This window comes from Belliella kenyensis (assembly GCF_022549675.1).
GTDB classification, from domain to species: domain Bacteria; phylum Bacteroidota; class Bacteroidia; order Cytophagales; family Cyclobacteriaceae; genus Belliella; species Belliella kenyensis.
Window position 1 is genome coordinate 115,343 of sequence record NZ_JAKZGR010000004.1, and the last position, 57,671, is coordinate 173,013.

The 57,671-nt window shown below is 38.3% G+C and carries 36 protein-coding genes (2 of these 36 running past the window's edge); 15 read left to right on the top strand and 21 right to left on the bottom strand.

Going from position 1 to position 57,671, the window contains the following annotated elements; genetic code table 11:
• The 6 genes from MM214_RS05480 to bshC form a co-directional block, all read right to left on the bottom strand.
• Positions 1-2,766, bottom strand: the 5' portion of a protein-coding gene (locus MM214_RS05480; RefSeq protein ID WP_241292931.1) for a SusC/RagA family TonB-linked outer membrane protein. The gene continues 321 nt to the left of window position 1, outside the view; 2,766 of the gene's 3,087 nt are visible here — the first part of the coding sequence; its start codon is at positions 2,764-2,766; its stop codon lies off the left edge, out of view.
• Positions 2,767-3,342: 576 nt separating this feature from the next.
• Positions 3,343-4,707 (bottom strand): RagB/SusD family nutrient uptake outer membrane protein, encoded by a 1,365-nt coding sequence (locus MM214_RS05485; RefSeq protein ID WP_241292932.1) that lies wholly within the window; start codon positions 4,705-4,707, stop codon positions 3,343-3,345.
• A gap of 12 nt (positions 4,708-4,719) precedes the next feature.
• Positions 4,720-7,725: a SusC/RagA family TonB-linked outer membrane protein gene (locus MM214_RS05490; protein ID WP_241292933.1), complete on the bottom strand. Its 3,006-nt coding sequence runs from the start codon at positions 7,723-7,725 to the stop codon at positions 4,720-4,722.
• 648 nt (positions 7,726-8,373) lie between these two features.
• Entirely contained in the window at positions 8,374-8,856 is a 483-nt protein-coding gene (locus MM214_RS05495; protein ID WP_241292934.1) for a hypothetical protein, read from the bottom strand.
• Positions 8,857-8,889: 33 nt separating this feature from the next.
• The gene (locus tag MM214_RS05500; RefSeq protein ID WP_241292936.1) at positions 8,890-9,456 is read right to left on the bottom strand and encodes a 5-formyltetrahydrofolate cyclo-ligase; all 567 of its coding nucleotides are present in this window, start codon (positions 9,454-9,456) and stop codon (positions 8,890-8,892) included.
• A complete protein-coding gene (gene bshC, locus MM214_RS05505) occupies positions 9,449-11,017 on the bottom strand; it encodes a bacillithiol biosynthesis cysteine-adding enzyme BshC (protein ID WP_241292937.1) in 1,569 nt (522 codons plus the stop codon). Before bshC ends, MM214_RS05500 begins: the two co-directional genes overlap by 8 nt.
• 167 nt (positions 11,018-11,184) lie before the next feature.
• Here bshC and MM214_RS05510 point away from each other — a divergent pair, with 167 nt between their 5' ends.
• From MM214_RS05510 to mnmD, 6 genes are all read left to right on the top strand, one after another.
• The gene (locus MM214_RS05510; protein ID WP_241292939.1) at positions 11,185-11,385 is read left to right on the top strand and encodes a heavy-metal-associated domain-containing protein; all 201 of its coding nucleotides are present in this window, start codon (positions 11,185-11,187) and stop codon (positions 11,383-11,385) included.
• A 94-nt stretch (positions 11,386-11,479) separates the two neighbouring features.
• Positions 11,480-12,718 (top strand): M16 family metallopeptidase, encoded by a 1,239-nt coding sequence (locus MM214_RS05515; RefSeq protein ID WP_241292940.1) that lies wholly within the window; start codon positions 11,480-11,482, stop codon positions 12,716-12,718.
• Between the two features lie 96 nt (positions 12,719-12,814).
• The gene (locus MM214_RS05520; protein WP_241292942.1) at positions 12,815-13,159 is read left to right on the top strand and encodes a hypothetical protein; all 345 of its coding nucleotides are present in this window, start codon (positions 12,815-12,817) and stop codon (positions 13,157-13,159) included.
• A gap of 72 nt (positions 13,160-13,231) precedes the next feature.
• Positions 13,232-13,546, top strand: a complete 315-nt coding sequence (locus tag MM214_RS05525) for a hypothetical protein (RefSeq protein ID WP_241292944.1) — start codon at positions 13,232-13,234, stop codon at positions 13,544-13,546.
• A gap of 193 nt (positions 13,547-13,739) precedes the next feature.
• Positions 13,740-14,222, top strand: coding sequence for a 2-C-methyl-D-erythritol 2,4-cyclodiphosphate synthase (gene ispF, locus MM214_RS05530; protein WP_241292946.1), 483 nt, complete (start codon positions 13,740-13,742; stop codon positions 14,220-14,222).
• Positions 14,223-14,229: 7 nt separating this feature from the next.
• The gene (gene mnmD, locus MM214_RS05535) at positions 14,230-14,916 is read left to right on the top strand and encodes a tRNA (5-methylaminomethyl-2-thiouridine)(34)-methyltransferase MnmD (protein WP_241292950.1); all 687 of its coding nucleotides are present in this window, start codon (positions 14,230-14,232) and stop codon (positions 14,914-14,916) included.
• A gap of 7 nt (positions 14,917-14,923) precedes the next feature.
• On the opposite strand, the gene MM214_RS05540 is transcribed toward mnmD, so the two are convergent.
• Together MM214_RS05540 and MM214_RS05545 are read right to left on the bottom strand one after the other, a co-directional pair.
• Positions 14,924-19,285, bottom strand: coding sequence for a hypothetical protein (locus tag MM214_RS05540; RefSeq protein ID WP_241292952.1), 4,362 nt, complete (start codon positions 19,283-19,285; stop codon positions 14,924-14,926).
• 695 nt (positions 19,286-19,980) lie between these two features.
• Positions 19,981-21,021, bottom strand: a complete 1,041-nt coding sequence (locus tag MM214_RS05545; RefSeq protein WP_241292954.1) for an RluA family pseudouridine synthase — start codon at positions 21,019-21,021, stop codon at positions 19,981-19,983.
• 62 nt (positions 21,022-21,083) lie between these two features.
• Here MM214_RS05545 and MM214_RS05550 point away from each other — a divergent pair, with 62 nt between their 5' ends.
• The gene (locus tag MM214_RS05550; RefSeq protein ID WP_241292956.1) at positions 21,084-21,998 is read left to right on the top strand and encodes a 1-aminocyclopropane-1-carboxylate deaminase/D-cysteine desulfhydrase; all 915 of its coding nucleotides are present in this window, start codon (positions 21,084-21,086) and stop codon (positions 21,996-21,998) included.
• Here MM214_RS05550 and MM214_RS05555 read toward each other — a convergent pair.
• From MM214_RS05555 to MM214_RS05565, 3 genes are read right to left on the bottom strand one after another with little or no spacing between them, the layout of a single operon-like run.
• The gene (locus tag MM214_RS05555) at positions 21,987-22,634 is read right to left on the bottom strand and encodes an AlbA family DNA-binding domain-containing protein (RefSeq protein WP_241292958.1); all 648 of its coding nucleotides are present in this window, start codon (positions 22,632-22,634) and stop codon (positions 21,987-21,989) included. The two genes, MM214_RS05550 and MM214_RS05555, sit on opposite strands and share 12 nt — an antisense overlap.
• Positions 22,635-22,672: 38 nt before the next feature.
• A complete protein-coding gene (uvrB, locus tag MM214_RS05560; RefSeq protein ID WP_241292959.1) occupies positions 22,673-24,709 on the bottom strand; it encodes an excinuclease ABC subunit UvrB in 2,037 nt (678 codons plus the stop codon).
• Positions 24,710-24,762: 53 nt separating this feature from the next.
• Positions 24,763-25,965, bottom strand: a complete 1,203-nt coding sequence (locus MM214_RS05565; RefSeq protein ID WP_241292961.1) for an Lnb N-terminal periplasmic domain-containing protein — start codon at positions 25,963-25,965, stop codon at positions 24,763-24,765.
• Between the two features lie 35 nt (positions 25,966-26,000).
• Between MM214_RS05565 and MM214_RS05570 the strand changes: the two genes are divergently transcribed.
• Positions 26,001-28,325, top strand: coding sequence for a T9SS type A sorting domain-containing protein (locus tag MM214_RS05570; protein ID WP_241292963.1), 2,325 nt, complete (start codon positions 26,001-26,003; stop codon positions 28,323-28,325).
• Positions 28,326-28,373: 48 nt separating this feature from the next.
• On the opposite strand, the gene MM214_RS05575 is transcribed toward MM214_RS05570, so the two are convergent.
• Together MM214_RS05575 and MM214_RS05580 are read right to left on the bottom strand one after the other, a co-directional pair.
• Positions 28,374-29,360 (bottom strand): D-alanine--D-alanine ligase, encoded by a 987-nt coding sequence (locus MM214_RS05575; RefSeq protein ID WP_241292965.1) that lies wholly within the window; start codon positions 29,358-29,360, stop codon positions 28,374-28,376.
• A gap of 180 nt (positions 29,361-29,540) precedes the next feature.
• A complete protein-coding gene (locus tag MM214_RS05580) occupies positions 29,541-30,425 on the bottom strand; it encodes an AraC family transcriptional regulator (protein WP_241292967.1) in 885 nt (294 codons plus the stop codon).
• 241 nt (positions 30,426-30,666) lie between these two features.
• On the opposite strand from MM214_RS05580, the gene MM214_RS05585 reads away from it, so the two are divergent.
• From MM214_RS05585 to MM214_RS05615, 7 genes are all read left to right on the top strand, one after another.
• Positions 30,667-31,557 (top strand): dihydrodipicolinate synthase family protein, encoded by an 891-nt coding sequence (locus tag MM214_RS05585; RefSeq protein WP_241292969.1) that lies wholly within the window; start codon positions 30,667-30,669, stop codon positions 31,555-31,557.
• Positions 31,558-31,939: 382 nt separating this feature from the next.
• Positions 31,940-33,388 carry an aldehyde dehydrogenase (NADP(+)) gene (locus tag MM214_RS05590; RefSeq protein ID WP_241292971.1) on the top strand — a complete coding sequence of 483 codons (1,449 nt, stop codon included), beginning with the start codon at positions 31,940-31,942 and terminating at the stop codon, positions 33,386-33,388.
• A gap of 690 nt (positions 33,389-34,078) precedes the next feature.
• A complete protein-coding gene (locus MM214_RS05595; protein WP_241292972.1) occupies positions 34,079-34,273 on the top strand; it encodes a type II toxin-antitoxin system VapB family antitoxin in 195 nt (64 codons plus the stop codon).
• Positions 34,270-34,659, top strand: coding sequence for a type II toxin-antitoxin system VapC family toxin (gene vapC / locus MM214_RS05600; RefSeq protein WP_241292974.1), 390 nt, complete (start codon positions 34,270-34,272; stop codon positions 34,657-34,659). Before MM214_RS05595 ends, vapC begins: the two co-directional genes overlap by 4 nt.
• 702 nt (positions 34,660-35,361) lie before the next feature.
• Positions 35,362-36,360, top strand: coding sequence for a 4-hydroxyproline epimerase (locus MM214_RS05605; RefSeq protein WP_241292976.1), 999 nt, complete (start codon positions 35,362-35,364; stop codon positions 36,358-36,360).
• A gap of 526 nt (positions 36,361-36,886) precedes the next feature.
• Positions 36,887-38,134 (top strand): NAD(P)/FAD-dependent oxidoreductase, encoded by a 1,248-nt coding sequence (locus tag MM214_RS05610; RefSeq protein ID WP_241292978.1) that lies wholly within the window; start codon positions 36,887-36,889, stop codon positions 38,132-38,134.
• A gap of 173 nt (positions 38,135-38,307) precedes the next feature.
• Positions 38,308-39,159 (top strand): DNA/RNA non-specific endonuclease, encoded by an 852-nt coding sequence (locus tag MM214_RS05615; protein ID WP_241292980.1) that lies wholly within the window; start codon positions 38,308-38,310, stop codon positions 39,157-39,159.
• Between the two features lie 10 nt (positions 39,160-39,169).
• Here MM214_RS05615 and MM214_RS05620 read toward each other — a convergent pair whose 3' ends face one another.
• The 8 genes from MM214_RS05620 to MM214_RS05655 form a co-directional block, all read right to left on the bottom strand.
• A complete protein-coding gene (locus tag MM214_RS05620) occupies positions 39,170-41,020 on the bottom strand; it encodes an outer membrane protein assembly factor BamB family protein (protein WP_241292982.1) in 1,851 nt (616 codons plus the stop codon).
• A gap of 12 nt (positions 41,021-41,032) precedes the next feature.
• Positions 41,033-42,697: a S41 family peptidase gene (locus MM214_RS19085; protein ID WP_241292984.1), complete on the bottom strand. Its 1,665-nt coding sequence runs from the start codon at positions 42,695-42,697 to the stop codon at positions 41,033-41,035.
• A gap of 140 nt (positions 42,698-42,837) precedes the next feature.
• Positions 42,838-45,804, bottom strand: a complete 2,967-nt coding sequence (locus MM214_RS05630; protein ID WP_241292986.1) for a glycoside hydrolase family 3 N-terminal domain-containing protein — start codon at positions 45,802-45,804, stop codon at positions 42,838-42,840.
• A 346-nt stretch (positions 45,805-46,150) separates the two neighbouring features.
• Positions 46,151-47,860 (bottom strand): RagB/SusD family nutrient uptake outer membrane protein, encoded by a 1,710-nt coding sequence (locus MM214_RS05635; RefSeq protein ID WP_241292988.1) that lies wholly within the window; start codon positions 47,858-47,860, stop codon positions 46,151-46,153.
• Positions 47,861-47,934: 74 nt separating this feature from the next.
• Complete coding sequence (locus tag MM214_RS05640) at positions 47,935-51,192, bottom strand: SusC/RagA family TonB-linked outer membrane protein (protein ID WP_241292990.1); 3,258 nt, start codon at positions 51,190-51,192, stop codon at positions 47,935-47,937.
• Between the two features lie 331 nt (positions 51,193-51,523).
• On the bottom strand, positions 51,524-55,654 hold the full coding sequence (locus tag MM214_RS05645) for an AAA family ATPase (RefSeq protein WP_241292992.1): 4,131 nt from the start codon (positions 55,652-55,654) through the stop codon (positions 51,524-51,526).
• 141 nt (positions 55,655-55,795) lie between these two features.
• Positions 55,796-57,247, bottom strand: coding sequence for a sodium:solute symporter (locus MM214_RS05650; RefSeq protein WP_241292993.1), 1,452 nt, complete (start codon positions 57,245-57,247; stop codon positions 55,796-55,798).
• 42 nt (positions 57,248-57,289) lie between these two features.
• Positions 57,290-57,671, bottom strand: partial view of a glycoside hydrolase family 10 protein gene (locus MM214_RS05655; RefSeq protein WP_241292995.1) — the final stretch only. The gene runs 1,172 nt beyond the window's last position; the window shows 382 of its 1,554 coding nt (coding positions 1,173-1,554); its start codon lies off the right edge, out of view; it ends in the stop codon at positions 57,290-57,292.

Here is a 57,671-nt window from a genome sequence, read left to right on the forward strand (position 1 = left end):
CCCATTTCCAGGATTTTCTTCAGATCTCCATCTTCTTTCTACAGATGCTTTATTGTTGTCATCAAAGAAGTTTGCAAACATTCCTTCTTGGAACGATCCCGCTGCATTCCAAATGTCATTTCCATAAGAGAACTGCATGAAAATCTGAGCGTCAAATCCCTTATAGCTGAAGCTATTTGTAAAGCCTCCAAAGAACTTAGGCTGTGCATTACCAATGATGGTGAAATCATCATCAGTAATGATCCCATCCTCGTTGATATCTCTATAGTTCATGTCTCCCGCACGAATCCCAAGAGCTCTTCTAGAATCTGGTACGTCTGCCTCTGTCATGAATACACCATCAGAAATCAACCCATAAAATGTCCCAATAGGATGTCCTTCTCTAAGCACTATGGAGTTACCTCCAAATCCATAGAATACATCTTCACCATTGTATAGTTCAAGGATTTTATTTCTGTTGAATGTCAAGTTGAGGTCAGTTCTCCAGTTCAATCCATTAGGTCTGTCAATATTTACAGTAGAAACTGTGAACTCCCAACCTTTATTTTCCACTGCTCCAATGTTTGATTGGTAAGACCCATATCCACTTTGAGTAGCAATAGGTCTCGCAAATAGCAAATCTGTAGTTTTCTTATAATAGTAATCAGCAACTAAGGTAAGTCTGCCATTAAACAATCCTACATCCAAACCTATATCCGTTTGTGCTGTATTTTCCCACTTCAAGTCAGGATTTCCCAACTGAACTGGAACAATCGAAGGAGCTCCGAGGTAATTACCAGTTCCAACTAAACCTCTCCATGAGAAATTACCAATCTCTTGATTTCCTGTAAGTCCATAACTACCTCTCAATTTCAAATCTGAGAACATGCTCAAGTCATTCATAAAAGTCTCTTCATTGATTCTCCAGCCTGCTGAAATTGACGGGAAATATCCCCATCTGTTGTTAGGACCAAATCTAGATGAAGCATCAGCTCTAAAGGAAGAGCTTAAAAGATACTTTTCTTTGTAGTTGTAATTTACCCTACCAAAGTAAGATTCAAGTCCCCAACCTACTAGGTTATTGTTTCCTTCGTTTACGAGTGCGGCCGCGCCTAAGTATCTAAAACGATCACCGGGAAACTGAATACCCCTTACTATAGAAGATGAAATGATATTCTCTTCTCTATTGTGACCTGCCACTAAGTTGATGCTGTGTCCTCCTTCGAATACTTTTGCGTAATCAACAAAAGCCTCAGCAACCCACTTGATAGGGTTATAGGTTGAGAATGAACCAGATCCTCCTTCGGCAGAAGATGAAGATCCAGGATAATTATCAGGTGTATATCTTCTCTCGGAGAAGTTTAATATATCTGCACCCAATCTCACATTAAAATTAAGTCCATCGATGATCTTATATTTACCTAAAGCATTTGTAAAAATCCTGATAGACTGATTTTCGTCATCATTCTCAGTACCTTCTGCCACTGGGTTTGAATAAAAGAATTGAGGTCTTGTATAGGCACCATTTTCTTCAAATACTGGCCATAATGGTGAAGCAGCTAATGAATTGGCAAATGGTCCATTCAAAGTATTGTCAGAAACAATCCTATTTTGAACAGCTCTACTTATACCCGAATTGAAAGAAATGTCAATTCTGTCACTTACTTTGTGGTCAAGGTTAAACCTAGTCGACATTCTAGAGTACCTAGAGTTGATCACAGTACCTTGTTGATCAAAGTAGTTGCCTGACAAATAATATTTCGTTTTGTCATTTCCGCCACTGATGCTTAATTCATAGTTTTGAATTGGAGCAGATCTAGTGACTTCCCTTACCCAGTTTGTGTTGACACTTTCGTCATAAGGTAAACCTCCATAGTAAAAGTCTAGGATATCTTCATCGGTAATTTCTTCTGAAGGAACACCAAAGAAATCTTCGGCAAAAGCATCCTTCATTAAATCCAAGTAACCTCTTCTATCTAAGAAAGTTGGCTCATTCCATAGCTGTTGCGTTCCTCCATATACGTTTAGGTTTACTTGCGTTTTTTGATTAGCACCTCTTTTGGTCGTAATCAAAACCACTCCATTTGCGGCTCTAGAACCATAGATTGCCGCTGCGGCTGCATCTTTTAGAACCTCCATAGATTCAATATCACTTGGGTTCAAGTCTGCTAGAGCATTAGAAGACTGGCCACCGAATGCCAACTGTGAAGGATCTCCAGTTGTCATAGGAACACCGTCAATTACAAACAATGGCTGATTGGAAGCAGAGATAGAAGATGAACCTCTTACTCTAACAGAAATTCCCGCACCAGGAGTACCTGCATTTTGAGTGATTTGAACCCCTGCAATTCTTCCTTGGAGCGCTTGGTCTACACCTAGTACAGGCACGTCCTTAATCACAGATGCTGTAAGCTGACCTACTGAACCTGTCAACTCCTTCTTCTCAACACTACCGTATCCTACTACCACCACTTCTCCTAAGATCTTAGAATCTTCCTTAAGGGTGATATTGATAGTGCTTCTATTTCCAGCAACAACCTCTTGATTTATAAATCCTACAAATGAAAACACCAATGTTTCATTTTCGGATGCCTGAATGGTGTACTGACCATCAATGTTGGTAACAGCACCTCTTGTAGTGCCTTTTACCCTTACGTTTACCCCTGGAAGCGGAAGATCATCTTCTGCTGAGAGTACAGTACCTGTTATCTGTCGTTGTTGTGCCCATGCCTCTCCTTGAAAGGAGATAGCAAAAAGCGTAACAAGCAATAGTAATGCTTTCCTCATATAATAGTTGATTTATGTTTAACCTCCAAATATTGTTAAAAAATAGTATAAATCAAAAAAAACTTGGTAAAACAATATTTGGTTTTAAAATAATAGTTTTTTTGATTTTATAAAATTGTTTTATATAAAATTAAAAGAACTTCACATACAATATTAACCATTTAAAAAACTTTTGTCAGTATAAACTCCTGATAAAAAATAACTCTGCCCTGATGCTTACCATTACAACAGCTATTTAAGATTATTGGATATACGGAAATTTGCCAAGAGTATTACAAAATTCTGATTTATCTGACTTCCGATACAAATTGATATTGGATACTTATGGATATTGACCATTAACAACAGGTTGAGCCAATGAATTGAAGTTACTGGCAAAAAAGCGTATAATCAGATAAAAAATAAACCATAGTTTGATCTTTATAATAAAAAGAAGTATAAAATCAATGTCCGTACAATCGAGGATCATATCGAAAAGGTTTGACAGTTGTGATGATAAAAAATTTTTTCGTAAAAATCTATAAAATGAAAAAAGGGGAATCCCCCCTTTTTTCATTTATTTCACACCCAATTTCATCAATTACTATATCCAGCATTTTGCTCAAGGTTTGAATTTGCATCAATTTCTCTTTGTGGAATTGGAAACACCAACCTAGGATCATTGTAAGGATAAGAATTATTACCTTCTACTACAGTCCCTCTATTTCTCCTGATATCATGTATAGCATGCCCCTCATGAGCAAGCTCAAGTTTTCTTTCCAGAAGAATTTGTGCTAAGGTAACCGAAGTAAGCGAAGGTAATTCAACCCTTTGTCGAATGCGATTGATATCTTCCAATGGAGTGGCTCCTACGCTAGTACCCTCTCGGAAATTAGCCTCAGCTCTAGTCAGATACATTTCTGCTAGTCTGAATACCTTAACATTTCTAAATTGATCTCTCCATTTTGCAGTTCTTTGCTCACCAGCACCTAAGAAAAATTGATTGAGCCGTTGATCTCCTGATTCATACAATAGGATATGTGGTGGTTGAATAGAAACATCACCGTCTCTTGCACCAAATTGCGGTAAAGAATAAAATGTAAACATATCATTAGCCGAATCTTGAGGGTCTACTTGTATGGTAAACAAATCTTCTAGAGAATCAACTTCCGTGTTAAAAGCATTCATATAAATAGGTATAAGAGCTTTGCCAGTAGATGTTGCCAATGCTATTGCTCTATTAGCAGCATCTCGAGCATCTGCGAATCTTTCCATTTGTAAATACACTCTAGACAATTGTGCTGCTGCGACATAATTCCTTGCTAAAATTCCATTTTGTAATGGAAGTAAGGATTCTGCTCTAACCAAATCGCTAACTATTTGCTGATAAACTTCTTGAACAGTATTTCTCCTAACATAACTATCTTCATTTATCTCTCTAGTAGGCGTTAAAATAATAGGAACACCCAAATTAGAAGACGGGTTAGCAGAAACATAAGGCTGAGCATACAATTTTACTAACTCAAATAGCATCGAACCTCTGATGAATAAGGCTTCTCCTTCAACCCTATCTCTATCAGAAGCATTGATTACATCCAAAGCAGAGAGTACATTATTAGACACATTGATTCCTCTATATGCCGCAGCCCAAGTACCTTCAACAAAGGAATTATTAACGAATATCTGCTTATTATACATTTCTCTAGGTTGATTAAATGTACCTTCCCATCTTACCTCACTGTTTGCACCGAGCATTTCTGAGAACAGTTGAATTCTCCCTCCATACAATGCTGTACTTCTGATTTCAGCATATGCTCCTATGAGAACTCGCTTTACATTTGCATCCGAGCTGAGTGCCAAAGCCTGATCAATACTTTGAGGTGGTTTGATAAACAGTTCCTCATGACATCCACTTGTAATCAATGTAATACAAATGATTCCAGTTATAATAAATCGTTTCATAATAATCTCTTTTTAAAATCCAACATTAAGACCAAGTGAAAAAACCTTTGCTTGAGGTGCAGAATAGAAATCATTCCCCTGAAAAATATTGCTAGCAAGATAATCAGCATTTACTTCAGGGTCCCAGCCCTTATATTTAGTGAAAGTCAGCAAGTTTTGACCTGTAAAAAAGATTCGAACTGTGCTCAACTTAAGTTTTTCTAGTTGAGAAGACTTTAATGTATAACCTAGAGTTAATGTCCTCAATCTTAAATAACTCCCATCGGAAATATATCTGCTTGATGGATTACATCCGTTGCATTCACCTAGTCTTGCTTGAGGCACATCTGTAATATCTCCTGGGTTTTGCCATCTTCTCAACTGATCCCTAGTAGAGTTATCAAACCAGTCACCATTGGCGGCAAAGAATCCACCTCCACCATCGAATATATCATTTCCATAAACTCCTTGAAACATAACGCTAAAATCGAAGTTTTTGAAAGTCAAATTGTTGGTAATCCCTCCAAAGAATTTGGGATTAGGATCTCCTACAAACATTCTTTCTGCTTCATTAAAGTCATTTGTAGTCTCGTTACGTTGAGCATCAATATAATACAGTGCATCCCCATTTGTAGGATCAACACCAGCATAAGCATGGCCATAAAATACTCCGATGGATTGATCAATAAAAACACCATTTAAAAATCTTGATGAGCTTGGAGGTATTGAAGTCTGTCCTGCGGCTAATTCTCTTACTCTATTGATATTACGAGCGAAGTTTATCGAGGTATTCCATGTAAAATTTTGTCTGGCAATATTTACTGAATTCAAAACTATCTCAAATCCATAGTTTTGCATTTTACCTACATTTTGTCTTTGAACATTAAAACCAGTGGTAGCAGGAACGGGAACGTTGAGTAGTAAATCTGATGTATTCTTATCGTAAAAATCTAATTCACCAGTTATTCTATCACGAAATAGCGCAAACTCAATCCCTAAATCCAACTGGACTGTTTTTTCCCATGTCAAATTTGGATTAGGAATCTGAGTTGGTCTCAATCCTGAAATTAAAGCATAGGACGTCGCTCCATAAAGTCCCAAATGGTCAAAATCTCCGATCTCAGCATTTCCAGTCAAACCGTAAGATGCTCTAAGCTTAAGCAAACTCAATTTATCATTCCCCTTTAAAAAACTCTCTTCAGACAGTATCCATCCGACAGAAGCAGCGGGGAAAAATCCATATTTATTATTTTCCCCAAATCTTGATGAACCATCATATCTAGCACTTATTGTTGCTAAATATTTGTCGCCGTACTTATAGTTCACCCTTGTAAAATAAGACAAAAATGAAAAACTCGTTTCAAATGAAGAACCTCCAACGATCCTTGCTGCGGATTCTAAAGTCCTAAGTTCGTCTAAAGGAAATTCTTGACCTTCAACAAAAGTTGAATTTCGTTCTGACTTCTGGAAGGACATCCCCCCAACAGCTTCAATATTGTGGATGTTATTAAAAACTTTACTGTACGAGAAATAATTATTAGTATTATAATTAAAAATTCTTGTCCAACGAGATCTACCATAGCCATTAGTTGAAAGGCCTAAATTAGTTCTTGAGCCAAAAAATTGCTCTTCATTTTGATTCATTACATCGACACCAAACTCCGATCTAAATTTCAAATCTGATAACAACTTATACTCACCGAAAAGATTGCTAATATTTCTAAAAGAAGTGTTCAGCCATTTTGCATTCTCTGAATCAATTAAGTTATTGTAGTAGGTCGCTGTTGGCCTATCATACAGCTGTCCATTCAAATCACGAATAGGAGTAATGGGTGCTAGGGCTACTAATTGAATGGGATTATTAAATTGGTTATCTCCTGCTAATCTATTGTTTTGTGTCCTAGATAGACCAAAATTAGCTCCAATCAAAAACCTTTCAGAAACTGAATGGTCAAGATTTAATCTGCCAGAAATCCTTTCAAAATCATTTCTGATTAATATACCGTCTTGCTTATCATAAGCACCAGAAAAGAAAAACCTTGTTTTTTCATCACCTCCAGAGGCACTAAAATTAGCATTCAAAGTACCTGCTGCCGGATTGAAGGCCTCTTGCTGCCAATCAGTATCGACTTCCCCAGTTCTCCAATCAGCCCAACCTGAATACCTAGTTAATCTTGATTCAACAAATGCTAAATCATCGACATTGGCGCCAGCTTCTCTCATCAATTCAACATACTCAGATGCATTCAAAAACTCTCTTAACCTCGTAGGAGAAGCTACACCACGCTGTATCCCAAAATTAAACTTTGTCTTTCCCTTGGTTCCAGACTTGGTTGTTATTAAAACAACCCCATTTGCTGCCCTTGCCCCATAAATTGCAGATGCTGATGCATCTTTTAAGACTTCAAAAGATTCTACATCATTAAAATTAATGTCTGAAAGTGGATTATAGGTCCCTATAGCTCCGGTGGTTGTCATAGGAATTCCATCAATCACATACAATGGATCGTTACCTCCAGAGATAGAAGTAGTACCTCTTACACGTACTTTGACGCCTTCACCCAATTTGCCACTTGATGATTCTACAAAAACACCTGCCATTCTTCCTTGCAAAGCCTCTTGAAAATTTGGAACGGGAATGGTAGCTAGTGCCTCACCTTTTACAGAAGCTATATTACCTGTTAAGTCTCCTTTGGTTGTGCTTCCATACCCTACTACCACCACTTCTCCCAAAGTTTTTGAATCTGGACTTAATGTAATATCGATTGTACTACGATTTCCGACTGCGATTTCTTGAGTTGTGAACCCTACAAATGAAAAAACTATAATTTCATTCTGATCTGCTTGAATGCTATATCTACCATCTAAATCAGATATCGCTCCTCGTGTTGTACCTTTTACCACAACATTGACTCCTGGCAAAGGATCACTATCCTCACCCGAGATTACCCTTCCAGAAATTTGCCTTTGCTGCGATCTTGCCTCATTTTGAAGCATCAAACCAGCCAAGACAAAAACTAATAGTAAAACTTTTCTCATATGATATTTTGTTTGGTTTAAAATGAAATTTACCAAACATAATTTATTAACCAAAAAATTACCGAAATCATATATTATTAGTTATTTTATAAAAAAAATGAATAAAACAAAAAATATCTTTTAATAAACGATTTAAAATAAATTTTTACCCCAAATAAAAAAAATAATTATAAAAAATTTTATTCTTTATTTTGTGTTTTTATAAAATTTTTGCTTACTTTTTACTTTTTTTCACAATATTGTTCTATCAATTCGGCAAACAATCGTTTTCAAAAAAAATTTTATTTTGAAAATCTATGACATCTTGAAAAAAATTTCAAACTAATAAAAAAAGATGCACCTAATTAATAATTTCCCACTCACTTATAATAAATCCCAAAGAGTATACAAGCATTTATGGATATACGGAACTTTGCCAATAACATTACAAAAATTCCGATTTATCTAACCTCCGATACAAATTGATATTAGATACTTAAGGATATTGAGCATTAACAACCTGTTAAGCCAATGAATTGAAGTTACTGGTAAAAAAGCGTATAATCAGACAAGTACTTAATATGAATCATTCTAAGAAATAATTCTTTAAACAATTCCAAAAAAAAAGCCATAAACTGACGTCTATGGCTCATCTATATTTCAGATACTTTAGAAAGTAAATCTAATAGACAAAGCTACCTCATCACCCCAGAATCCAGTATAACCCGTGATATTAAATGCTGGCTTATAGTCCAAAGAAAGATTGACAGGCGCACCATCAAATTTATAATCAAGTCCAATGATACCGTCCAATCCAAATACCGTATAGGATTTATTCGGATCACCCCATGGTTGATTACCTCTGTTGGAATTCCATGTACCTAAGTGAGCACCACCACCATAGAACCATCTCAGACCTCTTACTTCACTGATGTCGTTATGGATTTCATAAAGACCTGTGATCAACAATCCACGCCATCTTGAATGCAAAATACCTTCAAATGCAGCCTTATCACTTAGAAAATGCTTTACCGTAAGTCCATTACCTACACCTGCTCTCAGACCGATACCTGTATTGTATCCCTGAGCCATTGCCTGATTACCAATGGCCATCATTGCCACTAGCAAAAATGTGTAAAATACCTTTTTCATGTTTGATTTTTTAGAATACTAAATTTTAAATAATTAAAATAAAAACGTCTCCTTAGGAGTAATACAAATATCTAAGGGAATATCGTGCCATTCTGATTCGATTTGCTCCTCAGGTGGGAAAAAACTTACTCCGATTTTCAAAACTTCCTGATTCAGAGAGCTCAAAAATTTATCATAAAAACCCTTTCCATAACCTAAACGATTACCTTTTTTGTCATAGACCAAAAGTGGAACAATTACCATTTGGATCAATGCTTCATCTGCAAAGTCTAAAACCTTTGGTGTAGGGATTCCCCACTTATCTACATTCAAGCCTTCCAAATCGGTGACTTTAACCGTCCTCAACAACCCTGTATCATCTTGAACAATAGAGGTATATAAATGATATCCATCTTGGATCATTCTTTCGATCAAAGGAAAAATATCCACTTCTTTCAATCTCTCTATGGGAAGATAGACATGTATATGCTTTAAAATGGGGTTTGCTTTGAGCACTTCTATGATCTTGATCATAATCTGATTGGCTCCTGAAAGCCTCTCCTCCGAAGATAGAGAAAGTCTCTTCTGTCTATAAACTGTCCTTAATGCACCCCTACTCATCTTGAAGCTTTAAAATTAAAAAGTTGAAATCCAATGGGTCAAAATTCTTTAAAAGTTTTGCAATAAACTGATCATCTTCAAGGTAAAACCTCATCATATTTTCAACACGCTCTTGAGGACTACCGCCTGGAAAAAGCATCTCTTTGAGTGCTCTCATCCTATTCAAATCTACTTCTTGTCTCCTCTCCTCGGCCTTTCTGATCTTCCCAGATAGGTGATTCATGATTTTGATCGACCTGACCTTTGCTGACTCAAAGGCACCATTTAGGCTTTTATCTACTTCTGTGGCTTTTTCAGCAGCTCGAGTCAAAATCTCCTCCAACTCCCGCTTTTCTGCGTTCAATTGAATATCCAAAATGGCATGAGAGGCCACATATTGTTTCTTCCAATCCCCATATTTGACAAATAGATCTTCGTCGGACAATCCTAATTGAAGCTGCTTCTTCTGTGCTAGAGCATCCATTACTACTGCAAAGTTTCTAGGCATTACCGCAGGAAAAGGCACAGCAAAATGATCAAATACACCTTTCAACTGAAACCAATAGGCAACTTCTGCTGGACCGCCCAAATAGGCAATGTTTGGCAAAACCATTTCTTGATGTAAAGGCCGCAAGACTACATTTGGACTAAAGCGCTCTGGATAGTTTTTGATCTCTTCAATCAGTTCTTCTTTGGAAAAAATCAAATCTGAATTCAAAACCATATAGCGATCTTCGAACTTCTCGATTCGTTCTCTTAGTCCTTTGATCATATAGAAAAAGTTGATCTCTCTAGGGAAAATTTGGCTTTTGTACCCCAAATCTTCCAATGCTTGTGTAGCTTCTGAGGCCTTTTCAAATGGCCGATGATCTAGCATATCTGCCTTCATCACTTCTACAAATGGAGCTTTCAGCTTACTATCGTTCCCATCTATGATAATCAAGCCCTCTTCTCCAAACAAAGCGTGCACATACTTCCTTGCTGCCTCTGATAAAGTTTTGGAGCTCAGATAAGCCTCTTTGAATAGTGCAGGCACAAAATGTAGCTGGTTTACAAATTCTTTGAAAGATCCATCAATTTCAAATTCCCCAACTGCACCCTTCTGATCTGATTCCCATTGATACTTCTTTCCATCTAGCCTAAAGTAATTTACCTCATCAAAATCGTGATCTTCTGCCCCCATCCAATAAACTGGCACAAAATGAAAGCTAGGATAAGCTGATTTTAACTTCCTTGCCAGATTGATAGTACTTACTATTTTGTAGATGAAATATAATGGCCCCGTAAAAAGATTTAATTGGTGACCTGTAGTTACTGTATAGGTATTTGGCTGCTTGAGGCTCTCTATTTGACTATTCCATGTATCGGAAACCTCGATTGATTGATATTGTCTTCTTAGAGATTCGACTAAAAGTTCACGTTCCGATTGACCAAAATTCTTAGATGCTATCAACTTCTCAAAATTCTCAATTTTTGGAAAATGGCTGTAGAAATGCTTCAGCTCATGCTTTTCTGAAATATAATCCAAAAACAATGATGAAAACTGACCTGTACAGACTGGGTCTACTGTTGATTTGATCATGGAACTATACTGTTGTATGGGTAATATAAATGGTTCAAATTGTTCTAACTTGCTAGCAAAGGATAAAGTTCGAAATTTTTCCTGTATTACAATAAGTGTAGTGAAAGGATTAATTTATTCAAAAATTATATAAATATCCGAGATGAGACTAGCTTAAATTTGTGATTATGCAAAAATTCAAGACAAATATCAAATGTGGTGCTTGCAAGGCTGCCGTTGCACCAAGTATAGAGAAATTAGGAATTTCATCTTGGGAAGTGGATCTAAATCATCCCGACAGGATCGTTTCTGTCTCAGATCAAATTTCTAGCGAAAAAATCATAGCTGCAATAAAAGATGCAGGATATGACGCAGAACAGATTGTTTGACCACTATGAGTCAGCAATAAAATGAGGATTAGATGATCGCTTTCTTGCTACTCATTTTTTGTTTTATTTTATTAGCTTTGCCCAAAACTACGCTATGATCAATTACCAACAATTTTTCTTGGATAACGGGCTAGAAGTACTAGTGCATGAGGATCACAGCACCAAGATCGCAGTGGTCAACATCCTCTATAAAGTTGGCTCCAGAAATGAGATCAAAGGAAAATCAGGTTTGGCACATTACTTCGAGCACTTGATGTTTGGTAGCACAAAGCATGTACCTGTATTCGATGCTGCACTCGAGAAAGTAGGAGGCTCTTGCAATGCCTTTACCAATCCAGATATCACAAACTATTATATTACATTGCCGGCTGTAAATATTGAGACAGCATTTTGGCTGGAATCAGATAGAATGATGAATTTATCTCTGACTGAAAAAACAATAGAAACTCAGCGAAAGGTAGTTATAGAAGAATTCAAGCAAAGGTATCTAAATCAGCCCTATGGTGATGTATTCCATCATGTGCGGAGCTTAGCCTATGAAATACATCCTTACCAATGGCCTACCATAGGCGAAAAAGTTGAGGATATAATAGATTATAAACCTGTAGATGTTGAAGAGTTTTACTACACTCATTATAGACCAGACAATGCTGTGATGGTGGTAGCCGGGGATGTGACATTGGATCAAATAAAGAAGCTATCTGAAAAATGGTTTGCTCCAATTCCAGCTGGTCAAATCATCAAAAAATCCATACCGCAAGAACTTCCCCAAGTAAGAAAAAAAACAAAGTATGTTCATGCCAAAGTACCAACCGATGCTTTGTATAAAGTGTACCACATGCCTGGAAAGCTTCAGGAAGGATATCTAGAGGCCGATTTGATCACAGACATTATTGGTTTTGGAAGGTCATCCATCCTTGAGCAGCAACTTGTGAAAAACGGAAACATCTTCGCTTCTGTAGGCGCATATGTAATGGGTTCTGTAGATCCTGGCTTGTTGGTGTTTTCGGGAAAAATGGAAAAAGGTCAATCTGCTGAAGACGCTGAAAATGCGCTAGATGAAGTTATTGCATCATTTATAAACGCCTCCATACCCAAAATCACACTGGATAAAGTCAAAAATCAGGCTGAGGCCATGAAAACTTATGAGTCCATTCAATTGCTAAATAGGGCCATGAGCTTGGCATTCTATGCACATCTAGGTGACCCTAATTACTATCAAAAGGAGTATGAAATCAAAACAAAAATCCCTGAATCAAAAATCCTCCACTGGGCAAATGAGATTTTAAAAGAAGAAAACGCTTCTGTGGTGTATTATAAGAAGGAAGATTAAAGGGGAGAGTAGAGACTAGAAGCGAGAGATGAGAAGCGAGAGACGAGAAGCGAGAGACAAGAGACAAGAGACAAGAGACAAGAAACAAGAGAGAAAATGGAATTTAGGCAATCTCTGTCGACAATAAGTCCTGTAAGGACGTCCGACATCTTAGCATCGGGTTTTAATCCGGGGGTAGAGATGAGAAGCGAGAGATTAGAAGTGAGAGATGAGAAGCGAGAGACAAGAGACAAGAGACAAGAAACAAGAGAGAAAATGGAATTTAGGCAATCTCTGTCGACAATAAGTCCTGTAAGGACGTCAGACATATTAGCATCGGGTTTTAATCCGAGGGGAAGAGACGAGAAGCGAGAGATGAGAAGCGAGAGACAAGAAACAAGATACAAGATACAAGAGAGAAAATGGAATTTAGGCAATCTCTGCCGGCTAAAAGTCCTGTAAGGACGTCCGATATCTTAGCCTCGGGTTTTAACCCGGGGGTAGAGACGAGAAGCGAGAGATGAGAAGCGAGAGATGAGAAGCGAGAGACAAGAGACAAGAGACAAGAAACAAGAAACAAGAGAGAAAATGGAATTTAGGCAATCTCTGCCGACAATAAGCCCTGTAAGGACGTCAGACATATTAGCATCGGGTTTTAACCCGGGGGTAGAGACGAGAAGCGAGAGATTAGAAGTGAGAGACAAGAGACAAGAGACAAGAGACAAGAAACAAGAAACAAGAGAGAAAATGGAATTTAGGCAATCTCTGCCGACAATAAGTCCTGTAAGGACGTCAGACATATTAGCATCGGGTTTTAACCCGGGGGTAGAGACGAGAAGCGAGAGATGAGAAGCGAGAGATGAGAAGCGAGAGATGAGAAGCGAGAGACAAGAGACAAGAGACAAGATACAAGATACAAGATACAAGATACAAGAGAGAAAATAGAATTTAGGCAATCTCTGCCGACAATAAGTCCTGTAAGGACGTCAGACATATTAGCATCGGGTTTTAATCCGAGGGGAAAAAACGAAAACAAATAACTATGGGAAAGATAAGAGTTGGATTTGGCTATGATGTACACCAGTTAAAAGAAGGATACGAGTTCTGGCTTGGTGGCATCAAACTCATCCATGAAAAGGGTGCCGTAGGGCATTCTGATGCAGATGTACTGATTCATGTGATCTGTGATGCACTTCTTGGGGCTACCAATCTTCGAGATATCGGCTATCATTTTTCAGATAAAGATCCAAAGTATAAAGGCATTGATTCAAAAATTTTGCTTAAAGAAGTAATGATTCTGATTAGGGACAAGGGCTATGAAGTATCAAACATTGATGCTACGATTTGTCTCCAAACACCAAAAATTAATCCTTACATTCCTGAAATGAAAAAATGTCTTGCTCAAGTCATGGGTATAGATGAAGAAGATATTTCTATCAAAGCCACCACAACTGAATGGCTAGGCTTTGTAGGTAGAGAAGAAGGTGTATCCGCATATAGTGCTGTTTTAGTAGAGAAAAAATAACAATAGCATGTCAAAAGAAATCAAAATCATTACCACTGAGGATGGCTCTCATTCACTTTTTTTGCCTGAATTGAATGAAACGTACCATTCATTTCATGGGGCATATCGGGAGTCTATCCATGTATTTATGCTATATGGCCTTGAAACATGGGAAATGAGACATCCAGGCGCCAAGCCTATCAGGATATTTGAAGTAGGTTTCGGAACTGGACTCAATGCTTGGCTGGCATTGGTTTGGGCAGAACAAAATAAAGTCCCTGTACTCTATCATACCATAGAACCGTTTCCATTAGAAGAATCAATCTACTCACAACTCAACTATACTGAGATAGACCAAAGCATCATGCATTACAAGCCCTATTTCAAGGACTTGCACGATGCAGCATGGAATGAAGGAGTTGTGGTTTCAGAATTTTTCAACATGAAAAAAGAGAAAACCACCCTACAAGATGTACTCTTGTATCCTTCTGACGTGGTGTTCTTTGATGCGTTTGCACCGAGTAAGCAGCCTGAATTATGGAGTAAGGAAATGCTTGATAAAGTAGTCGATAGTATGAATCCTGAGGGAATCTTCACGACTTATTGTGCTATGGGGCAGTTGAAAAGAGATCTCAAATCACTTGGCATGGAAGTAGAAACGCTTCCTGGACCTCCCGGGAAAAAGGAAATGACTCGGGCTATAAAAATTGGTTAGGAGGGATCTATTCCTCCTCCTTTTTCTTTATCAACGGAAGTTTTTTCGGTGGCCTTGATTGCCCGAATCCAAATGTCCCTTTCATTCCCGAAAATGTCGTCTTCCACCAGTAATTGAAAATGAATTTTTCTGTGTTCCTTGGCTCATAAATTTGACCTTTCACTGTATTTCTTGGGAATTTTCTCGGATTATGACTTTTGAGAGCGAAGGTGTTCAATACAAATGTGAGAATCTTTTTCCGACCTTTCCCTACCTCCAAAGTACGCTCATCAAGCAAATCCACCCTTAAGTCATTGTATTTCAAAACCATTTCACCTCTTGCGTCTTTGTTATCTGCTACAAATGACCATTCGCCACCATGAACCTGACCTTGCCGCACTTTCACAAAGGCGTTAGGCATCAGAATTGGATTGATCAATTCAAAATCAAAAGCCCCAACTTCTGCCTGGATAAACATCTGATAGGGTGCTTGATAATACATGATACCTGATAGTGTCAGCGGGGCCACATCATTTAACTTCACATTGCCTTTTATGAAGCTTTGATCTAAGTCAAATCCCTGTTTTTCTTTACTTAAGTGAAAAGGAAATACAAGAGCATCGAGTTCTGAAAAATTGATTTCGCCAGGTACCATGCCTTTTTCAGGAAACTCCTCATAACTTATTCTTCCATTCTCTAGCTTCAATGTATCAATCATCGCGTCAAAACCAACTTGTTGCATCAATTCCTGAGGCATCATTTTATATTTTCCTACAGCAGAAGGAAAGCGCTTATCCCTAAAAATCGTACCGTTCAAATCCATCACAGAAAGTACCTCTGCCTTCAGCATCTGCTTATCAGCCAAAAGTTTCAGATCAGGTTTTTTGATTAGAATTTCAGGTATCTGCATATTCATGACGTCAATTTCTTGATTCGCAATTTTTGTATATTGATATTTTCCATATAGGGGTTCGAAACTAACCTGTTGCAGTTGGATTTTGTCTTGACTAATCATCACATATCCAATCCTGATAACGTTCAAACTGTCCTTTGTATAAATTTCGTAGTCAGGCAGACTGACTTTAAACTCCTTTTTCAATAAAGCCGATTTGTCAAATCCAGACATTTCTTCGAGATCCAAGTCGAGATCTTGCAGAGAAACATTTATCCGATTGAAAATTTGGGGCTCTTTTGAAGCATTTTTATCATAAAAAGATAAATTACCATCTACAATCTCAAATTCTTCAATAAAAATCCTCTCCAAAACCTGACTCATGTTATCCACTGCTACCTCCTCTTGTGAATCCTCACTGGCAGATTGATTATCTTCATCATCTGTAAACAATTCAATATCTGGCCTAAATAATCGAAACTCTGAGATCACTAAGTCCTTTTTGACTTGGGCTTCTGCCACGGCCTTTGTCTTGATCAATGCTGTGGGAATATGGCCCGATATTATAGGGGCACCTGGTTTTCCATAGAGGTTGTGAGGGATGATTCTGAGATTGTTGAGTAATATACCCTCATATCGTGTATCTAGCTCAACTTTAGAAAACGTCACTCTGTGTACACTGTCTGGTAAAGTCAACCAGAATTCATCAATAGATAAGGACAATCCACCAAAAAAAGCAGAAACATCTCCTCTAGCCAAAGTGGCAGAATCCAGCATAAAATCAAAAATGGAAAGATCAATTCCAGTATTGACTAGCTCTCTGGCTTGACCATTCTCCCTGATGGAAAGATTAAAATTCGCCTTTTCTGCCATGACTGTATCAATATTGATCAAGTTGATCGTCTTTGGAAGTGTACGGTCTCTCCTTCTTGACCTTGACTCATTTTCCGACTCATCCACATCTTTGTTGAGCAATAGGTTCACTGAAGATCCTGAAAACTTTACTTTATTGAGATTCAACTCATTGTCAAACATGAATTTTTCCAAGTCTACCCCTGTAAAAGCTAGAGTCGGGATATTGACAGAAATTCTTGTTTTATCTACAGACCTAGTACTAGGTCTCAGCTGTACATTAGAAGTAATGATCTCTTCCCTAGCTGTATTGAAACTAATTCTATCCGCCACGATATTGTATTTTCCGTCAGCTATGCTGAAAACATAATTATTTAGCCCTAGATCTACTTCCTCTGAGAACAAATTCCCTACTTCGGCTGGCGTTGTATTTTGATCTATATGAAAATTCTTAACAGCCACAGAGACATTATCCTCGGAAAAAGTCCGTAGCTTTTCTACACCGTAATTCTCGTAATTGACACTACCTCGCTCTAAGGTAAGTCTATTCACGGTGACCTCGGTGAAGTATGCCCTCAATAAGTCTAAGATATCTTGACGATCTACCTTATCCTCATCAACTCTATCCTTGGTGCCATATTTATAGATATTGATCTTTGGAGATGGGACTCGAATCTCCCTGATATCAAGATCTCCTCTAAAGTAAGCCCGCTTCAGGTCGACACCTGTAGCCATAAACCTGGGGATGTATAGGTCTATTGCTGTGGTCTTATCGTAGTTTTGTAGCGTAGATTGAAGTTGATCTACTTGAAATGGCCTAATCGAAAAACCTTCTATACGAACTATAGAGGATTTTGTGTCAACAAAAAGACTATTTGCTTTGAATACATGCAGGTTGTCCGCAAGTTTCAGTGCATAATCTTTCAATTCTACTTGGAGGTTTTCGGCAAAAAATATCCCCTTCCCATTGCTGTCAGTATATTGATCAAGAGCGAATTTTTCTAAAACCAAATTCAACTTCCCGAAAGAAAGACTATCCTGTCTTATCCTTAGATTGTTATCTATCACCAATGACCCCTCAATCACTTCTAGTCTTTCGATGTATATTCCTCGTAAAAAATCGCGGGTTAATACCTGAAGATCAAAGGATTTTTTATCAGTTTCGTCATTGGATTGGACATCTCTGAGTATGATTTCGGGACTGTCTATCATCACATTGGATATGTCCACTATCCCTTCATTATAAATTTTTTTCAGGTTAGACTTTTCAATCTTAATCTCTGGAATATCTATTTCGAAGATGGTCTCATTGTCAACTGAATCTGCTTCAGTAGTAGGAACTATTTTCACATTCCTCATGAGGATTTTATCGTCAAAAGACGAAAGTGACACATACTCTCCAACGAATTTGTGTATTTGGTCTCCAAGTGATAGTTCTACACCTTGAAGCAATAGAGATGCATTCTCAGCGAAGAAAAATTGATCTTGTGTGAGCGCACTGTCTGGTCCCACATAGACATTTTGCATTTCAAAATCTATACGCTCAGATTTGATCCGAGGCTTATCTAATTCTCCAATCAAAGTCTGTGTAAATTTCCCTTCCTCGATTTCCAAACTGTCTACTTGAATGGCTTTTAATATGCCTTCAATCAGTCCATAAAGTTCAAACTCTCCTTCATCCGTACTTTCTTCTTGCGATTTGGAAGTGAATAGGTGAAACACAGGTTTGCTCAACCTCAAAGAACCTACATCAACTTCGGTTGTATAGAAGACTTTATTGATATCCGCATCACCCAAATGCAAATCATCCAAATTGACCTCAAAATAAGTTGCTGATTTTTTTGTAAAATCTGGGGAAATGGAGACATTCTTAGCTTTAATGAACTGTTCAAGTGAAGAAACACGGACTTCGGAGGCTTTAATGTTGTGGACGCTGTCAGCTAATAAGATTTCGAAATTATTCAAATCAATCGAAAAACCTGCTGCATTTAAGGGAGTCAATGGGTATCTATCCTGTAGCAATTGAATATCCTTCACAAGCACATCTGCATGGTCAATTTTTATGGATTTCTGAGAGATGAAATTTTTCAAGAGCAAGTCAGCCTCTTTGATCTGCAAAGCTTTTATGCGCACTTCTTTTAATCCAACATCTCCAAAACTTTTTCTTATCTCTTCTTCCAAAAGCTGTAAGGGAGAGGGTTCTTCACTTTCGAGCATCAGCCCCTCATCTTCCATCAATCTAAATTCAATGGATGGATTATTCAATGAGATTAATCCAATCTGGATTTCTCTTTTTCCAAATGCGTAAAAAAGCCTTGTCAGAGAGATTTTAGGGACAGAGATTTTATAATAAGGAACATCTGGCATGTTGACGAATGCTTCCTCAACTGGCGTCAGCTTAAAACCTTCAAAAATCAACCCTCTTTGAAACAAAGAAATATAAAACCTGTCAAAATCCACTTCATATTTTTGTTCAGAAGCCTGACTCACTTTGTTTTTGAGGTAATTACGGAGCAAAAAGTCTGAACTAAAATAAATTACCAAATGCAACCCCAACAATACAAGCAAAAGAATACCAAATGGCTTAAGAATTCTAAGCCATCTTTGGTTCAAATGTTGTTTTTGAGAAGTAGTTGGTTCGTCCATATGTGGTTTTCTTATAGTAAAAATAGGACAATTGCATTACAAATATTGAATTCATCAATAAGATATAAAAGAATAGCTTTATTTGTGTCCTAACATCGTTGATTTAGACATTAAAACGGTTCAAATGCAGCAGAAGTTGTTTCATCTTGGAGCATTCAAACTTTAATACATTTAGTTGACCCGGCAGAATATAATTCCGCAACAAACAAAACACTTGAGATTTTTGCTTTAAATAGAAATAAAAAAAGCTATGAAATACAATTTCATAGCTTAGTCAATTAACAATAAACCCAAAATAACCTGCTGAATGACAAGGAATCGAACCTCTTTTCTCATTGGAGAACTGTGACCATCTCACTTCAATCAGATCAGAAATAACTTTTTATCTCTGATTTCTTTTACAAATATACGCACCAAATTTTATTCTTGAAAATTCTACAAGAAAATAGCTTAAAATTTACATTAAATTTAATATTCGCTCTATAAATTTACGAAATTAAAAATTGTAACGATTGCGAAAATTCATTTTTTGAAAACTTCATAATGCATCTTCGGTTTCCTATTAGAAAATCCTCAAAATCAGAGGCTCATATTAGCAAAATGACAGTTTATGAATAAAAATATTTTAATATTATTAAAAACAATAGAAACCGTGGGCAAAAAACAATCTAAATCATTTAAAATTTTGAAATAATCTAATTCTCATATACAACATATTGCCTCCACTTATCTAACACGGCAGCAAAGTCTTCAGAAAGTGGGATTTCAAAGTGCATATTCTCTTTGGTGACAGGATGTATGAAGCCAAGAGAAGTAGCGTGGAGTGCTTGTCGAGGCATCAGTTCAAAGCAATTTTTGATAAAAGATGTGTATTTTGAAAACTGAGTTCCCTTTCTAATTTTATCACCTCCATACATGGCATCATTGAAAAGTGGATGCCCCAGATACTTCATATGGGCACGGATCTGATGTGTCCTGCCTGTTTCTAAGTTACACTTTATCAAAGACACATACCTCAACCGCTCCAATACTTTGTAATGTGTCACTGCATGTTTACCTTGACTTCCATCCGGGTAAGCACTCATCACTTTTCTATCTTTGGCACTTCGCCCGACGTGAGCATCGATAGTACCTTGATCTTCTTCAAGCTCACCCCATACCAGAGCCAAGTAAGTCCTGTCAATCGTGTGGTGAAAAAACTGATTTGCCAAATCAGACATGGCTAATTCAGATTTTGCGATTACCAAAAGTCCAGATGTATCCTTATCAATACGATGAACTAGACCAGGCCTACCTGAGTTGCCCGGAAGCTCGGGTAGCTGTTCGAAATGATACGCAAGTGCATTGACAAGCGTCCCAGTCCAATTGCCATGTGCAGGGTGCACCACCATCCCAGCGGGCTTGTTTACGATCAGTAGGTGATCGTCTTCATAAATGATATCCAGAGGAATATCCTCAGCTATAAGTTCGCCGTCTCTGATGGGTTCTTGAAGATAGACTTTGATTTCATCTTGAGGTTTAATTTTATAATTGGTCTTAACCTTTCCCCCATTTACAGTAATGTGCCCAGCTTCGATTGCACTTTGCACCCTATTCCGAGTGGTATTGGCCAACTTATCAGTCAAAAATTTATCAATCCTGATCAAAGACTGTTTTTTGTCTACCGTAATATGATGAAGCTCAAAAAGCTCCACTTCTTCTTCATCAAATTGATCATTGTCTATTTCCTCTGCCATAAGACAAAAGTAAGGCTAGTTTGATAAAGTTTCGGATATTTGGGCTATAAAATAATTACCCTATGCTAGATCCATATGAAGTCTCCAATCAGTTGCTCCATCACCCACTATGGGAAAATCAAACCATTAGCATCACCATTAAAAGATTAGACATGGTTCACCCCTTGGCTTCGGGCAATAAATTTTATAAACTCAAATACAACCTTGAAGCTGCAAAAACAGAGAAAAAACAATGTATTTTGACATTTGGCGGAGCCTATTCTAACCATATTTACGCTACAGCAGCAGCATGCCAGGCAGAAGGAATACGGGCGATTGGAATCATCAGAGGAGAAGCTCACCATCCTCTCAATCCTACACTTCATGCAGCGTCAGCGATGGGAATGCATCTTGAGTATATCGATCGAGAAAAATATAGGGAGAAAAAAGATCCAATATTCCATCAACAATTAATGGAAAAACTCGGAGATTGCTATGTCTTACCAGAAGGAGGCACCAATGCTTTTGCCATCCAAGGAACTGCTGAGATACTGACAGAAAATGATGAAGATTTCACACATATCTGTACAGCCATCGGTACAGGAGGCACTTTTGCAGGACTTGCAAAATCAATCAAAGAAAATCAAACGTTACTTGGGTATTCTAGTCTAAAGGGTGAATTTATTCATCAAGAAATCAAAGATTTATTGGAAAATCACAACATTCTACCCCTTGGTAACGCAAGAGTGATTGAAGATTACCATTTTGGCGGTTATGGAAAGATAAAACCTGAGCTATTAGACTTTGTGAGGTGGTTTTATAAAGAATTCAATATCCCCATAGAACCCATTTATACAGCAAAGATGATTTTCGGAATACTCGATCAGCTCCAAAAAAGCGAGTTCCCCAAAGGTTCAAAGATTTTGATACTCCATACTGGCGGATTACAAGGCTTAGCTGGATTCAATGCACGGTACGGAACATCTCTACCTCTCTAGAGATTCTTTGAGCTGATAGCGATCTTCAATCTCTTGAGGAATGATCTCAAGCACATTAGCCAAAACCAACTTAATGAGTGTCTTAGAAGCTAAAAACCGCGGAAGCTTTGCCAAAGCGGCATATTCTTTCAGCGTCAAAGACTTACGCTCTTCTAGTGCTTGCATGAGAACGGTTTCTTTTCTTCCATAAGTGAAAATTACATCCTTTTGGTACTTCCCCTTTCTGAGTATTTCCCAGACTTCTTTACTAGCTTGAACTGTACGGTCAGCAACTCGGATAAAAGCTCGCTTTCTGTTTTCTTCTTGGATATAATGTGGCCTCTGAGCAGATTTTGAAATAGAAAATACTGCTACACCTTTTTTTGCATTAAGTTTAAAAATCTCAACTTCATAATCCAAAAGGGGGAAAATTTGCTCTCTGATAGCTTTCTCCATCACAAAAACCTCCTCTTCTATGAATCTTTGGCCAGAAACAGTACCATCATCATCTATGCCTAGAAGTAAAACTCCTCCCTCAGTATTGGCCAATGCGATCATCTCTCTCACGATTTTGTCAGGGTGAGCCGCTTTTTTTTTGAACTCCACAGTCAATCCCTCCCCTTGACTTGCCCATTTCTGAATATCTTGAAGCGTCATGATATGGTTGATTCTATATTTTACAAAATGAGAAATGCTTACACACCTCTTTCCAAATCTGCAAGCCTATTTTTCATACCTTGCCATTCGTCTCTCAAGCGAGCTGCTTCCATGAAATTCAATTCCTTGGCTGCTTTTTCCATTTGCTTTTGAGTTGCCGCAATTAGTTTTTCTAATTTGTCCTTACTCAAATACTGCACGATCGGATCAGCTGCTACCAATGGTTGAGCATCTTGACTTTCTGCATATACTTTTGCATTTCTCTTACTATCAGCCACCTTGGTTTGGCCCATGATTTTCTCTCTGGATTTGATGACAGTCTTAGGAGTGATACCATGCTTTTCGTTGTATTCCATTTGGAGTGCCCTCCTTCTTTTGGTCTCGTCTATAGCCAAGCGCATAGAGTCGGTGACTTTATCCGCATACATGATAACCTTTCCTTCAGAGTTCCGAGCAGCTCTACCTATAGTCTGTACTAGGCTACGCTCATTTCTGAGAAAACCTTCTTTGTCAGCATCCAAAATGGCCACTAAAGAAACCTCTGGCAAATCCAATCCCTCTCTAAGTAAATTGACACCAACCAACACATCAAAAACCCCCAACCTCAGCTCCCTAAGAATCTCTACACGATCCAAGGGCTTCACTTCCGAATGTATGTACCTACTCCTTACCCCTGCACGCTCGAGGTATTTTTGAAGCTCTTCAGCCATCCTCTTTGTCAATGTTGTCACCAGTACCCTTGCATCAGTTTTGATCGTTTGGTCTATCTCTTCCAAAAGATCATCAATTTGATTTGCACTAGGACGCACTTCTATGACAGGATCTAGCAATCCAGTAGGACGGATAATTTGCTCTACCACCACACCTTCTGCCCTTGCCAACTCGTAATCGGCTGGCGTTGCACTTACATAGATCACTTGATTGGTCAGGTCCTCAAACTCTTCAAATTTCAAAGGCCTATTGTCAAGGGCAGAAGGTAAGCGAAATCCATATTCTACCAAGTTAACTTTTCTAGACCTATCTCCCCCCCACATGGCCCTTACTTGAGGGACAGTGACGTGACTTTCGTCAATCACCAAAAGATAATCATCAGGAAAATAATCAAGCAAGCAGAATGGTCGTGTGCCTGGCAATCTCCTATCAAAATACCGTGAATAATTCTCCACTCCAGAGCAGTAACCCAGCTCTCTAATCATTTCCAAGTCAAACTCCGTCCGCTCTCTCAACCGCTTGGCCTCAATCAACTTCATGTCTTTTTCAAAAAATGAAACCTGAGCCATCATATCGTCTTGAATCTCATGTATCGCTGTATCTATCACATCCCTACCCGTGACAAACAAGTTGGCGGGGAATATTGATATTATCTTTTCGTCGGATATTTTGGTGCCAGAAGCGGGATCTACTCGCTGAATAGCTTCAATCTCATCCCCCCAGAAGAATATCCTATATGCAAAATCCGCATAAGCCACAAAGACGTCGACTGTATCACCCTTGACCCTAAAAGTCCCATGAGTCAAATCAACATTGGTCCTCGAGTACAAGATGTCAACAAGTTTGAAAAGTAATTGATTTCTTGGTATGCGATCTCCTTCTTGGAGTCTGATGACATTTTTCCCAAACTCCTCTGGATTCCCTATACCATAGATACAGGAGACCGAGGCTACTACGATCACATCCCTTCTTCCAGAAAGTAAAGCTGAAGTAGCACTGAGTCTGAGTTTTTCTATTTCTTCATTTATGGAAAGGTCTTTTTCGATGTAAGTACCGCTGGTCGGAATAAATGCCTCTGGTTGATAATAATCATAATAGGAGATAAAATACTCCACAGCATTTTCAGGAAAAAACTGCTTAAACTCCCCATAAAGCTGAGCTGCAAGGGTCTTATTGTGACTTAAAACCAAAGTGGGCTTCTGCACTTGCTGAATCACATTGGCTACTGTGAAAGTCTTACCAGAACCAGTTACCCCAAGCAAAACTTGTGAAACGTCGCCTTGATTGAGCCCGTGTACCAGCTGTTTGATTGCAGCTGGTTGATCACCTGTTGGTTTATACTCTGATTGTAAGTTAAAGTCCATTTTTTATTCCAATTATCCCTACACAACATGAGATTGGATACAATAGTTTGCCATCAAGAGATTATACTATTGGTTCGCTGTCTCTTGAATACTTCTACGTTATAATACAGAAAATTTGTCCTCAATATCACTACTAGCAAAATAGGAATCAAGCTCGGATGAAATGACTGCCAACCCAAGATCCAAAAAACTACAGCTGCATCTGCCATGATCAATGCAAACATCAAGTACCTTTTTAGCCAAGGAAGGACCTCCTTTTTCAGCAATGCAAATACAAGCACCAAGTGCATTGGAAATGCCCAAAGGATATTCCAGTTCCACTTGGTCTGTGAATGAAATGTCAAAAACCACAAGACAAAAATCAACAAGCCAAGCAAACCAAGTACACCAAATAAGGCAACGTCAAAACCAACATAAAGCCGCCTTCTTTTGTAACCCAAAAAAGTAACTACCATGAAAATGATAGCCACTAGCCACATAACTATAAAGGGATTGAACAATGAAGCAGAAGACTCTTCCTGAGGGAATTGAAGCACTGGCTGAGATGCTTGTGCCAAAGCTCGGGTAGGGCCATCGCCTTCTATTTGAGCCCTAGCAAAAGCTGCCTCCATGTACACTGGCAAAAACTGTTTTTCTCGCTCTGAAGCTTTTGCATCGATGACAGATCCCAAGGCTAGATCTATCCCCAAATCATACCATGGTAGTGGATGAATGCATTCATCTATCAAGTCTCTAAAGGTCTGTTCTTGAGGTTCTTTGGGATCATTCCACACCAATTGCTTACCTAGGACTTCCTCAAACAAATCTCTCACACGAGTAGCACAGTTATCATAGAAAAAATCATATCTATACAATCTGTTTTCAGGCAAAGCATTTATTTTCAAAAACTTAACCACATCTTCTTTTTGCTTATCATTTAGATTTAAGACTTGCTCTCTTACCCCTCGCTGAAAATATTGGTATTCATACAAAAACCTGTCATAAGTAGTCACACTCAGCATATAATCTAAGGTACGTTGGGTGAATTTCACCACGAAAAAAGGTGCGTCAAAGTCAAAGGTCCCATAATTGTAGACCAAGTCTTCACCAGTCTCCTGATCTAGCACCCGAATAGCACTATGTCCAAATACAGAATATATTTGATCTCCTGGGTCACAAGTGAGCAAACTTATCTGGACATTTTGAGCAAACCCAAATACGATATTAGATAAGGAAATGATAAAAATCATCAAGATTTTCTTCAACATTAAATTCATTTTATTACATTTATTGAGGTCAAAATAATTTTTGAATGTTGGTTTTTTTTGAAAAGCATACTTATGCAGCTTGGTACTTTTGTAAGATACGAATGTACAGGATTATCTTGTTAATTCTTTGCAGTGTGATCACTCATGTTTCTGTTTTTGGGCAAATTGCTTTACAAGCGGGAGATTTTAGGACTATTGCCTCAGGAGATTTTGACAATCCAGCCATTTGGGAAACTTGGAATGGGACAGCATGGGCAGCAGCTGTTCAGAAACCAGAAGTAGGAAACAACATCTTTATCGACTTCCAAAATGAAGTTAGAATCACTGGAAACGAATCTGTGAATAGTGTTTTTCTAAACGCAGAAGGTTCTACAGGTCGTAAGCTTAATTTGCAGACTCACGATCTGAATGTATTTGGTTCATTGAATTTAATGGCTAGATCTGGGACAGACTATAGCCTTATATCAAGCTCCACAGGCATCACGGTTGCTGATTGGATATATCCGCTACTTGGAAGAATAGTATTTAGAGGTACTAGCAGAACTGTAGTGACCAGTGCTTCATGGAGTGCGCAAAATACACGGAGTAATTTTACCGTAGTATTCGATCCCGACCCCGACCAAACGCTCACTGTAAATGCACCTTTTAAGGCAGGAAGGTTCATTATAGCATCAGGAAGTGTCATCCAAGGTAACTCTCCAACCTGTTCTATTTTCTCATTCAACTCTGATCCTGTTTTTTTACCAGGATTACCATTTGGTGAATTCATCATTGAATCAGGTGCATCATTGATCTCAAATTGCTCAGGACCTACCAATCCAATCATTAGAAGATCTGGATCTCTGCCTGCTTCACTTTTTCAAATTCAAGATGGTGCCAATCTTACCCTTGGTGGCAATATTCCGTATTTAGAATCAAGTTCCCTAAATTTGGAAGGTACTGTGCAATATATAAGCAATACTGGGACACAACAGATGATGCAGTCCTCCATGGCAGGTACTGAAAATCCCACAAACTATCACAACCTTTCATTTGCCAACGGTGCTACAAAAGTACTGAGGCCCGCACTATCTGTCTCTGGGAATCTTAGTCGTGTCTCAGGTTCAATACCTCAAGAGCCAACAGGTGGAACAAGCCTAACGTTCACAGGAAACGCTAACCAACAAGTGAATGGCTGGCCACTAGACCTCACTAATATCACTGTCAATAAACCCTCAGGTACTATTCGCTTAGATAATGACCTTCGGGTCAAAAATAATCTTACTATGACCTCTGGGAGAATAGACTTTGGCGATAATAACCTTTTTATCAATACTGCTGGCACAGGTAATTATTCTTTCACAAACGGAAGTTGGCTGAATCTGGCAAATCTGCACTACAATCAAATCCCCAGTACGCTATCGGTAGGGAATGCTACCTTCCCCTTTGAAGATAGGTATCAGGGAGGAATCAGAGCAGTACAGCTCCTTGGTAACTCTCCTGGAGGTGACATGCACATCCGCTACACAGAAATACCAGGCTCAAACTGGGATCCAGATTTCAATGACAATGATGGTACTCCTATCATGTACGAGCTTAATTCATATTTCCAAATCTTCACCACCAGTAGCAGCTCCTCGGCGCTTACAATGCGCATCTCTGCGGACAACTTGATAGTAGATGATGTGGATGATTTGAGAATCACCGCAAGTGGTCAAGCAGCAGAGGGAACACACCTGCCCGGAGAAGCACCACTGTGGGCACGTCGGAACCTAGTGTTTGGAGATTTAGACCAGAACATATTCACAATAGGAAGTTATAGGGTTTTATCCATACTCCCTTTGAAATGGGTTGACATAAATGGATCTCAAGAGGGAAGCACGGTCACCATTAGTTGGCAAGTCGCTCAAGAAAATCATAATAGATTATTTGAAGTAGAAGAATCGAAAGATAATGTCTTGAATTTTGAAAAAGTAGGTCAAATACCAAGCCTTGGTGATTTTGATAGTTTACGCACTTATCAATTTTCATTCACCACGAAATACAGCAGTTTGACTAGATATTATAGGATAAAGCAAGTTGACGAAAATGGAGATTATTCTTACAGTAGTGTCATTAAACTAAGTGGCCATAGGATAAAACATGAAAGGCCGATGGTGTATCCAAATCCACTGACGAAGCAAAGCACTTTGCAAATACAGCTCCCCTCGCACTTTGATCAAAGTCTGACAAAGATAATGCTGATCGATCCCCTTGGAGAAGTGATACTGGAAAGTTCAAGCACTTCTTTCCAAAACCTTCTGAGTCAAAAAACTTTAAAAACAGGTCTATACCTCATCCAAATTCAACATGGTTATGAGATAGTTGTTGAGAAGTTATGGGTGAGGTGAGGTTTTCAACATCATCATTTTACAAATTTAATGTTGAAAACCATACTCTCAATTAAACATCTCTTCAATCAAATCTGTATAGAAATCTTGAATGGGCATTCCTATTGCTTTCACCTGTTGGCTAATCAGACTCGTTTCTGTTTGTCCAGGTACCGTATTGATTTCGATAAAATAAAACTTCCCTGTCTCATACTCTAAAAAGTAATCGATTCTTACAGCCCCATTGCAGTTCAATTTTTGATAAACTTGGGCTATGATCCTATTTACTCTAGAAACCTCCTCTTCAGACATTCTACCAGGGGTAATTTCTTCAGTGACACCAGCTGCATATTTTGCTTCAAAATCAAAAAACTCTTTACTGCTAACAATCTCAGTTGCTGGCAGCACGGTAGTTCTCCCCTTTGCATGGTATACCCCAATAGAAAACTCTCTACCAGATACAAACTCCTCGACAAGTACTTGAGAGTCCTCTGCAAAGGCACTGGCTAAAGCAGCTTGTAGCTCATTAGGTTCTTTTACTTTGGACATACCAATACTACTCCCCCCATTGTTGGGTTTTACAAAAAGTGGAAGCCTAAGCTCTTTAAGAATTTGATCCACAGTTTCCTCATCTTGCCGAAAAAGCTGTATAGATCTCGCCACAAAAAGGTCTGGAATATCTTGTACAATTGCTTTGGTGTACCCTTTATTCATGGTGATGGCAGAAGTCAAAGCATTGCATGTAGTATATGGAATCTTGAGCATATCAAAGTAACCTGCTAACTTTCCGTCTTCGCCAGGAGACCCATGAAGAATATTAAACACCCCATCAAAAGTGATTTTCTCCTCACCCAGATTTACGGAGAAATCATTTAAATCGATTGGGAATTTTTCACCATCTGGGGATTTATAGTGCCAGTCACCAGGATAAATAAATATCTTAAAAATATCATATCGATTATGATCCAAATGTTGTTCAACCACATTTGCGCTTTTCAACGAAATTACAGATTCACCAGTAAATCCGCCTGTTACTAAAGCTATTTTCCTTTTCATTGCTAGAAATATATAATTTATTACCCTAAAACTTCCATTTGATTCAAAACTAATGTAAATTAATTAAAAGTTTGAAATTACTTAAAAATTCATTTTTCCTGCGCTCTACATTTCAATTGTAACTTCAAATAGCTATCCATAATAATCGAAAAAATTCCTACAAAATTTGGTCACATAAAATCAATCAACCAAATTACTCAAACGTCTCAACCTATACTCCTTCGGAGATTCTCCTTGTATTCTTTTAAAAACCCTATTGAAATAGGATAAATTTTGAAAACCACTTTGGTAGGCTATTTGGGCTATGGAAAGATCTGACTCCATTAGTAATTGACTGGCTTGGTGAACTCGAACTTGTGACAAAAAAGCCGTAAAAGTCTTTCCTGTGCGATCTTTGAAAAATCTACAAAAGGCTTCCTTACTCAAATGCGCCATATCTGCCACTTCACTTAGCTCAATCCCCGTGTGACTTTTGGTCAATATATAGTTCATGACCTTCCCCATTCTCTTTCCTTCTGTTTCTGTATAATCTCTTTCCGAAATGTATTGATTCAAATTCGTCAAATTTGGAGAGTCCTTAAGTAACTTTAAGATCTTCAATGCCCTCAATAACTTTTCAAGTCCTTTGACTCCTTTAAAGTGAAGCATCTCTTCACCCAATATTTCCTTGGTTTCATTTAACACCTTATAACTCCCCTTCACTTGCGACACCCATTTACCAAGTTCAGACAACTCATCCAACTCCAACAGGCTAGGTCCAAACACCTCAAAATCAAAAAACAAAGTATAACTTATGGACAATTTCTCATTAGACTCTTCAAAATAAGCTGCATCAGACCTAAACACATGTGGCATATTCGAAGCAAATAAAAACATATCCCCTGGACCAAAACGTCCAAGATAGTCTCCTACCATCAATTGTCCCTTACCTTCCACTACCAAGGTGAGCTGCCACTGTGGATGCTGATGAAGCTTTTCATAAAAGTGTTTTCTTGAATCTATCTGAAACCTTACAAACTCCTTGTTCGATTTTGGAATTTGAAATGAGATGATCTTTCTGGCCATTGCGCAATATTTGATATAATATTAATCAATGAGATTGAGAAACCATTCTAAATTGTCAATATAGTATCACAAAGTACTAAATATGTGCAAGCCTTTCTATGAAATTGTTTCTAGTTTTGACAAAGTGAATTATTCAATTCCCATATTATAGACTCAAGTCATCATACCGACGCCTTAGGGAATGAATCCGAATAAAAATACTTTGTAAATTACTTTAATAATTCAACCTTAATTTCACTATATGAATTGGCAAGGAGTTTTTCCAGCAGTCACCACAAAGTTCCATCAAGATGGCACTTTGGACATGAACATGTTTTTCAAAAATATAGATGCCCAACTAGAAGCAGGGGTTCATGGAATCATTTTAGGAGGCACCTTGGGAGAATCCTCTGTACTTTCATTAGATGAAAAAATAAGCTTAACTTCTCAAACTGTAGAATATGTAGCAGGAAAAGTTCCTGTAATCCTCAACATTGCGGAAGGAGCTACACACGATGCAGTATATTGGGCAAAAAAAGCGAAAGAATTAGGTGCATCAGGACTTATGATACTTCCCCCCATGCGCTATGCAGCAGATCATAGGGAAGTAGTCACCTATTTCAAAGCAGTAGCTCTAAGTACAGATCTGCCTATCATGATCTATAACAATCCCGTTGATTACAAAACTTTGGTAACTATACCCATGTTTGAGGAACTCGCCGAATGTGATAATATCCAAGCCATCAAGGAATCTACCAGAGACATTTCAAATGTCACTCGTATGCGCAATAAGTTTGGTGATCGCTACAAGATCCTTTGTGGTGTTGACACCTTAGCGATGGAAGAGCTAGTCATGGGAGCAGATGGCTGGGTAGCTGGTCTAGTTTGTGCATTTCCAAAAGAAACTGTGACTATCTACAACCTGATCAAAGCTGGTAAGTATGAAGAGGCTTTATTAATTTATCGCTGGTTTTTACCTCTCCTAGAACTAGACATTCATCCCAAACTCGTACAGTACATCAAGCTAGCAGAACAATTGACTGGTATAGGGACAGAATGGGTAAGGGCTCCAAGATTGACCCTAATCGGCGAAGAACGCATCAGAATCGAAAACATTATCAAACAAGGATTGGAAAACCGACCTATGGGATGAGGATGGAAATTATATGAGAGAGCGTAAAGAACAAGTAGAGGGGCAAGAGTCCAGCAAGAAGTAACAAAAAACGGAATAGGGTACTTACATCTAAAATTCCCCTTTAGCAATGCGAAGAATAAAGATGACGGAGATGTAGTAAAAACCTCGCAGCAACCTATCCAGAATGTTAGAAATCTGATTGTCTTTATACGATTTAAACATATCTAATGCGAGTTTTCAAAACGGGAAAAAGTTGTCGCAAGATCTTAGTGTCTTTGAGTCTTTGTGAGAAAAAAGAAAAAGAACCTAAGAAAGCAATATGATTTAATTTATAGAAAGTGCATATAGAAATTCTTGAATAATCATCAACAATTTCAAAATCACCATACTCCAATAAAAAATGATAAACTACGACGATATATTCAATACCGCACAAGATGCATTTTTACATTTCAAGAAAACTTCTGGGAAAATCAAAGCCAATTTCTTGCGACAAATAGCTTCCAATATCGAAGCTGAAAAAGACAAGCTAATACCTTTGGCATCCGATGAATCCAACCTTCCAGAAGGAAGAATCACTGGTGAGCTGGGCCGTACAGTTGGACAAATCAAATTATTTGCTCAAATAGTTGAAGAGGGAAGCTGGCTTGAGGCAGTCATAGATCATGCAGATCCAGAAAGAACACCCGCACCAAAACCTGATCTGAGAAGATTTTTGACAGCAATTGGCCCCGTGGTGGTTTTTGGCGCAAGCAATTTTCCGCTGGCCTTTTCCACTGCTGGAGGTGATACTATTTCCGCATTGGCAGCTGGATGTCCTGTGATCTATAAAGGCCATCCTGCACACCCAAAGACATCCCTATTGGTCGGAAGCTTGATCTCCAAAGCTGTACAGGAAAGTGGTCTACCTTCGGGTCTTTTTACACATATAGAAGGAGGAATAGATGTCGGACAAGAGTTGGTGAAGCATCCGATAGCTAAAGCCATAGCCTTTACAGGATCCTTTAAAGGAGGCAAAGCCATATTCGATCTTGCCAATCAAAGAACCGAACCTATTCCAGTCTATGCAGAAATGGGTTCTGTAAACCCAATTATTACATTAGAAAATAAATTAGGATCTGATATTGAAGGTTTGGCAAAATCTTTTGCAAGCTCACTCACCCTAGGAGCAGGACAGTTTTGCACCAACCCTGGCTTGATTATGGTACCTCAAGTGCATGAGAAAACCTTCTCTGATGCAGTCAAAAAAGAAATTCAGGAGATTGCTGCAGCCCCAATGCTACATGAAGGTATTGCAAAGGCCTACTATGAATCGCTTGACAAATTAAAAAGCAAAGAAGAACTGGAATGGCTTCATGTAAGCGCTACCACCGACCTGATCAAAGCCCATCCTGCACTGGCCAAAATCAAGGCAATTGATTGGCTTAGAGATGATTTATTTCAAGAGGAAGTGTTTGGTTCATTTGCAATTATGGTAGTTTATGAAGGTGCTGAAGAACTACTTTCTATTGCCCAAAAACTCCATGGCCAATTGACCATTACGATATGGGGAGAAGATTCAGAGTTAGAACAAAGTGCTGAATTGATTACTATTTTGGAAGAAAAATGTGGCAGGATATTATTCAAAGGCGTCCCTACTGGTGTGGAGGTCGGATTTGCTATGCAGCATGGTGGACCATTCCCCTCCACGTCAGATAGCCGATCTACTTCTGTAGGTGCTTATGCCATCAAGCGATTTGCTAGGCCTATCGCCTTTCAAGACATGCCTGAAAAGTTCCTCCCTGATGCTTTGAAAGAAAGTAATCCTTTGGAAATATGGAGGACTGTGGACGGTGAGTTTAAGAAATAATTGAAATGTACTTAGTGAAATACATTGAAATAGATATTGATGGATATTCGCTGTGCGATATTGGTAGATATTGAAATGTATTCTTGAAATATTGTTGAAATATGCTTCGCTGAAATAGATTGAAATAGATATTTGGCGATATTCATGGATATTCAGTTCTTGATATTTGGGGATATATGCCTTTGGCGAAATGTTGTTGAAATATAGCTTCGCTGAAATAGATTGAAATAGATATTTGGGGATATTCATGGATATTCAGTTCTTGATATTTGGGGATATATGCCTTTGGCGAAATGTTGTTGAAATATAGCTTCGCTGAAATAGATTGAAATAGATATTTGGCGATATTCATGGATATTCAGTTCTTGATATTTGGGGATATAGGCCTTTGGCGAAATGTTGTTGAAATATAGCTTCGCTGAAATAGATTGAAATAGATATTTGGGGATATTCATGGATATTCAGTTCTTGATATTTGGGGATATATGCCTTTGGCGAAATAGCATTGAAACAATGCTCATCCTTTTGGTAAAAAGCTTCGAAAATATATTTCTATTGTATTTCTATCCTATTTCAACTTTATTTCTAATGTATTTCAACCTTATTTCTAATGTATTTCAACCTTATTTCATGCACAATCCAAACCGAAATCTCAATTTATGTGTATATTTAAGAAAAACATACACATAAATGAGAACAAACATAGAGATAGATGCAGATTTGATTTCTGAGGCCATGAAGATCACTGGTCATACAACAAAAAAAGCAACTGTTGAAGAGGGGCTTAAGTTGATCATTCAATTAAACCAACAAAGTAAAATTAGAAAGTTAAGAGGAAAGTTAACTTGGAAAGGTGATTTAGAAAAAATGAGACTTGACCAATGATACTAGTAGATTCGTCTGTTTGGATAGATTTCTTCAATGGAAAAGAAGAGGAACACGTAGAAAAACTATATGATTTTCTTGGGAACAAAGTGCTAGTGACTGGAGATTTGATTTTGGTGGAGGTATTACAGGGCTTTAAAAATGACAAACAGTTCCAAATAGCAAAGGAGGCTTTAGAATCCTTACCCTATTTCTCTTTATGCTCCAAAGAAACAGCTTTACTTTCGGCAGAACATTATAGAATATTGAGAAAAAAAGGTGTCACAATAAGAAAAACCATAGACGTAATAATTGCCACATTCTGCATCAGCAATAATATTAAACTTCTTCATCATGACAAAGATTTTTCTGATATGGAAAAGCATATTGGACTACAGGCTATTTGAACCGATGAAAAAGATAGATACTTGTTGATATTTGGGGATATATGCCTTCGGCGAAATGTTGTTGAAATATAGCTTCGCTGAAATAGATTGGAATAGATATTTGGGGATATTCATGGATATTCAATTCTTGATATTTGGGGATATATTCCTTCGGCGAAATGTTGTTGAAATATAGCTTCGCTGAAATAGATTGAAATAGATATTTGGGGATATTCATGGATATTCAGTTCTTGATATTTGGGGATATATACCTTCGGCGAAATGTTGTTGAAATATAGCTTCGCTGAAATAGATTGAAATAGATATTTGGGGATATTCATGGATATTCAGTTCTTGATATTGATGGATATTCGCAGTGCGATATTTGTGGATATTGACCTTCACCTTAATAAAAGATTTGAAATATGCTTCGCGAAATAAAGTTGAAATTTACTTCGTGAAATATGGCTTCACCGAAATATATTGAAATCGATATTGATGGATACTTGCAGTGCGATAGTTGGGGATATTGACCTTAACCTTAATAAAAAGATTTGAAATATGCTTCGCGAAATAAAGTTGAAATTTACTTCGTGAAATAAGGTAGAAATATAGCTTCGCTGAAATATACTTCGCGAAATATTTCAACCGTATTTCTATAGTATTTCCACTTTATTTCTATAATATTTCAACCATATTTCTATAGTATTTCAATAATATAACATGAAAAAAACCTTCCAATGCATAGATGCCCATACTTGTGGCAATCCGGTGAGAGTAGTCTCAGGTGGAGTTCCATTTTTGAAAGGCAGTAACATGCTGGAAAAGCGTCAGTACTTTCTGGAAAACCTAGATTGGATTAGGACAGGGCTGATGTTTGAACCACGTGGTCACGATATGATGTCGGGCTCCATGCTTTTTCCTCCTCATAATCCTGAAAACGACGTAGCTGTTTTATTCATAGAAACCTCAGGTTGCTTGCCCATGTGTGGGCATGGAACTATAGGGACGATTACCATAGCCATTGAGGAAAGTTTAATTCAGCCTAAAACCCCTGGTTTTCTTAAAATGGAGACTCCTGCGGGTTTGGTTTTGGTATCATACAATCAAGAGGGAAATAAAGTTACTTCTGTAAAACTGACCAACGTAAAAAGCTTCTTAGCAGCAGAAGGACTAGAAATCGAAACAGAGGAACTGGGTAAGTTAACTGTAGATGTAGCATATGGCGGCAACTTTTATTGTATAGTAGACCCTCAAGAAAATTTTGTGGGACTGGAATACTACAAGGCCGAGCAGTTGATCTCTATGGCAAGAAATTTAAGACAAAAGATGAATGAAAAATACGATTTCGTCCATCCCGAACATCCGCAGATCAAGGGACTTTCGCATGTCTTGTGGACAGGTAAAACCTTGGACTCCAGCAGCACTGCAAGAAACGCCGTATTCTATGGGGACAAAGCCATAGACAGATCTCCTTGTGGTACAGGCACATCGGCAAGAATGGCACAGTGGTTTGCCAAGGGCTTACTGAAACCAGGAGAAGATTTTATCCATGAGAGTTTTATTGGTTCTAAATTTACAGGAAGAATAGAAGAAGTCACTGAGATTGCAGGAAAGCCTGCCATCATTCCAAGTATAGAAGGTTGGGCAAAGGTGTATGGGTACAACACCATCATCTTAGATGATGATGACCCTTATGTGCATGGATTTCAGGTAATTTAGAGTTTCGAACGTGGAATCTTTTACGATCACCATCGGAATGATGTTGTTAAGGCTGTTCTAAGGGATTTTTATTTAAATCGGTAGATACAGGTCTTATCAAAGCTTAGTAAATAGCAAAAAACATCAAAATCATCCCTGCAAATATAAAAATTAATTTTATTTTTGCAGGGATGATTAAGCGATTTATACATTCAGAATTTTTATAATCACCCCAGGTGAAGGAAGGATTTGTTCTAATAGATAAATTATCCGATATTTTTAATATTAGACCAGATAAATTATCCGATATTTTTACTATTAGAGTCAAAAAGCTATAGTGAAATCGACAAGGAGCTACCACAACTTCCATCAATCCAATACCATTTTTCGTCAATCCATTCCAACTCTATTTTTCCAATAAACCTTATATTCGTAGCTTAAAGGAAGTCAAAAGCATATAACCAAAATGCTTATCTTTCTCTATCAATACCATCAAAAACCTAAGCACCAAGTTCTTTGTATTTGGTACTTGATACATTGTAAAAAAATGAAACCAACCATCATCATCGGCGGAGGCATCGTGGGACTATTTACTGCTTACTACCTTCAGCAGCAAGGAGTAGAAGTCATCATCATTGACAAGAGTGACTTGAAATCCAACACTTCTACTGGTAATGCCGGCATGATTGTGCCCAGCCATATTATTCCTTTGGCTGCCCCAGGGATGATCAGCAAGGGTATTTCGTGGATGTTTTCCTCCAAAAGCCCCTTTTACATTCACCCAAGGTTAGACAGAAAACTCTTAGAATGGTCTTGGCTATTTTATAAAGCTGCCAATGCCAAACACGTAGAAAAGAGTATTCCTTTTTTGAAAAATATCAGTTTGCTCAGTAAGAGTCTCTATCAAGATTTCAAATTAGCGCATGTAGATGCCGATTTGGAATTGGCAGAAAAGGGACTGATGATGCTCTACCAAACCCCCGAGGTGGAAAAAGAGGAAATTGAATTCGCACATTTGGCAAGAAAACATGGGCTGGAAGCAGAGATATTAAGCCCTTCAGATATTGAGAAGATTGAGCCAAACCTTGAAGTAAATGCTAGAGGAGCAGTCCTATTTCCAGGCGATGCACACTTGTCACCAGCAGCTTTGTACAGCTTTTTGAAAAAACATCTTGTAGCAAAAGGAGTGGCTTTCAAGCCAAACCTTCAAGTACGAGGTTTTGAGAAAACTGGTGGAAAAGTAACTTCGGTAATCACAGATGAGGGTGCCCTAGAAGGATCTCAGTTTGTCTTATGTGGAGGAGCTTGGACTGGTGAATTGGCGGGAATGTTGGGCTTCAGATTACCCATGATGGGAGGAAAGGGCTATAGTTTCATTCAAGAAAACCGACCAGAGATCAAGCAAGCAGCGATCTTAACAGAGACAAAAGTTGCAGTAAGCCCCTATGGTTCGCAAATCCGATTTGGTGGAACGATGGAGATAGCTGGCCTCAATGAAAATATCAATCTCAATAGAGTCCGGGGAATTTTCGAATCTATCAACAGCTATTACCCTGACTTTAAGTCCAAATTCCCTGAAACCGAACAGATATGGAAAGGACTAAGACCTTGCTCACCGGATGGGCTTCCATACATCGGTCTGGCGCCTGGTCTGGAAAATGTACTAGTCGGATCCGGCCATGGCATGATGGGGATTTCTATGGCCCCAGCCACGGGAAAACTTCTTACCCAAATCCACCAAAAAGAAGCTACAGGAATCTTGATTGATGCATTTGGGGTAGGGAGGTATGAGTGAAAGAGCGTTTTATGATACAATAGGATCCTCTATCAAGCTTGTGAAAACTCAACTTTCACAAAATTCACTTACAAAACAATAAATTCAACTGATTTGAAAATGGTTGTCTGGCTCAGTTAAATTTCTCCCAATTTATCTTTACTTTCGAAGCCAAACAGAAAATCTTGAAAAAAATGAAACGGGCAGCGCTTCTTTTACTGCTTTTTACATGTATTACCAATTGTAAAACAATTGAAACCACTCAAAGAAAAAACCCTGAACCACAATCATTTTCACAAGTCAGGTCAAATTCAACAACAATAATAGAGGAACCGCAAGTTGACCTCTCATTTGTTTCGGTAGAGTTCAGGGATTTTGTACCAGAGGTAATTTCAAGAGATCTTTTTTTGGATTACAATGGATTTGTATTGGAGTTTGATACCCTAACTCAGCATGCCAAGTGGGTAAGTTATTTACTTTGCAGAGAAAATCTAGGCAATGGCCAAGAGAGATCCAGCAATTTTAGAATGGAAAAAAGGCTGGGTGATCACAGCCCAAGAGATGCTTCTTACAAAAATTCGGGATATGACAGAGGCCATTTGGCACCTGCAGCAGATATGAGCTACAGTGCAGAAAGCATGTATGATAGCTTTTTCCTCACCAATGCAAGCCCCCAAGTCCCTGGGTTCAACAGAGGGATTTGGAAAAGGCTTGAGGAACAAATTAGAAAATTCGCAACCGAAAAAGATTCAATCTTTATCGCTACAGGCCCGATCTTGGATAAAGACCTTCCTACCTTGGGCAACAGCAAGATTTGCATACCAGAATATTACTACAAGGTAATCTTGAAGAAGGATCCAATACACCCACAGGGTATAGGATTCATTTTGAGAAATGAATCAGCTTCAGGTGATTTGAGTGCATATGCGATCAGCATAGACAGCGTGGAAGTAATGACCGGAATTAATTTTTTCCCACTGCTTGACGCAAAGCAAGAAGCTCAGGCCGAAAGCAAGTTTGACCTGAAATATTGGTTTGGAGACTAATATTTCATTCTCAAAACTCGAGCAGCTCAACCTTCCCATCCATAGTCGCCACGATTAGGCTATTTCCTGAAATAACATTAACTGTGTTGACCATCGAATTGTCTACTTTGTGAGCCCAGTTGATTTCTTGAGATTTAGGATCAATACTATAAACTACTCCCGATTTGGTACCGAAAAAGACCCTTCCTTCTTTTTCAATCAGCATAGATGGAACATGCTCGTAGCCAAATCCACAATCCATTCTCCAAGCTAACTTCGCTTCGGATTCACCTGTTTTGAATGCTACAATGTCATCATTCATTGTCTTTCCATAGATCAAGCTACCATCATCTGAAATCCCAATAGACTCTCTCACTGTAGCTTCATTTGTTCGCCACAAAGTTTTCCCTGACTTGGAATCAATCGCTGTCAAAAATCTATCTGGAGCCACTATGTAAATCACACCTTCATGAGCCACTGGAATACACATGGCAGGAGAGTACATTCTATTTGGCGAACCATTATCCCACTTCCAAAGTAAGACCCCCGTTTCAATGTTCAAAGCATATAAATGCCTATCCCAAGCTCCAAAAACAATCATATTGTCATAGATCAGAGGCTTACTGACCACAGGCCCCGAGATTCCTTCAAAAGTCCAGTTTTCTGCCCCCGTATTTACATCGATGGATCTAAATGTACCATCACTTCCCCCGATCAAAACAGCATCACCATATAATTCAGGAGAACCCAATACGGCCTTTTCAAAACTTTTCTTCCATACCAAATTGCCACTAGCATGTTCTAAGGCATATACATTGCCATCTCCAGAACCCATAATCACCAAATCATTTGAAATCACCGGTGAAGAAAAAATTCCGCCATCAGTCTCAAATGACCAAATCACCTCTCCAGTATTCTTGTCCAATGTCTCGATTTTCCCCACTGCATTTCCAAAAATCACCTTTCCATCAGTATAAGCAGGCGTAGAAATCACATTGGCATCCGAATGGTATGACCACCTTTTCTTAACATTTGGATACTTTTCATTGATGTCAAAACTTGGTCTAATGTAAACTTGATTTGGATCAAATTCCCTTTTACCCAATGCTATCTTATGCCAAGAGTCTTTGGTTCCTACTCCTGGATTTCTTTCCTGAAAATAAGCCGTATCGGATTCAATACTGATCCACTGATAACCTCCAACCTCATCCTTTGCACGAAGATTTGAGCGGCTCATAACCCCTGGAATACCCTCAAAATCATACACTTTGTTATTATGACCGTGCCCACAGACGGAAAATTGCGTGTTGTAATTTTTCAATCTATCAGTCGCTTCATACCAATTGTCAAGCGCATTGTCTAATGGATAATGATTCACATTGATGATTCGTTGATCTGTGGGCGTAGCACGCAAAACAGAATCCATCCAAACGACAGCATCCCGAGGAATATGCCCATCAGACATCCTTACGTATGGCCCCGAAGAAGTCCCGATAAATTTGTATCCTTTGTGCTCAAAGACAAATTTGTCATCGCCAAAAGCTTGGATAAAGCCTACCCCTCCTGACTCTGACCAGCCTGTGTCATGATTTCCAGGAATGATGTAGTATGGAATATTCAATTGGACGATAATCGCTTTTGCCGTGGCAATTTCCTCTTCTGTACCCATCTCGGTAATATCACCTGTCAGCAGTACAAAATCCAAATCAGTCTGCTTATTGATATCTTCCACCGTCCGTTGTAGATCTTCTTCAGCCACCCCATTTGGAGAGCCGATATGCAAGTCTGTGACAAGAGCAAATTTGAAATCTTGGCCATAGGACCCTAGTGCCAAAAAAATCATTAAAATCGTTAAAGCAAATTTTATTGGAAATATACGCATGGATGTATGAGGTTATTTATCGCTGGATTTTATCAACTCTATTCCTTTTAGGATATACTGATCGTGAACAAAATTTGAAGTTGTTTCTTGTACATAGTAATCAATATTCAAACCTTTTCCTTGTACTACCGCCCCATTCGGGTAAAAGCCTCCTAAACTTGTAAAAAGAATTTCAGACAAATCTGGCAAAGTAAATATTGAAACATTCATTAGAGCACCTGATGTTGTGTCTCCTACGGTGACACAATTTGGGGCTGCTTGGATAGCCATACCAATGAATTCTGCCTTACTTTGTGTAGAATGATTTACCAATAAAATTACTTTCCCATCATAAAATTTGGAGTTTTTTCTACCACTTTTAAATGGATCCACTATAGCCCTAATAGGAGAATTAAATATTTTCGATAAAGAAGGTCTATTGGTAATTGGAGCCAATACTTGTACAAACTTTTTCCTTTCTGGATAAATATTTTTTGATATCTCATCTAAGATGTCATGCTTTGGATAATTTCTTAAGTCAAATATTATTCCTTGGGTCTTAGACAGATCTTTGAATGCACTTTTCACTTCTTTTTTTGTAATAGAATGCAAGTTGATATAACCTACATTTTCATCAATTACCCCCCATTTTTCTCCATATAAAAAAGTAGGTAAAGCCACGTAATCCTTAATTTCAAAATTTTTATGAAGCTTTATATATTTCATTGTAAGTGTATCATTTCTATCGATAGTTACTTTAATAGAATCTTCTCCACTACGCAAAGCTGATATTGAATTTCTTTTTAAGTAAGAATCATTAGAAGCTGAAACTACATATTTTAATTTATTGCTTAAATAAAGTTCAGGTGTTTCATCCTCTAAACTTACAATCCGATCACCTAGTTTAATATCATCTCTTTCAGTTAAATCTACATTGAACAATGCTGTAACCACGAGTGTATCATTGACTAATTTTATTCCAAAAGGAGGTCTCTTTGAAAACAACAAATCATTTAATTTTTGGGAAATAAATGAAGTATGAGAATCATTTATTGAGGCAATCATTTTATGCTTAACTTTTTCATACTCAATATCGGATTTGCAATCAGCAAACTCAGGAACAAAGTCATCCAATAAATCAAACCAATTTGGTTGAATTAAATATTTATTGACATAGTAATACTGTATTAGATTCCAAAAACTAAATAATGTCAACAACCTATGGCTTTTTATATCCGAATCAAATGTTTCAAATCCAACTTCATTGTCAAATTTTGGGATTTTTGACAAAAAGTTGGAATTAGATATGTAATAATTTTTGATATTCGTATTACTTTTTAGATCTTTCAATTTACCATATAGGAGATTGTTAGGTTTGTAAAACTCAATCCAATCATAATCATAATTCTCCATAAACAGCCCATCAAAATTATTGGAAGCTTTGATTTTGCCAGAATCTATGGATGTAATAAACTGTAACAAAAAGTGGTCGAGATCTTCTTTTGTCAGAACATCATCCAATTTTTTGATATTCTCAACAAATTTCTCATCCCAATTGTATTCTCCTTTGCTAACAATCGGGTGATGGTATTTCATCAGCCCCCATACCAATCCAAATTGTTTGTATTTTTCAAAATCCCCTATTTTCTCCTTGCTTTGTGCATTAGCGTTAAATGTTAAGCTAAAAGAAAATAGCACCAGGATAAGTAAACTAATTTTGTGATGTGATATCATTTTGTAAATTTATTGATTACTATATTTAAAAACTATGTATTTAGGGGTGTTTTTTTACAAAAAGGAGTTCCTACAAGCCTTTTATTTAAGTTTGAATTTTCTAATCATTGAAGTTGACCACTTTTTGACAGCGCATCATAAGCTACCTGCATGACTTTTGTCCGTGTTCCCAATTGGGAAAGTTTGGAGTTCTCCCGAGTTGGATTTACACGGTTGGACAGGAAAATATATACTAGCTCATTTTCTGGATCTACCCAAGCATAAGTTCCTGTGAAACCAGTATGTCCAAAACTAGAAGCTGGAGCATCTTTTGCGGCATTGCCATTCTCGCTTCCTGGAGTTCTAGGTCTATCAAACCCCAAGGCTCTGTAATTACCTTCGTCACAGAATTTACATTTTGAAAATTCACCCACTACATTGTTGCCAATAATCACTTCATCAGCATACACGCCATCGTTCAAATAGAGCTGCATCAATTTTGCCAAATCATGCGCATTTCCAAACAAACCAGCATGACCACTCACCCCTCCCAGCATGGCAGCACCTTCATCATGTATAGTGCCATGGAGCAATTGCTTCCTGAAAAGTGAATCATATTCTGTTGGAACAATTTGATCTAAATCATACTTAAGATATGGGTTGAATGTCAGTGACTTGGCACCTATGTGGCTATAGATATTCTCTTGCAAGTATTCTTCAAAATCCTGACCCGAGATAGCTTTCACAACCTCTGGAGCAAGTATAAATGACAAATCACTGTAAACATACTTACCTTTTTCACCCAAAGGAGAGTCTAAAATTTGCCTATAGATTTTATTCTTATAATTCTTGTGGATATAAAGGTCTTGTGCAGCAAGTACAGGGAATCTTTTTGACTCGGAATATTTGAAAGTATTCCATTTGAATTTGCCATTTTTTCTCACTGTCTCCTTCCAAAACGGAATCCAAGCTTGTAATCCTGCTTGATGTGTTAGAATATCGACATACTTGATATTTTCCTTGCTTGTGCCTCTTGCCATGGGAAGATATTCTCCAAATGTCCCATTTTCATCAAATTTCCCTTCACATTTCAATTTCATCAATGCTGCCAAACTTGTACTGATTTTGGTAACTGATGCCAAATCATAAAGGTGCTCATTTTCTACCTTGACATTACTTTCGTAGGTATGTGTACCAAATGACTCATGGAAGATTACTTTCCCACTTTTGGCAATCAAAACTTGTGCACCTGGAATAGCTTTACTTGTAATAGCTTCTTTCACCAAAGTCTCAATCGCTTCAAAATCCCTTGAGTCCATTCCAAATTCTTCTGGAAATGAATACCCAAGACGCAGCCCTCCACTTGTCTGTAATCCATCACCGACTTTGAAATCAGCATTGACTGTCACCGGCAACTTCCCTTTAGCTCCCAATGCTCCAAAAATAATCTGAGAGGCAATGTTTTGGGCGTTCTCTGACTCTTGATAAGTTGCCATAACAGCATGGGCTCTAGCAAGCTGATCAAATTCCGCCAAGCTATAGACATTTCCAAACACAGATACAATGGTTGGCTTTTGCTCCATCAGTTTTTTGAGAAAAAACTTCGTCTCAGAAGTAACACCGAACCTACTTGCACCAGCTCTCATTTGAAGTTTATGCACACCTGCAATTACCAATGAATAATCTTCCAACTCCTTCATCAAAGATTGAAACTCCTCTATACTGGCATTGTGAGAGATAAAGAAATGATCTACCTCAGCAAATCTTCCCAAACCTTTCTGAAAGGAGGTTTCCTCAGCTGTTCCAATAGCCAAAGCAGCAATTTTTTGCTTGCCAAGGTTTTTTATTGGAATAATATCCTCCTTATTTCTTAGTAAGGTAATGGATGCTTCTGTCAGTTTTTTATTCAAGCTTTGCGCCTGTGGGTTGTTCAAGTCTTCATAGAGACTCTTCAGTTCCACAGGTTCATATTTATCCAAACCAAGCCAATATTTGGCTTCCAGTACTTTCTTTACTCTGTGTTCGATTTCTTCTATCGTAATTTCATTTCTTTCAATCGCCTTTTTGATCTCGCTGATTGTCCTCTCCACGTTCATGGTATTGAGAAGCATATCATTTCCAGCCAAAAGTGCTTTCATATCCACTTCACCAGGTTCATAGAATTTGGCCACACCCTGCATATTCAAAGCGTCAGTGAATACCAGACCCTCATAATTGAGGTCATTTTTCAATAAATCGGTAACTATGGGTTTAGAAAGAGTAGATGCCAGATTATGGGTAGAATCGTAAGCTGGAACATTCATGTGTGCGACCATTACACTTCCAAGACCTTCATCAAAAAGCCTTTTGAATGGATACAGTTCTGTGTCTTCCATTCTGATTTTGGAGAAATGAATGACTGGTAATCCATAATGGGAGTCCACATTGGTATCTCCGTGCCCTGGAAAGTGTTTTGCATTTGCAAGTACCTTATTATCCTGCATCCCCTTCATGTACGCCATTGCTTTGCTGGCGACATTTTCTTTTTGTTCACCAAAAGACCTGTAGCCTATCACAGGATTGTTCACATTGTTATTGATATCCACTACTGGAGCAAAATTCACATGAACACCAACCCTTCTACATTGCAGGGCTATTTCTTTGCCCATTTGATAGATCAGGCTTTCGTCGGCTATCCCTCCTAAGGACATTTGATAAGGAAAACTCATCGTACTATCCAGCCTCATTCCAAGACCCCATTCACCATCAATGGAAATCATCAATGGAATTTTTGCTTTTTCTTGGAGCTTGTTGGTCATGATAGCTTGTCTTACAGGACCACCCTGAAAAAAAATAATTCCACCCACTTGATATTTTTCGACCAATCTCGATATAGAATCTACATGAACTTGATCCTTGTTTGAATAAGCAGGGATCATAATCAATTGAGCAATCTTTTCATCTAAAGTCATGGATTGAAATCTGGCGTCGACCCATTCACTTCCCTGACCCTTGAAAGGTGGAGGGATGATTGTTTTGTCTTGCGCAAAAGCTTTAGTGACTCCTAAGATGATCAAAATTGAAAAAAGTATACTGGCTAAATTAAATTTCATTTTTCGTTGATGGTTTATTCTGTTATAATTTAGTGATGAAATAGGATTTTCTATGTCACAATATGGTTATCGGCAACACATTTTTATTAATACCCTATTTTGAAGGCAAATTTTATCGACCATTACGGCGATATCTCACTTCGTCTCCCTCTGGTGAGGTAAATTCGGCATGACTAATCCCTTCATATCTCGCATCTTAAATCTCCCCCGCTTCTTGTGCCTCAAATCTCATGTCTTGTGTTTTAAATCTAAAATCTAAATTTTAAAATCTAGAATTACTAAAAGAAAGGAAAGAGCCCGACCTGTGTGGCTGTCGAGCTCTCCAAAAAATAAACCTATGTTCATTTTACCATCCTTCGTTTTGAGTCAAAGTGACGCCATTTTCTTCATAAAGTGCAATTTGATCAATTGGAATAGGATCGAGATAAACTCTTGGATTATTGAATACCCTCTGAGCAGCTGCTACAGTAGCAGGTATGATGTAACCTTCTGATCCTTCAGATAGGACTACACTACTTTGTAAGTTTGGAAACTCTGCTCTAGTAACCCATGCACCTCTATTGATAGATGGATTAGCCTGTGTATCTGCATATTCTAGTTTAGCCCATCTTCTGAGATCATTGAGTCTGAAACCTTCCATCATCAATTCTACCCTTCGCTCTCTTCTTACTTCCCATAGAATGGATGATACACTTTGATCTCTAGCTGGATCATCGTAGGCTACACCATTGACAGCAAATCTATCTCCTACTAGAGTAACTGAAGGAAGATTGACTCCTGGTCTAGCACGAAGAACATTGATTGACTTATCCAGATCAGCCTGTGTAAGTGGTGCTCCTCCTAAAGACGCTAGCTCAGCAGCCGCTTCGAGATAATTCACCAAAACCTCTCCATATCTCATTACAGGAGAATCTATGATGTTCAGGTTTGAGCTTCCCTCAGGAAGGGTTCTAAGAGATTCATTCAAGTATTTGTGAGTTGCTACACCAGAAGTACTAAAGTTTGGCGAAATACCATTGAGTCTAAACTGGCTAGTGACAAAAGTCTCTTGTATCCTTGAATCTCTATTTGCAAACATGGCTTCCCTAGTTCTATCACCTTGATAAAGTGGGGATATACCTATAGGCAACCCATCAGAAGCGAGGTATGCATCAAGAGCATTTTTGGAGACCCCAGTCTGAGGCTCGTTGTTATTGTAGCTCATCAAAGCATGCGTAAGTAGTCCAGCTTCATAATGTCGGAAAATAATCACCTCAGGATTGCTCGCTAAATTTACAGAAGTGAATACCTGTCTATAATTTCCCAAAGAGTATCTACCTGATTGAATTAATTGATTGGCTGCACTTTTAGCAGCTTCAAAATACTTAGCGGCCTTTTGATCATCTCCAAGGTGATATTTTTGCCATGAGGCTTCGAAAAGCATCATTTGAGACATATAAGCCAATACCACGTCTCTATTTACAGTTTGCTTTGGTGTGCCATCTGACTGCCTTACCATTCGAGAAGCGTACTCAAAGTCCTCAAGAACTTTATCCATTACAAAACCCCTAGGATCTCTTGGTCTATAAAGCATTTCCAAATTTGCATCATCTACTTCTTCTTCAAACCAAGGAGCATCACCAAACTGCTGAACAATCTGAGCATATTCTATTGCTCTGAAAAATCTAGCTACTCCAGACCAATGATTGATTGCTTCTTCAGACATAGGCACGGTCTTTATCCTGTTCAAGAATAAATTCGCTTTACGCACCCAAGTGAATCTCCAGTATGATGCAGTAGCAGCTGTGACTGGCTGTAACCTAAACTGGGTAGGGCTCGAAGGAGCGAAGTCATCGTTCAATGATTGACCTGAGAAGAACCTCCCCCACGTAAATCCTGATCCATATCCAGAGAAATACTGAGGATAAAAACCCCATGCAAATGTTCGCACATTGGATTCATTGGTCCAATATGTCTCATCGGTAAGACGGTCTAATGGCGGTCTTTCAAGAAAATCTTCTTGGCAACTTACCAGAACCATAGACATCAATAATATTGCTAATATTTTAATTTTCATTTTTGTCAATTTTAAAGTTTCTAACTGTCTCAAAACTTGAGTTTTAGCTTACATGATTGATTATATTGCTATCATCAAAGGGTAAGTTGCAAACCAAATGAAACTGATCTCTGAAATGGATACACCCTACCGAAAGTGGCTGCATCATTCAGCCCTGCTGGCGTATACTCTGTCTCAGGGTCGATTGGGAGGTTGAGATTATCAAGTTCAAATAAATTTTCACCTGAGAAATATACCCTTAATCTTTCGACCTTGACTCTTTTTGAAAGTGTAGCTGGTATGGTATAACCAAAGGTGACGTTTTTCAACCTTGTGTAAGACATATCCAACAAATATTTAGTCTGCGGCAAGAAATTCCTCATGTTATTGGACTGTGAATGATCCGTAGGTCTAGGGTAGAATGCATTAGGATTCTCGGGAGTCCAATAGTCTAGCTGATGCTCATACCATGCTTCACCTGGTCTGAAACCTGGCACAAATAGGGGGCCATTTGCCCAGAAGTCTCTTTTACCCACTCCTTGAACAAACAAACTCAAGTCGAAACCTTTGTAATCGGCACCTAATCTTATACCATATTGGTATCTTGGAGTTGAGTTACCAATCACCCTCATGTCCCCTGGATCATCGATGGTATTGGTTCCTCTGTCAATTTTACCATCTCCATTAAGGTCCTTGTATTTGACATCGCCTGGCCCATAGAAGAACCATCCACTTTCAAAGAAAGATTGATCAGGAATACCATCTACCAATACGTATCTGCCGTTATCCAAAACAAATTCTCCATTAGCATCTCTTACAAAATCTTCATTGGTAAAGAATCTATCAGTTTCAAAGCCCCAAATTTCACCCAATACACGTCCTGGACGGTTAGAGTTTACGCCTCGATTGTCGGCAAAATCTGTGATCACCTCTTTAAAGTCAGAAAGCATTACTGTGGAGAAAAGTCTCAGACCATTTCTGAATTTGTGATTATAATCTACCGCAAGTTCCCAACCTGTGGTCTGCAATTCTCCAAGATTCTGCTTGGTAGCAGCAGTACCAAATGAAGAAGGAAGTACCAGTCCTGCGCTATGCATATCACTTGTAGTCCTTCTGTACCAATCAAAAGTAACTCCGAATCTGTCTTTGAAGAATCTAGCGTCAAACCCGAAATCTAGCGTACTTATCGTCTCCCAAGTCAAAGCCGAAGGCAATGCTCCAGGAGTAGCTACTGTCAACATGTTTTCATTTCCAATCACCCAACCAGAGTTGCTTGAGTTCATGATTCTATAAATATCTCCAAGGAAGGCATTTTGGTTACCAATAGATCCATAAGAAGCCCTAAGCTTCATAAATGAAAGTACAGGCTCTACTGATTGCATAAATGACTCCTCGGACAGAATATATCCAGCAGACATGGAAGGGAAAAATGCCCATCTTTCGGTAGGAGATAGTCTAGAAGATCCATCATACCTACCATTCAGTTCTAGCAATAGCTTATTGCGGAACGTATAGTTGAATCTACTGAAAAAACCCAAAGTTGCCCATTCGTTTCTACTACCAGACACAAACATTTCACCTGTAGCTAGCGAAAGCTCACCTCGGTCAGGATCCATAAGATTTCTCCTTTGAGACATATGAGACCAAAATTCGAACGTTTCGATATCAGAACCAGCCATGAACTTGAAGGAATGATCTTTGCCTAAGTCAAGCTCGTAAGTTGCAAAAGCTCTACCAGTGTTTCTTTTACTCATGTCTGAATCATACTGTACCCTATTGAAAGCTGGTCCACTGTAAGGGTCATAGCTCAAGTTGGCACCAGTTGCCCAAAAGTTGTAAGCTGAAAGTATCCCACCAGTCTGATGATATTGACGATTGTTGTTACTATAGGTATAATCCAAGTTGAAACTTAGGCCTTTCAGCGGACGAATGGTAGTCCCTAGATTGATACGCGACATGGTCGTATTTTCATTATTCATTTTGGCTTGCTCCACTTCATTGATGGAGTTCCTGAATGGACGTCCTTCATACGTTCCATAAGGGTAGACAGCTTGCCACCTGAATATATAGTACCATGGATCATAAGTCTCACTAGCAAAATTAAAAGGTTGAGTAAATTCTGTTTCTGAATAAAGAACTTTCGCCCTTACTTCTAACCATTTGTTGACTTCGGTGCTAACACTAAAGTTAAGATTGTATCTATTAAACTCATCTGGATTTACTTTCAAAACACCTTCTTGACCTAAGTAGCCAGCACCTAGGTAATACTTTGTCTTATCTGTACCACCAGATACAGATACGTCATGCTTTTGTTGTGGAGTCCATTGTCTCATGAACAACTCTGCTGGATCCCATGATCTATAAAAAAACAACCTACCATCTCTGATTTCAAAATCTCTTCCTAGCACCATCTCCGGACCTAAGTTCTGTCCTCCATAAGTCGCTTCCCATTCTCTCATCTTTTGAATTCCAATTTGATCAAAAGCCATACCTACAGCACTGAACACATTGGTAGAGGGATTTGTACGCTGCAATGCTCTAAAAGCCATTTCGGCTCCATCAGCGGCATTGGCGATTACAGGAGCATAAGTTGGGGTATTCCACGAAAAATTGTTTGAATAAGAAACTCTTGGCTTGTCACCTTTTGCACCTGACTTGGTGGTGACTAGTATCACACCCCACGCTGCACGAGAACCATAGATAGAGGAAGCAGCAGCATCTTTCAGGACAGAAATACTTTCTATATCTTCTGGGTTGATTAATTGCAAGCTTTCGATTTCCACATTATCTACTAGAATAAGTGGCTGAGCACCTGCCGAATTACTTAAAGTACCTGTCATCCCTCTCAATCGGATGTTTGGATTTCGACCGATTTGTCCACTTGGTGTGGTAATCGTCAGACCAGGCACGGTACCTTGAAGACCTCTACCCACATCTGTGATTGGTCTAGATGCCAATACCTCCGTATCTACTGTGGTTACTGCACCTGTGACATTGCTTCTTTTCTGAGTTCCGTAACCTACCACCACAAACTCTTCCAATGTTTTGGTATCAGATGCCAATACGACATTTAAGTTTGATTGGCCTTCGATTAAGATTTCTTGGGCTATCATACCGATGAAACTAAATCGAAGTGTCTCACCTCTGCTGACTTGGATTCTAAACTGACCATCTATGTCAGTTGTGACTCCTTGACTGGTACCTTTTACAGTTACACTGACTCCTGGTAGTGTCAACCCATCATCAGCAGAAGTAACTACCCCTGTGATCTCCCTTCCTTGGGCAAAGGTCTGAATGCTGATGAATAGAAAGCTGAGACTCCATATTGAACTAAGCAATAAAAGTTTCTTCATGTGAAATTAATTTATAGAGTTGTTAAATATTTTGTGTGTTTAATAGGTCTATTGTTAGGTTTTTATGGTGTATATAATCACTTTGGATTTCTTTATTTCAAATCTTGTATCCCAAATACTATTGCATTGATCTAGGTAAATTGCTACTCAATGCTTTGCATTTTGGACAAAAGATCTAATCAATTATCTGCGACTTTTGCACCTTGTAAATTTTTCTATAAAAACATTCCTATCCATCCCTGAAAACAGGGATATTGTCAAATCACCAAAAAACACAAACAGAGAATAGTTGACGATGAATTGGTACTCGCTTGGCTAAAAAAATACGTCCTTATTCAGCTTTCAAAGGTATATCGATAATTATCGTAGTACCACGATTGGGATAGCTATCTACTTCAAAAGTTCCCCCTAGTAGTTTTGTCTTAGATTGTATGGTCATAAATCCCAATCCATGTACGATCTGATTCATGTCCATTCCCTTACCATTATCCTCCATCAATATATTCACCCTATCTATATGCTTGATAAGTTGAAGTGTGGCATGTGTTGCCTGAGAATGTTTTATGGTGTTTTGAAGGAGCTCTTGGCAAATTCTAAAAATTGATATCTCAACTTTCTCAAATACTCTTCTTGAAAAACCTAATATCTGAAGGTCGATATTGAGAATCCCCGATGAGTTTATTTTTTCAACAAAGGAATCAAGAGTTACTTTCAAACCAAATTTTTTCAGTGAAGCAGGTGCCATATGATGGGCTATTCTCCTCAATTCTTCAATCGACTCATCTAGCATGACCAAAGTATCCTTGTGGGAAGTTGATTCACTGAATGCTCCATTTTTGTCTACTTGCTCATACAATCCATTCAGCTTGAGCCTTACTGTGGATAGCATCGACCCCAAGCTATCATGCAAATCACTCGCTATGCGATTTCTCTCTTTGTCTTGAATCTCCATAAGATCTTTAAGGTGATCATTGTTCTGCTGCTGAATGATCTTCGCCAGCCTTTGCTTCTCATACATCTCATTTGTAATATCATTGTTGAGTTGAATGGTCTGCTCATGGATCATGGCATTTTCTAGGATAATAGCACCTTGATTTGAGGTGATTTTTATCCATTTAAGGAGATTTTTGGAATACCAATTTTTCATAAAACAGTTTTCTAGATAAATCACCATAGAAAGATATCCTGTGATATTGATTGGTAAGATTAAAAAGCTTTTTACATTCCTCTCTTTGAGTCTATCTAATTCTATGGAGGGCATTTCCTGATCTATATCATCTACCTGAAGCAGGTTCTTTGTCTTGTGAGCATATAGGATCAATGACTCCGGATAATCCAGTTTCTCAGAGTTATTCAACAATGAAAGGGAGCTAGAGGTCAACACATTATCTCTTTCTTTTTGTAACTTCACCACAACACCTGAAGATCCCGAGAATCTCAGAAGAAGAACCATGAGTTTTCTTATCAAAGAAGTAACTTCAAGGTCACTGCTCAACTCTTGCTGAATCGTCTCAATATCAATATCCCAAACTAGGTCTACACGATTCAAAAACGCCTGATATTGTTGCAGCAGTTGATTGGCTTTAGCTACAGCCCCCCAGTTACTGAATGCTTCCACAGACTCCAAGATTAATGTATGGGCTTTTTTTGAATTAATATTCAATGTCAAGTGATGCTTTGCGAACAATTCCTTGGTCACTCCTTCCATAAAATAATCTTGTTCTATCAACTTTAGCGTTTGTCTATAGGCTTTGGATGCCTCCGATTGATTACCCAAAATTCTACTCATCTCGGCCTGAAGTAAGCAGTAAATCTTCAAATAATTCAATGGTGAGGATTTTGACCATAGGGAGAAGGAATTTAGAATTTCATCTAAGACTTGGATATATCTCTTTTGCTGGTCTGCGTCATAACTATACCAACATTGAGTAATCGACAAAAATCGGATAAATAAGTTTGCAGGAACCAACGGAGAGCCTTCCTGAAGCTTTCTATTCTGATCAGCTTCACTTGCAGCCTTTTCTGCCAATTTATAGAAACCAAATAGGAAATAGTATTTTGCCCAAACATAAAACCTATAAAACTTTTCTTCTTGGACTGTCAATTGTGCTGCAAATGAGGATCCTTGGATTCTCGGAATGGAGAAGATCGTATCTCTCCCCATGAGGTAATCTATCAGGCTCTTTTGGTAATGGGTGATGTAATAGGTGAGCTCATTTTCAGGATATAAATTTTGGAAATCTTGATCAATAACTTCTGAAAGTGGCCCTCCAGAGAGAAATCTCAGATTCAACAAGTGAGTGCTCAGTATATATTGGCCTATATAATCCCCTGATCGCTTACCCGCCTCCATGCCTGATTGGAGGAGTGAAAAGCTATCTGCAAACGGATCTTTCCATGTCTGGACATAAAATGCAAAAACACCGTATACCCTACATCTGAGATTCAAATCCCCAAGCTCTTGATTGATCGATAGACCAATTTTCCCATACTCAAAACCTCTAGAAATCTCCCCTGATATGATCAGCATTCTTGCATAAGAAACATAGCCTATGGCCTTTACTGCGGAAGGAGTACCAGGCTTGTCTGACATCAAGATAATATTCATCGATGCCCAAGTCATCATCAAGTCTGATGTATGATGTAGCGCCATACCCCCCACGTACAGCAAGTTCAATACATGGTTGTTCTTATTGGTAAATGAAGTTCTCTGCTGAACAAATTTTGCTTTTTCCTGATTATCAAGATGCTTTTTGAGCTGATCCAATTCTTGAAGGAGTCGGCGCTTTGTTTGAGGAATTTGAAACCCCAGTTCATTGAGACTCTCTTTGAGTATTTGAAAAGCCTTTCTGTATCGACCTAGGTGGCTATTGATTACGATTTTCAATAAATATGGATCTATCCTTTTCTCAAAAGAAAAGAACCTTTCTAGCAAAAAGTCAAGATGAATTTCTGCAAAATCATACTCACCAAGCTCATACTCCGCCCTTGCAAGCTGAAGAAATGAGTTCCAAGTCAAATCTGACACTTCCTCCCATTTACAATTCCCAAGATGAATGTTACATATTTTGAAGAATTCCTTAGCCTGCTCTATTTGCTTATGCTTTTTTGCAGCCATTCCTGCTTTATAGTTGATCTCTGCAGCTAATCTTTCCTCCATATTCCTTAAGACTGCTGGTAATGCTTTGTTCAGGTGATTGGCTGCATGAATTATATCTTTTGATTCCTCTAGCTCAAAGAATCGATGATGGTAAAGTTTTGCAAGCTGATAATGATTGCTAATCAGCTCATCAGCATCTATTCCTTGATAGACTAGTTCGGCCAAGTGCATTTGAGTGACATTGATCCTCTCTTCTTGAAGTGTCAAAAGACCAAAACTTGCACATTGAGCCAGTAATTCATCAAAGTCCTTTTGATCTTCGCCAAGCCATTTGAATACTAAGTCTTTGGAAATACTGCCAGCGCAAGCTACGAAATTGACTAATCTTTGAGCATCTAGGGTCAATCTACCCATGTGGATATTGAGGATATTCTGTTTGTTCAGCCCTTTGAAGGCTTTGTTGATTTGGGATATTTCTCCATGTAGCAATCCATCTTTTAGAAATAAAAGGGCTGAATTCTTGAGGTTTTCTACGATGAGCTGCAGTAGAAAAAAATCCCCTTGACATAGCCTGTGACAAGTTTCAACCAATTGCGAATCACATTTACCTTCTAGCTGATTCTCAATATAGGCTTTCGTTTGGCCAAAGTACAATTCCTTGATATTCAATCTAAAAATATGCTGTTTTTCAAAACTTAGACTATCTAGAATATTTTTGGAGACGGCTGATTGATCAAATGTCGTCCGCTGTTCTCCTATCCAGATTAGCTTATCAGTCTTTAGTTCTGTGAGCAAAAAACTCAAGAAATTAGCTCCTGGACTATCCATCCATTGTAAATTGTCTGTAAACAAAAAGAGTGGCTCACTAAAAAAATCACTTATGAAACTAAAAATCTTACTCAAAATAGGATAAACTTGGTTTTCTACCTTGGGGATCAAAAACTGATTTGTCAGAGGGTTGATCTCTGAAATGATAGAAAGCTCTGGGAAATAATCTAGTGCAAGGACATAGTCTGACCCTAATTCCTCCAGCAGCTTATGAGAAAAATCTTTGAACTCATCTTCTTTTAACCTGCTATATATCTGACTTAAAAAATTTGACAATCCATTTCTAAATCCGGCATATGGGACATTTTTTTGACTAGAAAAATGTCTGAGAATCAGCACTGGAACACGAGAACTCAGATCAGACAAAAATCCTTCAATGAGATAAGTTTTTCCAGAGCCAGCATATCCTGAAATCAATACCCCTCTTGCACAGGTGTTGCGATTGCCATGCAACATCTCATTTACCGTTTTTTCTAAAATCTGTCGATTTTTTTCACTCAGACCTTCACGCTTACTTATCTTGCCAGTTTTCATTGTGCCTCAATATTCGGAACTAAGATAAAATTAAAAATAAACTGGACATTATCCTATTCAAGGATACATTCCTACCTGTGGAGGATAAATTGCCAAATTCTTGGAAAAACATGAAAAGGATCATTTATAAAAGCTATCAGGCTACATCTCAGATTTCTTACTAAGCAATAACAATCCAAGGCATGTAAAAGAAGCATTGACAATCAAAATTTCGAATCCAAACCGATACCCATAAAACCACGCTTCACTATGCTGATCCAAAATGTAAGAAAGTACTGGGCTAGCCACACATACCAATGGAATCCAACGATCCTTCGTCTCCCTTTTGCTCAGCAGTCCAAATGCAAACAAACCTAAAATTGGCCCATAAGTGAATCCAGCGGCTTTAAAAACTGCACTTACTACACTGCTATCATTGAGCTCATTGAATACCACAATCACCAAAAACACCAACAAACAAAATCCTACGTGGACCAATTTTCTGGTTGTGTTGTTAAATTTCAAGGATTTTTTATTGCTTGGTAAGCCCAAAATATCTACACAAAACGATGTCGTCAGTGCTGTCAAGGCAGAATCTGCACTTGAAAATGCTGCTGCAATAATCCCCAACATGAAAGCCATCGCTGTAAGGGTACCTAGGTTATTCAATGCCAATAATGGGTAGAATTCGTCTGAACTACTCGGAATCGTAAGTTGATGAACTTCTGCAAAAGTATAAAGCAAAACGCCAAGGCTAAGAAAGAGTGTCGTCGAAAAGAAAAATGAAACTGAAAACCAGAAAATGTTTTTCTGAGCCTCCGCTTTGTTTTTACATGTCAAATTCTTTTGCATGACATTTTGATCCAAGCCATTCATAGCTATGGTAATGAAGACTCCAGACACGAACATTTTAAAAAAATTTCTATCAGACAAGATGTCCCATTCAAACACAGTAGACATATCGCTACTACCTATAAGCTGAGCAAGCTCCACTGGCCCTAGGCTCAACTCTCTGCTGATAATGATGATAGTCACTGTCACGGCAGCCAATAAAAACATCGTCTGTAAGGTGTCCGTCCAGACAATAGTCTTCACACCACTACTCACAGTATAAAGATATATCAGAAGTAAGGTAATCAGAACTGTAAGAAAAAATGGGACCCCAAATGCTTCAAAAAACCCAATCTGAAGCGCCGTGGCTGCTAGGAACAGTCTAAACGATGCTCCGATTGTTTGAGAAATAATAAAAAATACAGATCCTGACTTGTAAGCACCTCTACCAAACCTATTTTGGAGATATTCATAGATTGAGATGAGCTGCATCTTGTAAAACAAAGGTATCAATATGGTAGCTATGAGTGCATACCCTACCATATTGCCCATTACGAACTGTAAATATGTCCACTGCTTTGATTCTACTTCTCCAGGGACGGATATGAAAGTAACCCCAGATAGAGAGGCTCCAATCATCCCAAATGCTACCAAAATCCACGAAGACTGTCTATTTGCTGTGTAAAATGTCATGTGATCTGACTTTCTAGAAGTCAGATAACTGATCAAAATCAACAACATAAAATACACTACTACGACTCCAAAGACCAATCCCTGCCCCATATTCCAAACTTAAATGATTTAAAAAACTAAAGCCTTCATAGATTATCTCTTTTTCACATTGCCTTGGACAGCTTTTTTCTCTCCTTTTGTCATCACATTAATTTTCTCACTCAATTCTCCTTCTTGGTGTAGCCTATTCACAGCAGAAACCTGATAGGTATAAGCCTCTCTTTTTTTAGCTTTATGATCTACCCATACTTGCTCTGTATAGCTGCTTTTGGGTATGATAGTCAAAATATGAGCTGGGTTTTCAGTATCTAATGCTGTTTTTGCATCAGATCTGTAAATGACATAGTAAGCTTGATTACCCACACTTTGATCTTTCCAAGTCAGCTTTACTCCATCTCTCGGGCTACCCTCGACAGTTAATATTTGTGGAGGAGAAGGAGGGTCACTTTTTATCCATGGCATTTCAGGTATCAAG

What these genes read in the sequence shown, in the direction of transcription:
- MM214_RS05595 (WP_241292972.1), top strand. Translation starts at nt 34,079, where the DNA reads ATGAGAACAAACATAGAGATAGATGCAGATTTGATTTCTGAGGCCATG.
- MM214_RS05515 (WP_241292940.1), top strand. Translation starts at nt 11,480, where the DNA reads ATGATCAATTACCAACAATTTTTCTTGGATAACGGGCTAGAAGTACTA.
- MM214_RS05605 (WP_241292976.1), top strand. Translation starts at nt 35,362, where the DNA reads ATGAAAAAAACCTTCCAATGCATAGATGCCCATACTTGTGGCAATCCG.
- MM214_RS05635 (WP_241292988.1), bottom strand. Translation starts at nt 47,860, where the DNA reads ATGAAAATTAAAATATTAGCAATATTATTGATGTCTATGGTTCTGGTA.
- ispF (WP_241292946.1), top strand. Translation starts at nt 13,740, where the DNA reads ATGGGAAAGATAAGAGTTGGATTTGGCTATGATGTACACCAGTTAAAA.
- MM214_RS05495 (WP_241292934.1), bottom strand. Translation starts at nt 8,856, where the DNA reads ATGAAAAAGGTATTTTACACATTTTTGCTAGTGGCAATGATGGCCATT.
- MM214_RS05615 (WP_241292980.1), top strand. Translation starts at nt 38,308, where the DNA reads ATGAAACGGGCAGCGCTTCTTTTACTGCTTTTTACATGTATTACCAAT.
- MM214_RS05590 (WP_241292971.1), top strand. Translation starts at nt 31,940, where the DNA reads ATGATAAACTACGACGATATATTCAATACCGCACAAGATGCATTTTTA.
- MM214_RS05570 (WP_241292963.1), top strand. Translation starts at nt 26,001, where the DNA reads ATGTTGGTTTTTTTTGAAAAGCATACTTATGCAGCTTGGTACTTTTGT.
- MM214_RS05555 (WP_241292958.1), bottom strand. Translation starts at nt 22,634, where the DNA reads ATGACGCTTCAAGATATTCAGAAATGGGCAAGTCAAGGGGAGGGATTG.
- MM214_RS05510 (WP_241292939.1), top strand. Translation starts at nt 11,185, where the DNA reads ATGCAAAAATTCAAGACAAATATCAAATGTGGTGCTTGCAAGGCTGCC.
- MM214_RS05620 (WP_241292982.1), bottom strand. Translation starts at nt 41,020, where the DNA reads ATGCGTATATTTCCAATAAAATTTGCTTTAACGATTTTAATGATTTTT.
- MM214_RS05575 (WP_241292965.1), bottom strand. Translation starts at nt 29,360, where the DNA reads ATGAAAAGGAAAATAGCTTTAGTAACAGGCGGATTTACTGGTGAATCT.
- MM214_RS05610 (WP_241292978.1), top strand. Translation starts at nt 36,887, where the DNA reads ATGAAACCAACCATCATCATCGGCGGAGGCATCGTGGGACTATTTACT.
- MM214_RS05540 (WP_241292952.1), bottom strand. Translation starts at nt 19,285, where the DNA reads ATGGACGAACCAACTACTTCTCAAAAACAACATTTGAACCAAAGATGG.
- MM214_RS05500 (WP_241292936.1), bottom strand. Translation starts at nt 9,456, where the DNA reads ATGAGTAGGGGTGCATTAAGGACAGTTTATAGACAGAAGAGACTTTCT.
- MM214_RS05525 (WP_241292944.1), top strand. Translation starts at nt 13,232, where the DNA reads ATGAGAAGCGAGAGACAAGAGACAAGAGACAAGAAACAAGAAACAAGA.
- MM214_RS05565 (WP_241292961.1), bottom strand. Translation starts at nt 25,965, where the DNA reads ATGAATTTAATGTTGAAGAAAATCTTGATGATTTTTATCATTTCCTTA.
- MM214_RS05630 (WP_241292986.1), bottom strand. Translation starts at nt 45,804, where the DNA reads ATGAAATTTAATTTAGCCAGTATACTTTTTTCAATTTTGATCATCTTA.
- MM214_RS05545 (WP_241292954.1), bottom strand. Translation starts at nt 21,021, where the DNA reads ATGGCAGAGGAAATAGACAATGATCAATTTGATGAAGAAGAAGTGGAG.
- vapC (WP_241292974.1), top strand. Translation starts at nt 34,270, where the DNA reads ATGATACTAGTAGATTCGTCTGTTTGGATAGATTTCTTCAATGGAAAA.
- MM214_RS05640 (WP_241292990.1), bottom strand. Translation starts at nt 51,192, where the DNA reads ATGAAGAAACTTTTATTGCTTAGTTCAATATGGAGTCTCAGCTTTCTA.
- MM214_RS05550 (WP_241292956.1), top strand. Translation starts at nt 21,084, where the DNA reads ATGCTAGATCCATATGAAGTCTCCAATCAGTTGCTCCATCACCCACTA.
- MM214_RS05645 (WP_241292992.1), bottom strand. Translation starts at nt 55,654, where the DNA reads ATGAAAACTGGCAAGATAAGTAAGCGTGAAGGTCTGAGTGAAAAAAAT.
- MM214_RS05580 (WP_241292967.1), bottom strand. Translation starts at nt 30,425, where the DNA reads ATGGCCAGAAAGATCATCTCATTTCAAATTCCAAAATCGAACAAGGAG.
- MM214_RS05485 (WP_241292932.1), bottom strand. Translation starts at nt 4,707, where the DNA reads ATGAAACGATTTATTATAACTGGAATCATTTGTATTACATTGATTACA.
- uvrB (WP_241292959.1), bottom strand. Translation starts at nt 24,709, where the DNA reads ATGGACTTTAACTTACAATCAGAGTATAAACCAACAGGTGATCAACCA.
- mnmD (WP_241292950.1), top strand. Translation starts at nt 14,230, where the DNA reads ATGTCAAAAGAAATCAAAATCATTACCACTGAGGATGGCTCTCATTCA.
- MM214_RS05490 (WP_241292933.1), bottom strand. Translation starts at nt 7,725, where the DNA reads ATGAGAAAAGTTTTACTATTAGTTTTTGTCTTGGCTGGTTTGATGCTT.
- MM214_RS05650 (WP_241292993.1), bottom strand. Translation starts at nt 57,247, where the DNA reads ATGGGGCAGGGATTGGTCTTTGGAGTCGTAGTAGTGTATTTTATGTTG.
- MM214_RS05520 (WP_241292942.1), top strand. Translation starts at nt 12,815, where the DNA reads ATGGAATTTAGGCAATCTCTGTCGACAATAAGTCCTGTAAGGACGTCC.
- bshC (WP_241292937.1), bottom strand. Translation starts at nt 11,017, where the DNA reads ATGATCAAATCAACAGTAGACCCAGTCTGTACAGGTCAGTTTTCATCA.
- MM214_RS05585 (WP_241292969.1), top strand. Translation starts at nt 30,667, where the DNA reads ATGAATTGGCAAGGAGTTTTTCCAGCAGTCACCACAAAGTTCCATCAA.